Here is a 55,703-nt window from a genome sequence, read left to right as displayed (position 1 = left end):
GCTGGTCAACGCCTCGACCTGGGCCTTGATGCTGACCGGCAAGGTGTTGGATGAGGGTAAGGCCTCGCCCGTCAGCGCCATCCGCGGGGCGATCAAGCGGCTGGGTGAACCGGTCATCCGAACCGCTGTTGGACGCGCGATGAAGGAGATGGGGCGTCAGTTCGTTCTGGGCGAGACGATTCAATCGGCCATGGAACGCGCCAGCGGGATGGAGGCCAAGGGCTACACCTACTCCTACGATATGTTGGGCGAAGCGGCCCGGACCGAGGCCGACGCCGCCCGCTATCACCTGTCCTATTCGCGCGCTATCGCCGCCATTGCCGAGGCGTGTACTCATGACGATATCTGCGCCAATCCCGGCATTTCGGTCAAGCTGTCTGCCCTGCATCCACGCTATGAGCTGGCGCAGGAGGCGCGGGTCATGGATGAACTTGTCCCCCGCCTGCGCGCACTGGCCCTTCTGGCCAAAGCTGCTGGCATGGGCCTGAACGTGGATGCCGAGGAAGCCGACCGGCTGTCCCTGTCCCTGCAAGTCATCGAGGAAGTCATGGCCGAGCCCGCCTTGGCCGGTTGGGATGGGTTCGGCATCGTCGTGCAAGCTTACGGCCCGCGCGCCGGGCTCGTTCTGGATACGCTCTATGAAATGGCCGGGCGCCATGATCGCAAGCTGATGGTGCGGCTGGTCAAAGGCGCCTATTGGGATACGGAGATCAAGCGCGCGCAGGTCGAAGGTGTCGATGGCTTCCCAGTCTTCACCCATAAGGCCGCGACCGATGTCTCGTATATCGCCAATGCCCGCAAGCTGCTGGGCATGACCGACCGGATCTATCCGCAATTTGCCACGCATAACGCGCATACCGTCAGCGCGATCCTGCACATGGCCGAGGGACAGCCATTCGAGTTCCAGCGCCTGCATGGGATGGGCGAAACGCTGCACGGTCTGGTATTGGACAAACACAAAACCCGCTGCCGCATCTACGCGCCGGTCGGCGCGCATCGCGATTTGCTGGCCTATCTGGTCCGGCGTCTGCTGGAGAACGGCGCGAACTCATCCTTCGTGAACCAGATTGTGGATGAGGCCGTCCCACCGGAAGAGGTCGCCGCTGATCCATTCACTGCAGCTGAGACACCGCCCTCGCCTCTGCCAACCGGGCCAGAGCTGTTTTTGCCCGAGCGTCCCAACTCCAAGGGCTTTGATCTGCACCACACACCGACGCTGGACCAGATCGACGCAGCGCGGGATCGGTTCCAAGCAACTGATTGGCGCGCGGAGCCTTTGCTGTCCGAGGACGCGAAACCCATGGCTGAAGAGCCGGTGATTAACCCGGCCAAACCCCAGGACAAGCCCGGCACAGTTGCGTCGACCAGTATTGCGGATGTGGAGCTTGCCCTGGCCTCGGCCAGCCCATGGCAAGCCCCGGCAGAGCAACGCGTCAAAGCTCTGAACGCAGCCGCCGACCTGTATGAGGCCCATTTCGGAGAACTCTTCGCCCTTCTGGCTCGCGAGGCGGGGAAATCCCTGCCCGATGCCGTTGCCGAGCTGCGCGAAGCGGTGGATTTCCTGCGCTACTACGCGGCGAACATCCCCGATGCCAAACCGGCTGGGGTCTTCACCTGTATCAGCCCGTGGAACTTCCCCCTGGCGATTTTCACCGGACAGATTTCGGCGGCTTTGGCAACCGGCAACGCCGTCCTCGCCAAACCCGCGCCGCAGACGCCTCTGATCGCGCATCGCGCGGTGCAGCTGTTGCACGAGGCCGGAGTTCCCCGCGATGTGTTGCAACTGCTGCCCGGCGGACCAGAGGTCGGGGCCGCGCTCACCTCGGATGCGCGCGTCTCGGGTGTGGCGTTCACCGGATCGACAGCGACGGCGTTGAAAATCCGCTCGGCCATGGCACAGAACATGCGACCCGGCACACCTCTGATCGCTGAGACAGGTGGTTTGAACGCGATGATCGTGGACAGCACGGCGCTGCCGGAACAGGCGGTGCAATCCATCATCGAAAGCGCGTTTCAATCAGCTGGTCAGCGCTGCTCAGCCCTGCGCAGTCTCTATCTGCAAGAGGATATCGCCGAGGATGTGCTGACCATGCTCAAAGGCGCGATGGATGCGCTGCAGGTCGGTGATCCGTGGCTGATCTCAACTGATTGCGGGCCGGTCATTGATGAGACCGCGCGTCAGGGAATCGCGGACCATGTCGCGAAAGCCCGTGCAGAAGGGCGCGTTCTTAAAGAACTCAACACGCCGCCCGAGGGGACATTCATTGCCCCCACCCTGATCGAAATCGGCAGCATCGCCGATTTGGAACGTGAAATATTCGGCCCGGTTCTGCATGTCGCTCGCTTCAAAGCGCAAGAGATCGACACGGTAATCGCCGACATCAACGCCACTGGCTACGGGCTGACCTTCGGCCTGCACACTCGCATCGACGACCGGGTTCAGCATGTGACCGAGGCGATCCACGCGGGCAATGTCTATGTGAACCGCAACCAGATCGGCGCCATCGTGGGATCTCAGCCTTTCGGAGGCGAGGGGCTTTCGGGCACTGGTCCCAAAGCGGGTGGGCCGAACTACTTGGCCCGGTTCTGCGCTCCGGATCGTCAGAGCACCTCAGAGACATGGCGGGCAACTGCGGAATTGCCCGCGCCGAAAGGGCAACCGGCCCCTTTTCGAACCCAAACCCTGCCCGGACCTACGGGGGAATCAAACCGGTTGTCTGAATTTGCCCGGCCTCCGCTGTTATGTCTCGGCCCCGGCGAGAGCGCTGCGCGCGCTCAGGCAGATGCGGTTTTGGCTTTGGGTGGGACGGCGATTGAGGCGACGGGCATGCTCGATCTGCATCGTTTGGAAAACCTGACCGGCTTCGCGGGCGTTCTGTGGTGGGGAGACGAGGAAACCGCCCGTCAGATAGAACAGCATCTGGCGCGGCGCGACGGGCCGATCCTGCCCATGATCCCCGGACTGTCGGATCGTACGCGGGTGCTGGCGGAACGCCATGTCTGCGTCGACACGACGGCGGCGGGCGGCAATGCGGCGCTGTTGGGTGGTGCGGCATAACCTGACCTTGACGCTGGGCGCGGAAAAGCCCAGCGTCGCGCCATGTTTCCGATCCGAGATCACAACCCCTCGGGGCGCACGCCCTATGTTGTCTACGCCCTGCTGGCGGCGAATATCCTGATCTTCGTCAGCTATGTCGGGATCATGGACAACGCACGGGTGCTTCAGCAGTTCTATTTCGACTACGCGATCATTCCCGCCCGTAGCGCCGAAGGGGTCGCACTCGAGACCTTCGTGACCTCAATGTTCCTGCATGGCGGCTGGATGCATCTGGCGGGCAACATGCTGTTTCTTTGGATTTTCGGCGATAATCTGGAGGACGAAATGGGCCACTTACCATTTCTGCTGTTCTACCTTGTCGCCGGGATCGGAGCCGGACTGATCCATGTGATCACCGCACCCGACTCGGTAGTGCCCACAATCGGAGCCTCCGGGGCGATTGCTGGCGTGATGGGCGGGTACTTGCTGCTTTTTCCCAAAGCCCGAGTGGATATTCTGCTGATACTGATCGTCTATTTCCGGGTCTTTAGCATCCCGGCCTTCGTGATGCTCGGGGTTTGGCTGGCACTTCAGTTTTTTGGCAGTCTCTCTAGCAACCCCGACGAGGGCGGCGTCGCCTATTGGGCGCATACCGGTGGGTTCGTCGTTGGGCTGATCCTGTGTATCCCGCTATGGCTGAAACGCGGAGGACCAGCGTACTGGGACCGCACGCACGGCCATCCGCCTCACCCCGAGACGAAATACAAGCTGTCGCAATCCCGCATCCCGCGCGTGCCGCGCAGGTAAAGGCGTTCAGCCCCGGATTGACTTAGCAAAGCTGTCGAAGATTGGCTCGTTGGCGCAGATGACCTCGCCATCTTCCAGAATGCTGCCTTCGGGGTTCAAGGGCTGAACCAGACCACCGGCCTCTTTCACGATGATGATCCCGGCGGCCAAGTCCCATGCGTTCAAGCGGCGCTCCCAAAAGCCCTCGTAGCGACCAGCCGCCACATAAGCCATGTCGAGCGCGGCTGCGCCCCAGCGGCGCACGCCAGCACATGTTGGCATCAGGCGCGCCAGATCTTGCAGCGTGGCAGGCAAATCCGATCGACCACCGAAAGGCAAACCGGTCGAGAATACAGACTCGATCATGCGGTGACGGCCCGAGACGCGGATGCGCATATCGTTCATCCAGGCGCCCTCGCCTTTTTCAGCAAAGAACATCTCGTCCTTGGCGGCGTCGTAGATCACACCGGCGACGATTTTACCTTTGTGCTCCAGCGCGATCGAGATCGCCCAGTGCGGCAACCCGTGCAGGAAGTTGGTGGTGCCGTCCAGCGGATCGACGATCCAGCGGCGGGTTGGATCCTCGCCGTCAATCGCACCGCCCTCTTCGGCCAGCCAGCCATAGGTCGGACGCGCGCCCAGCAGTTCCTCTTTCAGGATGGCTTCGGCGGCGATATCGGCCTTGGACACAAAATCGCCCGCGCCTTTCATCGACACCTGCAGGTTCTCGACTTCACGGAAATCCTTGACCAGAGACCGCCCCGCCTTGCGCGCGGCTTTGATCATGATGTTGAGATTTGCACTGCCAACCATTGTGAAAAGGCTCCTGTCCGGTCAAACCGCGCGTATACTGATGCAATGCGCCCTTGCCAAGAGGAATGATGCGCATAGCAGACCTTAGCGAAACGCCGTTACTGCGCCTGCAACTTCCGCGCCTCTTCCCGCGCCAGTTTGACGAGCTCTTGCACGAAGGGTTTTTCCAGATCTTCAGAGCGGACAGCGGCATAGAGACGACGGGTGATCCCTTCTTTTGTCAGCGGGCGAGTCACGTAGTCCGAGTTATACTTGACCTCACGCACGACCCAATCCGGCAGGACAGAAATCCCCCGATTTGATGCAACAAGCAACAGGATCACGGCTGTCAGTTCGACCTGACGGATGCTGGCCGGTTCAACCCGCGCCGGGATCAGCAACTGGCTGAACACGTCCAATCGCGTGCGCTCGACGGGATAGGTGATCAGGGTCTGACCACGAAAATCCTCGGCTTCGATGAAGTCTTTCTCGGCCAGCGGATGGGAAGATGCAGCGACGAATACCGGGTTATAGTCGAACAATTCCACGAACTCGACACCCGGCAGGTCTTCGGGGTCGGAGGATACGACCAGATCAACCTCTTCCTTTTGCAAGGCAGGCAGCGCGTCAAAGGCCAAGCCGGGGCGGATATCCACATCCACATCGCCCCAGGATTTCCGAAAGGATTCGAGCACAGGGAACAGCCATTCGAAACAGGCGTGGCATTCGATGGCGATGTGCATCCGGCCCGTGCGACCATCGCGCAGGGATGAGAACTCATGCTGCGCGGCCTCGACCTGAGGCAGAATCTGCTCGGCCAACCGCAACAGACGCAGACCCGCCGCCGACAGCTTCATCGGCTTGGACCGACGCAGGAACAGTTCGACCCCAGCTTGATCCTCCAGCCCCTTGATCTGGTGGCTCAGCGCCGACTGGGTGATGTTTAGCTGATCGGCCGCTCGCGCCAGACCGCCACAGTCATGGATCGCCTTGATGGTGCGCAGGTGCCGGAATTCGATATGCATGTGAAGTGGAACTCATGTTGTTCTTGAGGAATATGAGTTTGTCTCACAATGCGTGTCATGCGACAAGACCCTCAGTTGATCCTGAGAGGCTGCGATGACCAAACCAGAAATCTCATTCGAGTTTTTTCCACCAAAAACACTTGAGGCCTCATTCCGGCTTTGGGATACGGTGCAGACGCTGGCCCCTCTGGAGCCCCGGTTCGTTTCGGTTACCTATGGCGCTGGCGGCACCACGCGCGAGCTAACGCGCGATGCAGTCGCGACTTTGCACAAGTCATCGGGACTGCCAGTTGCGGCGCATTTGACTTGTGTCGATGCTTCGCGTCAGGAAACGCTGGATATTGCAGACACCTTCGCCCGTGCCGGTGTAGAGAACATCGTCGCATTGCGGGGCGATCCGCCCAAGGGTCAGGACAGGTTTGTCCCTCACCCCGAAGGTTTTGCCAACTCTGTTGAATTGATCGAGGCCCTCGCAGAAACCGAGATGTTCAGCATTCGCGTCGGCGCTTATCCCGACATTCATCCCGAAGCGCGTGATACACGCGCTGATATCGACTGGCTCAAAGCCAAGCTGGACGCGGGCGCCGATGAGGCATTGACGCAGTTTTTCTTCGAGGCCGAGACCTTCTTCCGGTTCCGCGATGCCTGTGCCAAAGCCGGGATCGACAAGCCGATCGTGCCGGGCATCCTGCCGATCGAAAACTGGAAAGGCGCGCGCGCCTTTGCCCAGCGCTGCGGCACTCGGATACCAGACTGGGTCGATCACGCCTTTGAAAAAGCCCTGCGCGATGACCGCGAGGATCTGCTGGCCACGGCCCTTTGTTCCGAGCTGTGCTCGGACCTGCTGGAAGGCGGTGTGGACAAGCTGCACTTCTACACCCTGAACCGGCCCGAGCTGACCCGCGACGTGTGCTTCGCCCTTGGGATCACCCCGAAAGCCGAACTGCAGAACGTCGCCTGATCCCTCTCGACAAAGACCAAATGCCCGGGCCATCCGAAAGCGCGGGCATTTTGCTTTGCCGCTGGAACAATGTCTGCACGGCCAGATCATTGTCCCCCGCAACTAGTTCAATCTTGAGAAGAATTTGACAAAATCGTGACCGTACTCAAACTGGTCTCGTGTACGTTAATGAGTGTTTTTGAGTATGAAACCTGTCGATAAGATCGCAGCGCGAAACAGCGCGCTGGCGGACCTTGGGTTGTCGCCCTCTGCCAGTTCCGACGAAATCCGCGAAGCTTGGCGCAATATTGCCTTCCGGGCGCATCCCGACCACATGCCGGGGGATTGCGAAGACTTTTCGCGCGCCAAGACTGCCTATGATTTTCTACGCAAACAAGGGTTGGGCGCAAAAGGCGCATTGGGCCCGCAGATGCCGAAACGGCCACGCCTCAAAAAACGCGTGATCGAGTTGCCGCCCGAAGACATCTCCGCCTGCAAATCCATGCTGAACCCGACGCAAGCACTGCCGCATATGGCGGGTTCGCCATCGCCTCGGGACGCAGATGTCGAACCGGCTGCATCAGACCATGTGCCCGATGCCGTCGGATGCTATGGCCGCCACCTGACCTTTTTCGTAGCAACTCCGGTAACCGAAGGGGCGAACCGCATCGCACTTCCGACCTCGGTGCTAAGCAACAGACGGCATGTCGAGACTGAGATCCTGAGCTTCAAGTCCAACAACACCGGACCGGGCGAGGTGGTGATTCCTGACACCATTTGCGAACGCAAATTTCCGGGGGCAAAAAGTGTTCGTATCCGGTTCGAAGCCAATCAGGACATGATCGACGAATTCTGGCTGGCTGGATAGTCAGCCAGAAAAAAGCCCGGCTCAGTGGGGGGAGCCGGGCTGGATTTTCTTCACGACTGTGTCTGCGCGATCAGTTGGTGACAGGACCTTCCGAGGTGAATTTCGGGATCACGCTGGTCGATGCGTCCGCACTTTCGATACCGGGCCAGTTACCTTCGGCCAGGTTGATGTTGCCCGGGATGTCCTCTTCGAAGAAGCCGACAACAACGTCAGTGATGTTCAGGTATAACTTGTCATCAACGATGCGCCACAGGTTCGGGTTTGCCGGAACCTTGCCGCCTTTTGAGACGCCATAGGCGCAATGCCCGTCATACTGAGGCGCGTAGTAAGCCGGGTTCTCAAGAAACTTGTCGCGGTTCTCTTCCGATGCAAAGGCCCAGGTTGCGCCATTGTATTCCGCCGTGATGTCGGCATTACCGCGTACACCTTCTGGCTGCGAGGTCCCCACCGGTGCCTGATCAAGGCCGCGATAGGCGACGACATCGTAGCCAGAGACCGCGAATCCAGTTCCGTCGACGTATTGAGGGCCTGCAAAAGCCGGAATTGCCAGAGCCATGGCCGCAGCAAAAGACAGGGCAAAACGTTTCATGTGGTCATTCCTTTTTCGTGTATCGGGGGTGCCGTTTGGCTGACACCACAGACAATATGCGATTCTGAGGCGCTTCGTAGGCCCGCTCGCGCCGGTGTGACCATCAACGAGATTTCGTGAGAGAATTATTACAGTTTCCCGCGTTAACCGGGGTTGGACTCGGGGATTTGCAACATTAGCTGTTAGCGCATCGGCTTTGCAGCCCTGCGATTGGCAAGAAAGGCATCAGATGAGCGATCAATCCACTTACACTCCCCCCAAAGTCTGGACCTGGGACAGCGAAAGCGGCGGACGCTTCGCCAATATCAACCGCCCCATCGCCGGCGCAACCCATGACAAGGACCTGCCCATTGGCCGCCACCCCATGCAGCTCTATTCGCTGGCAACACCCAATGGCGTCAAAGTGACCGTCATGCTCGAAGAGCTTTTGGCGTTGGGTCATGAAGGCGCCGAATACAATGCGTGGCTGATCAATATCGGCGAAGGGGACCAGTTCAGCTCGGGCTTTGTCGAGGCGAACCCGAACTCGAAAATCCCGGCGCTCTGGGATCGGTCAGGTGATGCTCCGGTGCGCGTGTTCGAAAGCGCCTCAATCCTGTTCCATCTGGCCGAAAAGTTCGGAGCGTTCTTGCCCGAGTCAGGCCCGGAGCGGACCGAGGTGATGAACTGGGTGTTCTGGCAGATGGGCAGCGCGCCTTATCTGGGCGGCGGGTTCGGCCATTTCTACGCTTACGCGCCCGAGAAATGGGAATACCCGATCAACCGCTTTGCCATGGAGGCCAAGCGCCAGCTGGACGTGCTGGACCGTCAACTGGCCGAAAACACCTATATTGCAGGCGAGGATTACTCGATCGCAGATATGGCGATTTGGCCTTGGTACGGGCAGCTGGTGCTTGGACGTCTTTATGATGCAGCCGAGTTCCTCGATGTGGAATCCTATGAAAACGTCAAGCGTTGGGCCAAGGCGATTGACGCGCGTCCGGCCGTAAAGCGGGGCCGCATGGTCAACCGCCCGTTTGGCGAGCTGCACACGCAGTTGCATGAACGTCACGAGGCCAGCGACTTCGAAACCCGCACGCAGGACAAGCTGGAAGCGGCAGCGGATTAATTTCTTCGAGGTTCGTTCGGGACATTTGGCGCGGTGAAAAAGAGTGCACCGCGCTTTTTTATTTCAGGATCGGCGGGTTTTCTGGATCGCTGCCGGGCACAGGTCGCGTCAGGTCACGAGCTTCGGGTTGCGGCAGGTCGAACCGCAAACCAACCTTCGCCAAAGACGCGGCAGCGGGGGCTTCGGGCGCAAAAAACCCGACATCCATCGCTCCGGCTTCGATCCCGGAAAAGGTCAGCGCCTCGGATGCAGCCTTGGCCAACGCCGATTGCGCCCCGTCAACAGCCCCTACAAAGCCCAGCAAGTGACCAGAAGCCCCGGTTTCGGATTTGGTGCCAACCAGATAGGCCGCCTGAGCCAGACCTACAGCAGTCGACAGTTTTGTATCCAACGCACGCAACAGGGTTTCCGGCAAACCGGCCGGGGGCAAAAGCTCGGCCAGTTTCTCTTCGACCTCGGCGGGCACATGTTCCAGCGTTGTCGCCAACCACCCGAGCGCCTCGGACGGGATCAGCATCGAGGATGGCGCGACCTCGAGGTTCAGGCCCAGACCAATCCCATGCCCCGCCAGCATCGAAGACAGGATACGCCCCGAAAGCGCCGCGTATGGAACCGGACGTCCGGCAAACTGCGCCAACCGATCCTCGCGATCAAAGGCCAGTACGAAGCGGCCATCGGCCACGTCGAACAGTTCGGGTGAGATATTCTCGCCCTGCGCCTCTTCGGTCAGCATCAGGAACAGTTCACTATCGGCAAGCCGCTCAAAAAAGCGGAGCCGGGCGGCATCGTCCTGCGGGGCGGCTTCCATCGCGGTATGCGCTGTGTCCAGCGCCGTTGCTTCAGTCATTCAGAACCTCTTGCACCCGTGCCCGCAAGACCGGCAGCAGGTCGGTCTCGAACCACGGGTTTTTCTTGATCCATGCCGTATTGCGCCAGGACGGATGAGGCAAGGCAAAGATGTGCGGCGCGTGGTCCCGCCAATTGCGGACCGTCTCAGTGACCGAACTGCGCACTCCAAGATGGTACTTATGTGCGTGCCCCCCGACCAACACTGTCAGAGGAACCGGCCCCAGCGCCTGAACGACCCGGTCGTGCCATGTTTTGCGGCACAAGGCAGGAGGTGGCAGATCCGCTTTTCGCTCGTCATATCCAGGAAAGCAAAACGCCATGGGCACAATGGAAAGACGATCCCGATTGTAAAACATCCCCTCGTCGATCCCCAACCAATCCCGCAAGCGATCCCCCGACGGGTCTGTAAACGGCCGCCCCGACTCATGTACCCGCGCGCCCGGAGCCTGCCCCGCAACCAGAATCGGAGCGCCAGCGCGGAACCAGACGACAGGGCGCGGCGCGTGCTGCGTCGCGGTTTGCGCAAACGCATCCGCACACAGCCGACAGGCCGAGATTTCCTTTTGCAGATCACTCATAACCGCAGTCTTGCCCCGAAATCGTGAGTATCAAGCGAAGATAACCACCCTCCAACCTGCCGCCAAAACATCTTTTCGTGTTGATGTTTGCCACGGTTTGATCTGCACTTTGCGAACGTGCATTGATCATTTGTTTCATAATTCGACATAATGTAGCCAACATAAAACGATAGACTTCGCATCCAAACGCTCACCAAAAAGAGCGATCAAACCAAAGGATTGAGCAGCAGGCCAAGCATGCTTGAGTTCGAGAATGTCAGTAAATCCTTCTGGACGGGGACGCGCCGCAAGGTGATCCTCGACCGGGCTTCGTTCCGGGTCGAACTCGGGACGTCGCTGGGTGTGCTTGCGCCGAACGGGACGGGAAAAACCACTCTGATCAATATGATGGCGGGTTTGGAAAAGCCCGATGAAGGGGTCATCCGGCGTGAGTGCAAGGTGTCTTTCCCGATGGGGTTTACCGGTGGTGTCTCCTCGAAGATGTCTGCATTGGAGAACGCACGCTATATCGCCAAAATCTACGGTATGGACCCCGACTATGTCGAAGCCTACTGCAGCTGGCTGTGCGGTCTCGGCGAGTATTTCAACCAGCCTTTGGCCACCTATTCGTCAGGCATGAAGGCCAGATTCACCTTTGCGCTGATGCTGGCACTGGACTTCGACATGTACCTGATTGATGAGGGCATGCCCGCGTCCACGGATGTGGAATTCAACCATAAGGCCGGCGCGATCCTGCAGGAAAGGCTGCGCACGACAACGCTGGTCATCGTGTCGCACAGCCCCGCAACGCTGGAGAAACTCGTGAAACAGGCGGCTGTTCTGGTCGACGGCCAGTTGCGCATGTTTGAAACCTTGGAAGAGGCAAAGCAGTTATATGACTACGAAACCCAAGGTTAGAAAATACAACTGGCGACATAAGGCGCAATCAGGCACATCGCCTGAGGCCCGCTCGGACGCCATGGCGCGCATCCGCAGCGCCACGCAGGCCTCGTCGGGCGAAACGCAGCCCGGGACCGAGCTGGACGATATCAAGCGCGAGGGCCTGACCGGTCGGCAATTGCGTATCGCCCGGCGTCTGGCCAGCAAACACGGTCTGGCGGCGACTTCGGACTATGACGCGGTGCGCCTGTTGCGCAAGAAGGGAATCGATCCATTCCGACGCAGCAATTTGCTGGAGCTTGCCTCGGCCAATGCTTCGGCGAAAACGGATAGTGACGAAACGGCAGCCGTCCAGTTGCCGCAACCGGTGAGCGAGGCCCCTCAGACCCTGCCCGGACCTGAGATGAGCCCGGCCGAGCGGCGCGATCGCGAAATCGGTCAGATCCAGAAGGACATCGCCCTCCGCCGAAAAAAGAAACTGGCGGCGCTGTTCGCACGGCTTGCGGTGTTCGTCTTTCTGCCCACTTTTGTGGTTGGCTACTATTTCTATCGCGAAGCGACACCGATGTATGCCAGCGACTCGGCCTTTTCGATCCTGCAAGCTGACGGCGGCGGCGGAACGATTGGCGGCCTGTTGAGCGGAACCCAATATGCAACCGCGCAGGATTCGGTTTCCACCCAAGAGTTTCTCGAATCCAAGGATGCATTAGAGCGGTTGGAACGGGACATGGGCTTTTCTCAGATCTTCAAGCAGGAATGGATCGACCCGATCCAGAGGCTGCCTCAGGACGCCAGCCTGGAAGACACTCACAAGCTGTATAAACGTATGGTGACCATCGGATATGACCCAAGTGACGGGATTGTTCGGATGGAAGTCGCGGCCCCCGAACCTGAAATCGCTGTCGAACTGTCGCAACGCCTGATCTCTTACGCGGAAGAGCGGATCAACAGCCTGTCCGGCCTTAAGCGCGAGGATCAGATGCGCGACGCGCGCGAAGGCTTCGAGGCGGCCCATTCAGAACGGCGCAAAGCTCAGGAGGCACTAATCGAGTTGCAGCTGCAAGGTGCTTTGCTGGACCCAGAAAACGTCATTGCCGGTCTTCGCGGTCGGATCAATGAGATCGAGGTCGCCATTCAGGATAAAGAGCTGGAACTGGCCGCCTTGCAAGACAACCGTCGCCCAAACCAAGCCAAGGTCGATGGCGTCAGTGCCGATATCGCCCGCCTGGAAGTTGTCCTAGCCGAATTGAACGCCGAAATGCTGGACGCATCCGCAGGCGAAAACTCGCTGGCGCGGTTGAGCGTCCGAATCCAGATGGCGCAGGCCGATCTGGCGGCACGCGATATGATGCTGCAAACGGCAATGCAACAAATGGAAACCACGCGGTCCGAGGCGAACCGCAAAGTGCGTTACCTAACGGTTTCGGTGAACCCGGTAGAGGCGCAGGATCCGACCTATCCAAGGAAGTTCGAAAATACGATTTTGGCTTTCCTGTTGTTTGCTGGTATCTACCTGATGATCTCGCTTACCGCGTCGGTCCTTCGTGAACAGGTATCCTCGTAAGACATATGAAACATGTAAAAATCTCCGACCTGACGGTCGGCAACGACCTTCCGCTGACCATCATCGCCGGCCCCTGCCAGCTTGAGACGGCAGACCATGCCCAGATGATTGCGGGCGCCATGAAAGAAGCCTGCGACGCGGCCGGGGCGCAGTATGTATTCAAGGCGTCCTATGACAAGGCGAACCGAACCTCTTTGTCCGGCAAGCGCGGCATGGGGATTGATGCAGGGCTGAAGGTTCTGGATGACATTCGCAGCACTATGGGCATTCCCGTGCTGACCGATGTCCACACCGAAGCCCAATGCACCATCGCGGCTGAGGCCGTTGATATTCTGCAAATCCCAGCTTTTCTGTGCCGCCAGACCGATATGCTTTTGGCGGCGGGCGCAACGGGGAAGGCCGTGAACGTCAAAAAAGGCCAGTTTCTCGCCCCTTGGGAAATGGGCAACATCGTCGACAAGATCGAAAGCACAGGGAACCAGAATATCCTTCTAACGGAACGTGGAACCTCGTTCGGGTACAATACTCTGGTGGCTGATATGCGGGGCCTGCCGCAAATGGCGAAGACGGGCTATCCGGTCGTGATGGACGCGACGCATTCGGTGCAACAGCCGGGTGGCAAGGGTGGTTCCTCGGGCGGGCAGCGCGAGTTTGCGCCGGTGATGGCGCGCGCCGCCGTATCGCTGGGAATCGGAGCGGTGTTCATTGAAACCCATCAGGACCCAGACACAGCACCGTCTGATGGCCCCAACATGATCCCTTTGGATCAGATGCCCCATCTTGTTGACACATTGATGCGTTTTGATGCGCTGGCCAAAGCGAACCCGATTCAGATTTAACGATTGAGACCAGTTATGACCAAACCCATTCCCGAGGTGACCCCAAACACCTGGAGCTTTCTGCGCGACCCGATGATCAAACCCACCGGGTTCCGCGAATATGATGCACGCTGGAAGTACCCTGATGAGATCAACCTGCCGGGCATGACCGCCCTTGGTCTTGGGATCGGTACTCAGATGCACAAACGCGGCATCGCGCCGGTCATTGCGGTTGGCAATGACTACCGCGACTATTCTCTGGCCATCAAAAACGCGTTGATCCTCGGCCTGATGCAGGCGGGTATTCAGGTGAAGGACATCGGCCCTGCCCTTAGCCCAATGGCCTATTTCGCGCAATTCCATCTGGATGTTCCGGCGGTGGCGATGGTCACCGCCAGCCATAACCCAAACGGCTGGACCGGGGTCAAAATGGGTTTCGACCGACCGCTGACCCACGGCCCGGATGAGATGTCCGAGCTGCACGACATCGTACTGAATGGCGAGACTTTGGCGCGCGAGGGTGGCTCATACGAATTCGTCGATGGCGTGAAAGAGGCTTATATCGACGATCTGGTCGGCGATTTCAAAATGTCCCGCCCGCTTAAGGTGGTTTGCGCCACGGGCAACGGCACCGCCTCGGCCTTTGCACCCGAGATTTTTGAGCGGATCGGTGTTGAGGTTGTGCCCAGCCACACCGAACTCGACTACACATTCCCAAACTACAATCCGAACCCCGAAGCCATGCAGATGTTGCATGACATGGCAGATGCGGTGAAATCCAGCGGTGCCGATCTGGCCTTGGGATTTGACGGCGACGGCGACCGCTGCGGAGTGGTCGATGACGAGGGCGAAGAGATCTTCGCCGACAAGGTCGGTGTCATCATGGCGCGCGATCTGGCCAAGCTGCATCCCGGCGCGACCTTTGTGGCCGACGTGAAATCCACTGGCCTGTTCGCCAGCGATCCGGAACTGCAGGCGCTCGGCGTCAAGGCAGATTACTGGAAAACCGGCCACAGCCATATGAAACGCCGGGTCAAGGAAATCGGAGCCCTTGCAGGGTTCGAAAAATCCGGCCACTACTTCCTCGCCGAGCCTGTTGGGCGCGGATATGACTGCGGGATGCGTGTTGCGGTGGAAATCTGCAAATTGATGGACCGCAACCCGGATCAGAGCATGTCCGATTTGCGCAAAGCTCTGCCCAAGACGTGGTCCACCCCGACCATGTCGCCCTACGCGGCAGATACCGAGAAATACGATATCCTGCAGCGTCTGGTGGACAAGCTGGTCGCCAAGGCCGACGCGGGCGATAGCTTCGCGGGCCGCGCCATCAAAGAGGTCGTCACCGTCAACGGCGCGCGCGTCATTCTGGACAATGGCAGCTGGGGTCTGGTGCGGGCCTCGTCGAACACCCCGAATCTGGTGGTCGTCTGCGAAAGCAGCGAAAGCGAGGCCGAGATGCGGGCGATTTTTGCCGACATCGATGCTGTCATCCGGACCGAGCCCGGCGTCGGCGACTACGACCAAACGATCTAAAAGAAAGGGGCGCCGATGTGCGCCCCGATCAATCCCCTCCGAACAGCTTGAGCAAGCCTTTCTTGGCTTCCTCCTCTAGCTTGTCCTTCAGCACGTCTTCGATTTGATCAGTGTCTGTGATGGTCGAGTCCAGCTCTGACCCGACCTTTTCCAGAACCTTGGCTTTGGCGTCGTTTTCCAGATCTTTCAGCTTTCCCTCTGCCGCTGCCTCGATGACCTTTGTCAGGTCCGGACGGATCGAAGGGTCGCTCCACGGGCCGACAATACGCACAGGCACAGCGATGCCTGCGCCTGAGTTGGCACGCAGGGCGACCGGCGTGAACAGATAGTCGACATCGCGCGTGCCGATCCCGACGCGCCCCGATCCATCCGCCCTGAAATTATCCAGCGACATGAGCAGATCGTTGTTCGTCAGATTGCCGCCATCCATCGTGAAACTGGCTGTCAGGCTGTTGAACACTGTGGTCCCTCCGGACCCTTCGCCGCGCCCCATTAGCCGGTTCAGGTCGAAGCCGGAGATGACGCCCTTCCCGACCGAAATATCGCCCTTCCCGGACAGCGACCGCATGATCGCATCTTCGGTCTGCCCCACGCCCAGAAACTCCAGCGAGGCCGAGGCCGTTCCCGTCAGCCGTTCAACCCCTCCGAGCGTTGACAGCGCCTGCTGCACATCGATTTCTTCAGCCGTGAAGTTTCCGCCGACGGACAGGCCGTTGCGATTATTGGCCACCACCTGTCCGTTCAATTGTCCGGAAAACAGGGTCGCGGGTTGCATTTTCAGAACCGCTCGCGACCGGTCGAGGTTGAGCGTCAGGTCGCTTTGTCCAAGCGTCATGTCCGGCACAGCGATGGAGGACGCGGTGAGTCGAATCGAGCCATTCGCCAAACCCAGCGCCGACGCGTCGATGGGTGTCGTCGACCACCCATCGCTGGTAGAGGCCCCTCCACCACCGGAACCTGTATCGACGGTGTCTGCGAAGGTTGAAAAATCCAGATCCCCGGCCCGCAACCGGGCTGTGATCTGCGGAGGGTCGGAAATCACGATATCGGCCTCGCCATCGAACCGGTTGTGATCCAACACGGCGGTCATGTCTCGCAAAGAGATGCGACCGTCTCGCGTATAGGTCATCTGCCCCGACACATCTGCCACGCGCCCCAGACCATTGGGCACCGCCACCCCCGCCTGCCCGAACGCGGCCAGCATGGCGTCGGTATTGCCAGTCTTGACCTCAGTCTTGCCGTCCATCTCTCCTTCGATGGTCGCGCGCCCGTTGAAGGCGATACGCCCGCCCGGTGCTGTCATCGAAAGCTCTAGCGGTGCCGCGGCGCCCGAGGCAAAGGCTGGAAGATCAGGTAGTTTTAGATTCACCTGAACAGTGCCACCGGGCACGGCCATATTGGCCTCCATGATCATCGGCGCCGAGACATCCGGCCATTGCGCCGAGAGGTTGACGTCCCGGAAATTCCACTTGGTCGCTCCGTTTTCGATAAAGATCAGGCGCGCGTTGCTGAGCTCCAGCCGGTCGAGCGTGATCGGTTGCGTGGCCTGAGGCGCGGATGCTGTTCCTGCGCCGGTACTAGGAGCTGATGCAGGTGCAGTCAGTTCCCAATTGCCGCGGCCGTCAGCGTATTCCAGCCGCAGAACAGGACCTTCGGCAAAGACCTGTTTGATCCGGATCTCGCCCCCCCACAGCGCCGCCGCATCCACACCGAAAGACAGGCTTTCAGCGCTCAGCATCGGCTCAGAACCAGCCCAATCGGCATTGCCGAAGGTCACCGGCCCAGTTTCAAGGCCCAGAACCGGCCAGAAGGAGATCGAGACATCGCCCGAGAAGGTCAGGTCACGCCCCGTTTCCGCCTTGACCTGTTCGGCCAGAAGCGCACCTAGCTTGTCGCCGGGCATCAACAAAAGCGCGCCCAAAACAAGGCCCACAACGGCCACCAAGATGAACAGGATACGTATCAGCCATTTCATCTAACTGCTCTCCGCCTTTTTTGGCTTGTGTTTGGGGTATCATTCAAACCCACGGCCGCATTTGCAAGGGGAACCAATCCAAACTATATGCGGCCGCATGAGTAGCAATCCGCCAAACCTCCGCCCCGACCTAGCCCCGTCTGCTCGGATCACCGACACGCCGCGTTCAGGCCAGCCGACAATTGGTATGGTCTCATTGGGCTGCCCCAAAGCGCTGGTAGACAGCGAGCGCATCCTGACCAGGCTGCGCGCCGAAGGGTACGGCATTTCACCCGATTATTCCGGGGCCGATGCCGTGATTGTGAACACTTGCGGGTTTCTGGACAGCGCCAAGGCCGAATCTCTGGACGCCATCGGCGAGGCTCTGGTCGAAAACGGCAAGGTCATCGTGACTGGCTGTCTGGGGGCCGAGCCGGACTATATCCGGGAACACCACCCGCGCATCATGGCCGTCACCGGCCCGCATCAGTACGAGCAGGTTCTGGACGCGGTGCATGTGGCGGTACCGCCCGATCCGGACCCCTTCGTGGATCTGCTGCCTGCCAGCTCGGTGCAGCTGACACCGCGGCACTATAGCTATCTCAAGATTTCGGAGGGCTGTAACCACAAGTGCAAATTCTGCATCATCCCCGACATGCGCGGCAAGCTTGCCAGCCGTCCGGCCCATGCGGTGCTGCGGGAGGCTGAAAAGCTGGTCGAAAACGGCGTGCGTGAGCTGCTGGTGATCAGTCAGGATACCTCGGCCTATGGGTTGGACCGGAAATACGATGTGAACCCGTGGAAGGACCGCGAGGTGCGCAGCCATATCACCGATCTGGCGCGCGAATTGGGGCAGCTCGATGCCTGGATTCGGCTACACTATGTCTACCCCTACCCGCATGTGCGCGAGTTGATCCCGCTGATGGCAGATGCGGGCTGCAACGTGCTGCCCTATCTGGATATCCCCTTTCAGCATGCGCACCCGGATGTGCTGAAGCGCATGGCCCGTCCGGCCGCAGCCGCCAAAACACTCGATGAGATCAAAGCCTGGCGCGAGATCTGCCCGGACATCACTCTGCGCTCGACCTTCATTGTTGGCTTTCCAGGCGAGACCGAGGCCGAATTCCAGACCTTGCTCGATTGGATGGACGAGGCGCAATTGGATCGTGTTGGTTGTTTTCAGTACGAAAACGTTGATGGCGCGCGCTCGAACGATCTACCCGATCATGTGGCCCCTGAGGTCAAGCAGGACCGATGGGACCGTTTCATGGAGAAAGCGCAGGCGATCTCTGAAGCCAAACTGGAAGCCAAGGTCGGTCAGACCCTCCAGGTCATCGTGGATGAGGTCGATGACGAGGCCGCCACCTGCCGAACCAAGGCCGACGCGCCCGAGATTGACGGCAACCTTTTCATTGATGAGGGGTTCGAAACCCTCAAACCCGGAGACCTCGTTACGGTCGAGGTCGATGAAGCGGGTGAGTATGACTTGTGGGGCAAACGGGTTTGAACACCCCTAACCCTATGATCTGACAACTACAAATAAGTTAGGGCAAGCGTGAGCCGAGTTTATTGGCGCTTGCCCGCCAAAGCCGCGATGCTGAACTCGACACGGGTTGGAGGGTTTCATGTTTCGGTTTCCGAAGATTTCATCGCATTTCAAATTGCTGGCGGTGGCGGCCATGATGCTGGCGCCTCCGGTCGCGGCGCAGCACGCGCATAGCGGCGCGGTCACGATCTTGTCAGTCGGTGGCAACAAGCTGGTGATTTACACGCGCAGCAAACACTTTGTTCACCGGCATCACGCGGCTCCGGTCCTCAAACACAAGGTCAAACTGGGCAAGCGTGTCCTGCATCCGCGTCGTAAACTGGTTCTCAAGCATCACAGGCCGCGGCATCTGAAACACAGATCATTTGGTCTGCGCCACAGGATACATCGCAAGTTTCGCTGAGCGCTCCACGGCGTTTCAAGCGTAGCTTAAGGCGGTCTAGATCAGGCCGATCAGCGCTACGGCCCAGGCAATCCCAGCGGCAATCGCTGTCAATGCAACAGCTGCGCTCGCAGCATCTTTGGCCAGTCCCGCCAGCGGATGATGGTCGGTCGAGGTATAGTCGACCGCCCGCTCGATGGCCGTGTTGAACAGCTCGGCCACGAGCACGAGGACGCCCATGACAAGGATCAACCCACGCTCGGCCCCGCTGATCGGCAGCCACACAGCAAGCACCGCCGAGATCAGGTTGGCATAGCCCCAGACGCGAAAAGAATACTCATCCCGCCAGGTGGCGACCAATCCTTGCCAGCTCCATTTGGTGCGGTCCTTTAGGCGGGAAAAGAAATTGAGCATGGGTCCTCGGGCGATTGCTTTCGTGCCGTTCTGAAGGGTTGGCAAGCGCAGTGCAATGGGCAAGAAAAAACCGCCCCAAGGGCGGCATCCACTTCGTTTGATGTGCAGACGGCCCGCATTGGGGCCGCCTGCAAAACCTTTATTGTATCGGGTCACAGACAGTCTGGCCTGCTTCGGTTGTTGCCAGCTGATACCCGCCCGGGCAGCTTGGTGTGCCAGCTTTATCATAGCTCGGCTGAACGTATACTGGGGTCGGTTCTTCCTGCTGCGCACAAGCAGTCAGGATCAGAGCAAACGCACCAACGGCGGCAAACTTCAGTTTCATGTCCATCATTCCTTTATTACTTTGCTGATATTGCCCAATTTTCGGGGCCACGACCAGAATACGGGCTGACAAGCAATCTGGCAACAGAATCAATCACAAAACCGTGAAACGCAGCGATTCCATGCCAGCATGACCGGCAATTTGCGACTTACTCGCCAAGACAGGCTACCTTTTTCGAAACATAACCCTAGACTTTTTTCAGACATCAGCCAAAGGACGGAGTAGCCAAATGTCTCAATCCCCGATCATCGCCCAAGACTCGCCCATTCCCGTCGAGGTCGAAGAAGGGAAAAGCTATTTCTGGTGCTCCTGCGGCCAGTCTAAGCGGCAACCTTTCTGCGATGGCTCCCACAAAGGCAGCACGTTCGAGCCAGTCAAATACACCGCTGAGGCCAGCAAAAAGGTGTTCTTCTGTGGGTGTAAACATACGTCCAAGCAACCCCTGTGCGACGGGTCGCATTCCAAGCTCTGAAAGGCATTTCAGGTCCTGAGACTTCAGGCCTGTTCTGTTTGCGCAGCCTTGAGCGCGGCAAATTTCGCCCGATTCGGACAGGTCTGCGGTGCGTCTGTGCCCGCGGCCTGCCGATCCATCCATTCGGGGCAATCCTGCGCAGATGAGCACCCCCGGCAGAACTGGATCATCTCGGCCCATTCCTCTTGGCTAAGCTTGCCGGACCGATGCGCATGAACAAGGTCTGCGCCGGTTGTCTGCCCCATGCGCAGGACCAGACGGAAGTGGGTCATGATGTTTCCCAGATGCGGCATCCTACCAACCCGCGCTAGGGCATCAGTTTATGCAGCAAGTCTTTGTTGCGGCAGTATTCAGGGGTCCGGCTTAGAGACGATGCTTGAGCCAGCAGCGTTTGGCAATTGTCGGGATTGGGGCAATCGGTGCAGCGCAGTACCGCCTCCGAAAGCTGGTCCATGGACACGTCGCCCCGGATAGTGGCTTCCTCCAGATCGACATCCAGCATGTTTGCCATGTCGTCCACCAAACCGGCATGCAATCGCAGTGATTTCAGGCTGGGCATGTTGCGTCCTTTCCCTGTCGCGCTGGCAAACAGGGTAGCAAGCATGGACCATAGGACTTTGATTCAGGTCAAATTGGGGCGCTGATCCGGTCCAGATAGGCGCGCGTGGCGTCCTGAACGCGACGAAAGCGATCTCCGCCCAGTTTCTTGCCGCCATACCAGCGGGTGACGATGATCACGTGATTGCGCAGCCCTTCACGCTCCAACATACGTAGGATCACCATGCCAGCGCCGCTTTCGCCATCGTCCGCCTTTAGTCCGCCGGTCGGCAAAACCGCCGCCCATGTATTGTGCGTGGCCTTAGCATAGCTTTTGTCCGAACGCAGCGCGTCCAGCACCGCATCAATCTCGGCCCGCGATTCGACATGCGCGCCCGATACCGCGTATTTCGAGCCCCGATCCGTCAGGACAACCCCCATCCGAAACACATCCGTCATTGGGTCAATCCAAGCTTCCGGGCCGTTTCCTGAACGATCTGCACGCGCTGCGCGTTGGGTGGATGCGTGCTGAGGAACTTGTCAGCAGGATCCGGAATGCGGTCGAAATACTTGGCACCGACCAGAGGGTTATATCCGGCATTATAGGTAATGATGGTACCCAGTTGATCGGCCTCAAGCTCGAAGGTCTGGACATAGGCCTGCACACCCACTTTAGCACCCAGTTTCTGCGCCTCTTCAATCTCGGCGTCGCTGCCGCCGCGAAGCCGCGCCAAGTCTCCGAATTTCGCGGCACTGGCGCTGGCGTTTTCGCTTTGACGGGCGATATGACTCAGAACGTGATGCGCCGCCTCATGGCCCATGACAAAGGCCAACTCATCCGCGTTCTGGGCCGACTGGATCATCGAGCGGGTAAAAATGATCACCGGCTGTTTTTTGTCATCCAGTGTTTGAAACGCATTGGCCGGAGCCTTGGGATTCAAGTCTACCAGAATCCGGAAGTCGCAGTTCTGCCCTTTTGAGGTACGCAGACATTGCGCGCGTGCTTCGTCACCGATTGCCTGGCTCACCTCACGGAAGGTCTCAACCGTCACAGGCGAGTCCGAGGCCTCCCACTCGGCGACGGACTGCTCACGCAGGGTTTCAACGCTGCATGCCGCCAGAAACAGTGCAATCACCAGAAGAATGAGTCGACGCATCAGGTTTCCTTCAAGCGGCCAGGCCTTAAGGGGACCATAGCGCGCGCATGACGGCACGACCATACCCGGATCGCACCCAAACGACTTGCATTGCGCGACGGTCGCGCGCACTCTGAGCATATGTTTTCGATTGAGCATGAATTCGACTCGACGGTGATTACTCTGGTGGATGAAGGCGACAAGCCTTTGAACGAAGACGTCGTCATCAACAGCTTCGCTGAATGTGTAACGTTGGAGCAATTTGATCCCCGCACCGGTGAGGTCCAGAAAATAACACTGTCGCCTGAACAGGTGCGTGATCTGGCAGCCGCGCTGGACCTGCCCGAAGGCGTCTATCAGATTCGCGAAACGCAGGACTAAGGCCCCTAAAGCGCGCGCATGGACGGCGACACGCCGATGCCTTAGATATCCCAAATGTAGCCATTCAAACCCCTTTTCCGTTGGCCCCACCGTCCGGCCGGAAAAGACCCAGCGAACTTGCCCTGCCCCTTGAAACCCAAGCCGTGGCAACCAAAATACAAACCGCTGATGTAAAGGAAGTTAACATATGTCCCTGAAAAACCCTGCCGCGCTGGAATTTCTGCAGGTGCGCCGCTCTCGTCCGGCGAAAACGCTGATCGCGCCGGCTCCGACGCGGGATGAGCTGGTGCCGCTGCTGACCGCAGCCGCGCGCAGCCCTGATCATGGCAAGCTTGAGCCTTGGCGGTTCATCGTGCTGGAAAAAGGCGCGATGGCGCGTCTGGCCAGCCTGACCGAGGAATGCGGCACCGCTTTGGGCAAAAGCCCCGAAGACATCGCAAAGGCGCGTAGCCAGTTTGATCTGGGGCATCTGGCCGTGGCCGTGATCGAGGTCCAGAAACCGTCCGAGAAAATCCCAGCCATCGAACAGACCTATTCGGCGGGTGCGGTCTGTCTGGCGCTGCTGAACGCGGCATTGGCCGCAGGATGGGGCGCCAACTGGTTGTCCGGCTGGCAGACCCATGACCGGGCCTTCTGCCAAAAGGCATTTGGGCTAGCCGACAATGAAAGCGTCGCAGGCCTGATTCACATCGCCACCGAAGGCAGCGCCCCGCCCGAGCGCCCACGGCCTGATGTTGCCGCCCTGACGGACTGGGTCGCGGAATGATCATCCTCAACGCGTTTATTGCAGCGCTGGGTCAGATCGGAGACCCAAAATTTCGCTCTGTCCTGTTTCGGGGTATCGGGCTGACAATCCTGTTGCTGATCCTCGCCTGCGCGGGCGCGATCTGGTTCATCAATTCGCTGTCCGGCAGCGAGATTTCACTGCCATTTGTTGGCACGGTTTCCTGGTTGAACGACGTGCTGAATTACTCGGGCATTTTTCTGGTGCTGGTGTTGCCGGTGTTCTTAATGGTGCCGGTCGCCTCGGCCATCACCTCAATTTTTCTCGAGGACGTGGCGCAGGCCGTTGAGGACAAGCACTATCCAACCCTGCCCAAGGCTCCAAGGATACCGGTATCCGAGGCCATCATGGATGGGTTGGGCTTTTTAGGCGTGCTGATCCTAGCCAATATTCTGGCACTGATCCTCTACGCGATCTTCCCACCCTTCGCGCCCTTCATTTTCTGGGCGATGAACGGATTTCTGCTGGGTCGAGAGTACTTTACGCTGGCCGCCATGCGCCGCTTGGGCCGTGACGGGGCACGCAAGCTACGCGCCAAACACGTCACCACAATCTGGGCTGCAGGAACGCTGATGGCGATCCCGCTTTCCGTTCCTTTGGTGAACCTTGTGATCCCGATCCTCGGGGCGGCCACGTTCACCCATATTTACCACAAGCTTTCGGACACCTGAGATTAGCGCGGCTCCAACTGGTTCAACCAGTCGAAGTCGCGCACAGAAATCGCGCCTGATAGGATGATCCCGGCAATGATCGCCCACAAAACGATCGAAATGCCGGTGGTGATCCACATCTTCTTTTTCATGTGATGCTCTTCCGGCGCGCCCGCATGAGTGCCCGGAACGATATCCCCCAGATCGCCCTGAGTTTTGATGCGAATAGGCAGAACGATCAACAGCGTCATGAACCAAATGACGGCAAACAGAACCAAAGCGGCAGTGATAGTCATGTCAGGCCCTCCGGGCTGGCGTTACACCTGTTCCAACTCGACAAGGCAACCGTTGAAATCTTTGGGGTGAAGGAACAGCACCGGTTTGCCATGGGCACCGATCTTGGGCTCGCCGGAGCCTAGCACACGCGCGCCGGTTTCCTTCAGGTGGTCACGCGCGGCGATGATATCGTCGACCTCATAGCAGACATGATGGATACCTCCGGCGGGGTTCTTTTCCAGAAACCCGTTGATCGGGCTGTCCTCGCCCAAGGGGTACAAAAGTTCAATCTTCGTATTGGGCAGTTCGATAAAGACAACCGTCACACCATGATCGGGTTCATCCTGAGGCTCGCCCACCTTGGCGCCCAGCGCATTGCGGTATTGATCCGATGCGGCCTCAAGGTCCGGAACGGCGATGGCAACGTGGTTCAGGCGTCCAATCATGATAGTCTCCTCTGTCCTGCATTGCTTGGGTTATGGGGGCTGCCCGGCCAAAGAACAAGTGCGCCAAATTGCCCGTTAACCCTGTGTTAGCCAGAAGTTCCTAGCGTTAGGCATCTGCTGGATAGGAGAGCTGCCATGGACGATTCGGGACCATTGACCACCATTGCCACACCCACCGCGATCCGACCGTTGCGGGGACAGACCATTCTGGTTGTCGAAGACAGCCGATACTCCTGCGACGTGATCCGCCTGATGTGCTTGCACAGCGGCGCGCGGATCCGGCGTGCAGATTGCCTGAAATCGGCCCGGCGTCACCTGCAGATCTATCGCCCCTCGATCATCGTCGTGGATATGGGGCTGCCGGATGGCTCGGGCGCCGATCTGATTGCCGAACTGACGCAGGCCACCCTTCGGATCGGCGTAATCCTTGGCATGTCCGGCGATGACTGCACCCGTGAACAGGCTATGCAGGCTGGTGCAGATGGATTTCTGAATAAACCAATCAAATCCATGGCCTTCTTTCAAAGAACCATTCTCGAGCTGCTGCCCGAAGACCGCCGCCCCAGCAAACTACACGCGGTCCGAGATGAGCAGATCCACCCCGACCCCCTCGCCTATCAGGACGACATGGCCCATATCGCCGACGTGCTGGCCGGTCCGAATGATCACCGCACTTTGGACTATGCAGCCCAGTTTCTTGGCAGCGTCGCGCGTGAGGCCAATGATCTGGTCTTGATAAATGCGGCAAAGGGCCTTGCCGCGTCGCGCTCTGAGGGTACGCCGATCACCGCCCGCGCCGCGCAGGTTGCCGGGATCCTTCAAGACAGATTGCAGCAAAAAGAGGCTATCTGAATTGATCACCGCCTATTTCATCACCGCATCCCTGTTGTGTTTGTGGATATACCGACAGGCCCGAAACTCGGCGCGGGCCATCCGGGCGAAACGGGTCGGGGTGGCCAATCCCCTAGACTAAAGCGAGGCAGGGTATTCGTGTCGCAGGTTTAACCCGAAGCGATCTAGGTCAGGTTTGCTTGATGCGCTGAGCGACACCACCATCGCGAGAAGGTCACTGGCATAACAGGGGATTGAAGTGGCGAGACAGAACCGAAATACAAACGCAGTCTTGCCCCGGTGATCGACGCGATCAGGTGATACGCACTTAAAGCCTTGTTTCACCCCCTCAAAAGCAAACCGCCCGCTTGAAGCGGGCGGTAGTTTCTTTATTCCTGCGGGATGATACGAAGCCCCAGCTCCATCAATTGATCCGAGCTTGGACCGGATGGCGCATCCATCATCAAATCTTCGGCGCGTTGGTTCATCGGGAACATCATGACCTCGCGAATGTTGGCTTCATCCGCCAGCAGCATCACGATCCGGTCGATGCCCGCAGCACAGCCACCGTGTGGCGGCGCGCCGTAGTGGAACGCGTTGAAAAGGGCACCAAAGCGGGATTTCACTTCGTCCTCACCGTAGCCCGCCAGCTCAAAGGCTTTCAGCATGATTTCCGGCTTGTGGTTCCGGATCGCGCCCGAGACCAGCTCATACCCGTTACAAGCCAGATCGTACTGATAGCCGCGCACGTCCAGAGGATCGCCGTTCAGCGCCTCCATACCGCCCTGCGGCATCGAGAACGGGTTGTGTTCAAAGTCGATCGCGCCGGTTTCCTCGTCCTGCTCGTAGATCGGGAAATCCACGATCCAAGCAAAGGCAAAACGATCTTTCTCAGTCAGGCCAAGCTCATCGCCGATCACATCGCGCGCTTTGCCCGCGACCTTTTCAAAGGCTTTCGGCTTGCCGCCCAGGAAAAACGCGGCATCGCCGACGCCCAGACCCAGTTGCTGACGGATCGCCTCGGTCCGCTCGGGGCCGATGTTCTTGGCAAGCGGGCCGGCGGCTTCCATCCCTTGGCCCTGATCACGCCAGAAGATGTAACCCATCCCCGGCAGACCCTCTTTCTGGGCAAACGCGTTCATACGGTCGCAGAATTTGCGGCTGCCTCCAGTCGGCGCAGGGATGGCGCGAATTTCAGTGCCTTCCTGCTCCAACAGCTTCGCGAAAATCGCGAAGCCAGATCCGCGAAAGTGGTCGGAGACCACTTGCATTTTAATAGGATTCCGAAGGTCGGGTTTGTCGCTGCCGTACCACAGCGCCGCGTCCTTGTAGGAGATCTGCGGCCAGTCCTGATCGACCTTGCGGCCACCACCGAACTCTTCGAACACGCCGGTCAGAACCGGTTGGATTGTGTCAAACACGTCCTGCTGCTCGACAAAGGACATCTCGAGGTCGAGCTGGTAGAAATCGGTTGGCGAGCGGTCGGCGCGCGGGTCTTCGTCACGGAAGCACGGCGCGATCTGGAAATACTTGTCGAAACCCGACACCATGATCAGCTGCTTGAATTGCTGCGGCGCCTGCGGCAGTGCATAGAACTTACCCGGATGCAGACGCGAGGGCACCAAAAAGTCGCGCGCGCCTTCGGGCGAGGACGCGGTGATGATCGGCGTCTGATACTCGCGGAAGCCCTGATCCCACATACGGCGACGCATCGAGGCCACAACGTCCGAACGCAAGGTCATGTTCTGCTGCATCGCTTCACGGCGCAGGTCGAGGTAGCGATAGCGCAGGCGGGTTTCCTCGGGGTATTCCTGATCGCCGAACACGATCAGCGGCAGTTCGTCGGCGGCACCCAGAACCTCCAGCTCACGCACGTAAACTTCGATCTCGCCGGTGGGCAGTTTCGGGTTCACCAGATCAGCGTCACGCGCCTTTACCGTGCCGTCGATGCGGATACACCATTCGGAACGCACTTTCTCTAGCTCGGCAAAAGCCGCGCTGTCGCCGTCGCACAGAACTTGTGTCACCCCGAAATGGTCGCGCAGATCGATGAACAGCACGCCACCGTGATCTCGGACCCGATGCACCCAACCGGACAGGCGGACGGTTTCACCGACATTGGCGGCGGTCAGAGCGGCGCAGGTGTGGCTGCGATAGGCGTGCATGGAATATCCCTTCGGGCGCAGAATTCGTCGCGCCGATACACCCTGTCAGGCTTGGAAAGTCAAGGCGGGTCGCGCCGTCAAAACGGCCTTTGAACGTTGCCGGAATAGAAATACACGCCCAGACCCACGGCAAAGATGATATTCCCCGCAATCGCGTGCAGCAGCACCGCGTAGAAGAAGGACCCTCGTTTGCGATAGGCCCAGCTAAACAGCAGGCCGCCAACAAAAGTCATGACGGCGACGATCCAGCTCCAGTACATCAGATGGGCGAAGGAAAAGATGGCCGCGTTCAGGAGGTCGGCCTTGCGGCCTTCAGGCAGGATACCATGGTAGCGGCGGTAAAACAGCGGGCGGAACAACAGCTCTTGCGGTAGCGCAGACAGGAGCGGATAGCCAACCCAAATGAACACCAGCATTTCGGGCCGGTGTTTCAGCAGGAAAAAGGCGGCATCCGGGCGGGTCAGGTAGATAAGAGCAATGCAGAACAGTGCGGTAACTGTCGTGAACGCGACCAGTTCACGGACCGACCAGTTTGCCCAATTGTAGCGAAGTTCGGCCCATTGGAAGCCCGGTGTGGCATGCAACAGGACAATGCCCAGTCCAGTGAATGCAAACAAAGCCGGGAACATCCAGTTGGGCGGGAACAGGACTGCAATCAGCAGAGGGACCGCAACGAAGAACGCACCGAACTCAAGCCGCAGACACCCCATCGCCACCGGTCGGTGATCCAACGCGCTGTCGTTGCTCATAGTGCCACCAGCTTTGCGGGGATTAGGCCGCGCAGAGAGTTGCCCATATAAATCGCCTTGGCGGAACTCAGATCATTCATGGTTAGAACGGCCTCGGCCCAACCCTCCTCCAAAAGCTGTTCGCGTAGAATGCCCGGCAAAAGACCGCAGGACACAGGAGGCGTAAGCCTGCGCCCGTCCGGCATTTCAATGAACAGATTGGTGATGGTTCCTTCGCACAGCTCTTCCCGCTCGTTGAAGAACAGCAGCTCGTCAATGCCATCCGGCAGGGAGGCTCGGGCAGTATCATAAACCACGCGGCGCGTGGTTTTGTGCTGCAACCATATGTCGTCCGAGTTCAGCCGGGTCTGAGAAATCCCCAACCGCCAGATCTCAGGATTGCCAGCTAACGCGGCCGTGGTCAGGTCAAAGCCTCCATGGACATCCATGGTCAACCGACACCGCAAGGGGGCATCGCTGGTAACGCCGGACAATATCACAAGCGCCGCATTGCGGTCGAAGGACAGCGCCAAGTCCTTTGCCGTGCGCGCCATGCGGTCAAGGTGCCGATCACGCCGCACGAAGCCCTGATCGGGTTGAAAGCCAAGGGTTTCGATCAGGCGGAAATCAGGCTCAACTGGTGGGCGAAGCGGGCTTTCCATAGGGCTTCCTCGTATTCAGATGGGGCTGTGCTGTCCCAAACCACGCCGCCGCCGACATTCAGGGTGGCGTTTCCATCGTCCATCATCAGTGTGCGGATGGCGACGTTGAATTCCGACCGGCCATCCGGCGCGGCCCAGCCGATGGTTCCGCAATAAATATCACGCGCCCAGGGCTCCAGCTCGGACAGGATCTCCATCGCACGGATCTTGGGCGCGCCGGTGATGGAACCACAGGGGAACAGTGCCGTCATGATGTCGGACAACCCGGCCCCGACCTGCAGCTGCGCCCGCACCAGCGATACCATCTGATGCACCGTGGCATAGGTTTCGACCTTGAAGAGCTCCGGCACGTGAACCGAACCGGGCAGCGCCACGCGGCTGATATCATTGCGCAGCAGGTCAACGATCATCAGGTTCTCGGCCCGGTTCTTCTCATCCGACGACAGGAAATTACGGCGGCGGGCGTCCTCGGCCATGTCCTCGCTGCGCGGCTGGGTGCCCTTCATGGGGCGCGTTTCGATCCGACCGGTTTCATCCGTGCGGAAGAAAAGCTCGGGCGAGCGACTAAGAAGGTCGGGCAGCCCGTCCTGTTGAACCAGCGCTCCGTGGCCGACCGGTTGGCCGGATGTAAGCGCCGCGTATAGCGCCGCGCTGTCTCCATCAACCGTCAGATCAATCGGGAAGGTCAGGTTCGCCTGATATATATCCCCAGCCCCGATAGCATAATGCACTGCCTGAAAGGCCTGACTGTACCGGCTCTCATCCCAACGCGGCTGAAACGCAGATACGCCGCCATGGGCTTTGGGCAATGTGCTTTGGTCCGGCTCGTCGTAAACCCCGAAACACAACAGCGGCAGCTTCCGGTCTTTCGGCAACAAACCATGCAGCCGAGGCTCCAGCACATAGCCCAGCTCATAACTCGCATACCCAGCCAGCCACCCGCCCGCCGCGCGCGCGTCATCGAGGGCCGCCAACGCGTGTGGCACCTCCTCCGCGGCATCCGCCCGGATGATGTGGGATGGCCGGTCGAACCGGGTTCCCGGACCGGCAGGTCCCTGATCAAAACGAATACGCAAGTGCATCCTCATAAGCCGTGATGCGCGATATAGAGAATACTCTGCCAAGGGAAAGGGGGGAAAGCGGCAATTTCACCTCTGTTCCCGATACCTCTTGCACCTTTTCGCGCTGTCCCTATAACGCAGGACAATTTGGGCGCTGGGGCGGTGCCCTGACTCGCTGACAATCGAAGGAACAAGGCCATGCCGAGAAGAACCGACATCCAGTCGATCATGATCATTGGGGCGGGCCCCATTGTTATCGGACAAGCCTGCGAGTTTGACTATTCCGGCGCTCAGGCCTGTAAGGCGCTGCGCGAGGAAGGGTACCGGGTCATTCTGGTGAACTCGAACCCCGCGACGATCATGACCGACCCGGGTCTGGCCGATGCGACGTATATTGAGCCGATCACTCCCGAAGTGGTCGCCAAGATCATCGAGAAAGAGCGCCCCGATGCCCTGCTGCCCACTATGGGTGGTCAAACCGGCCTGAATACCTCGCTGGCGTTGGAAGAGATGGGCGTGCTGGACAAGTTCGGTGTCGAGATGATCGGCGCCAAGCGCGACGCCATCGAAATGGCCGAAGACCGCGCCTTGTTCCGCGAGGCGATGGACCGGCTGGGTCTTGAAAACCCCAAGGCAACCATCGTGACCGCCCCCAAGCGCGAAGACGGCTCCACCGATCTGGACGCCGGTGTGCAAATGGCGCTGGATGAGCTGGAAGAGATCGGCCTGCCCGCCATCATCCGCCCTGCTTTTACCCTAGGCGGCACAGGCGGCGGTGTGGCCTATAACCGTGAGGATTATATCCATTTCTGCCGCTCGGGCATGGATGCCTCGCCAGTGAACCAGATCCTCGTCGACGAAAGCCTGCTGGGCTGGAAAGAATACGAGATGGAGGTGGTGCGCGACACTGCCGACAACGCGATCATCGTATGTTCCATCGAAAACGTCGATCCGATGGGTGTGCATACGGGTGACTCGATCACCGTGGCCCCTGCCCTGACCCTGACCGACAAGGAATACCAGATCATGCGCAACGGCTCGATCGCCGTTCTGCGAGAGATCGGCGTCGAAACCGGCGGGTCGAACGTACAATGGGCGATCAATCCCGAAGATGGTCGCATGGTCGTGATCGAGATGAACCCGCGGGTATCGCGCTCATCCGCTCTGGCCTCCAAAGCGACCGGTTTCCCGATTGCCAAGATCGCCGCCAAGCTAGCCGTCGGCTACACGCTGGACGAGCTGGACAACGACATTACCAAGGTCACGCCCGCTTCGTTCGAGCCGACCATTGACTATGTCGTCACCAAGATCCCAAAATTCGCGTTCGAGAAATTCCCTGGATCCGAACCCTATCTGACCACCGCGATGAAGTCGGTGGGTGAGGCCATGTCCATTGGCCGCACGATCCACGAATCGATGCAAAAGGCTCTGGCCTCGATGGAATCGGGCCTGACCGGCTTTGATGAGATCGAAATCCCCGGCCTGAATGTCGGTGTCTGGGAAGAAGCGGACGACAAAGCTGCCGTGATCAAAGCAATCAGCCAGCAGACCCCCGACCGTTTGCGTACCATCGCTCAGGCCATGCGTCACGGTCTGTCCGATGATGAGATTTTCGGCGTTACCAAATTCGACCCTTGGTTCCTGGCCCGCATCCGCGAGATCATCGAGGCCGAGCGCCAGGTCCGCAAAGACGGCCTGCCGGTCACCGAAGACGGCATCCGCAAGCTAAAAATGCTGGGCTTCACCGACGCACGTCTGGGCAACCTGACTGGCCGTGACGAAGACAACGTCCGCCGCGCCCGCCGCAATCTGGGCGTAAAGGCCGTGTTCAAACGCATTGACACCTGCGCCGCCGAATTCGAAGCGCAGACACCTTATATGTACTCGACCTACGAAGCTCCGATGATGGGTGAGGTCGAATGCGAGGCACGTCCAAGCGACCGCAAAAAGGTCGTCATCCTCGGCGGCGGTCCGAACCGGATCGGTCAGGGCATCGAGTTCGACTATTGCTGCTGTCACGCCTGCTTCGCGCTAACCGACGCGGGGTATGAGACCATCATGGTCAACTGCAACCCCGAGACGGTCTCGACGGACTATGACACCTCGGACCGTTTGTATTTTGAGCCGCTGACCTTTGAGCACGTCATGGAAATCCTGACGAAAGAGCAGGAAAACGGCACGCTGCACGGCGTCATCGTTCAATTCGGCGGCCAGACTCCGCTGAAACTGGCGAACGCGCTTGAGGCCGAAGGCATTCCGATCCTCGGCACCACGCCCGACGCGATCGACCTAGCTGAAGACCGTGAACGCTTCCAGGCGCTGGTCAACGAGCTGGGCCTGAAGCAGCCGAAAAACGGCATCGCTTCGACCGATGAACAAGCGCTTGAGATCGCAGAGGAAATCGGCTTCCCGCTGGTGATCCGCCCTTCTTACGTTCTGGGCGGTCGTGCGATGGAGATCGTGCGCGATATGGATCAGCTGCGGCGCTACATCAACGAGGCTGTTGTGGTCTCGGGCGACAGCCCGGTTCTGCTGGACAGCTATCTGGCCGGTGCGGTTGAGCTGGACGTGGACGCTCTGTGCGATGGCACCGATGTTCACGTTGCAGGCATTATGCAGCATATCGAAGAGGCAGGCGTTCACTCGGGCGACTCGGCCTGCTCACTGCCGCCCTATTCACTGTCGAAAGAGATCATCGAGCAGATCAAGGAACAAGCGTTTAAACTGGCCAAGGCGTTAAACGTGGTCGGCCTGATGAACGTCCAGTTTGCGATCAAGGATGGTGAGATTTACCTGATCGAAGTAAACCCCCGCGCCTCGCGTACCGTACCCTTCGTCGCCAAGGCCACCGACAGCGCGATTGCGTCCATCGCGGCGCGTGTGATGGCCGGTGAGAAACTGGCGGACTTCCCGAAACGCCCGCCCTACAAGACAGTCGATGACAGCAAGATCGCCGACCAGATGACGCTGGCCGACCCCGACATGCCGTGGTTCTCGGTGAAAGAGGCCGTGCTGCCCTTCGCCCGCTTCCCCGGCGTCGACACCATTCTGGGCCCGGAAATGCGCTCGACCGGTGAGGTCATGGGCTGGGATCGCGACTTCCCGCGCGCATTCCTGAAGGCACAGATAGGCGCTGGCATGGTGCTGCCCTCATCCGGCCGCGCATTCATCTCGATCAAGGATGCAGACAAAGGGCCGGACATGTTGGAGGCCGCGCGCGTTCTGGTCGATCAGGGCTTTGAACTGGTCGCCACACGCGGCACGCAAACCTGGTTGGACACGCAGGGCGTACCTTGCGAAGTGGTTAACAAGGTCTATGAGGGACGCCCGGATGTGACTGACCTGATGAAAGACGGCGGTGTTCAGCTGGTGATGAACTCAACCGAAGGCGCACAGGCGGTGGAAGACAGCCGGTCGATCCGCTCAATCGCTCTGTATGACAAGATCCCCTATTTCACCACCGCCGCCGCCAGCTACGCAGCAGCGTTGGCGATCAAGGCGCAGGCCGAAGGTGACGTCGAGGTGAAATCGCTGCAGGGCTGACCTGCAGAACCAAGGAAAAAGCAAAACCCCCGGTCGTTGAACGGGGGTTTTTCATTTAAGCAGCAACAGCTTGCCGTTTCTCATCTCGCTGGAAGAACAGCAGATAGAAGACCGGGGCCGCGACCATCGTCAGGACCGTAGCAAAAGCCAACCCGCCCATGATGGTGACCGCCATCGAGACAAAGAACGCATCCGTCAGCAGCGGAGCCATCCCAAGGATCGTTGTAATCGCAGCCAGCATCACAGGTCGCAAACGCGAGACGGATGCTTCGATGATCGACTCCTGCAGGGGTTTACCGGTTGCGCGGACCAGATCAATCTCTTCGACCAGAACGATGCCATTCTTGATCAGCATGCCCGACAAGCTGAGCAGACCCAGAAGCGCCGTAAAGGTGAACGGCAGTCCGGTGCCAAGCAAACCGATGACCACACCGTTCACCGACATGGGCACCAAAAGCCAAATGATGACCGGCTGGCGGATCGCATTGAACAACAACACCGAGATCAGCACCATGATCAACAGGCTCAGTGGCAATTGCCTGCCAAGGCTTTCCTGGGCATCGCCCGAGTCCTCGAACTCACCTCCCCATTCCATACGATAGCCGGGTGGCAGGTCCATCTCTTCAATCGTTGCGCGCACCTCGGAATGCACCTGCGCTGCGGTCACATCTGGTGGGATATCCGCGCCAACGGTGATTGTCAGAACCCGGTTGCGCCGGTGGACCTCGGTGTTGAGCAACTGGTATTCGAACCCGTCCACCATCTGTTCGATGGGCACGAATTGGCCTGACTGATCGGAATACACGACCTGATCGACGATCGAATAGTCACCCTCTGCAGGGCGGCGCAGAATGATCGGGATCAGGCGGTCACGCTCACGCAGGACGCCACCGGTGATGCCGTCGGTCGAGAATTGCAGCGTGGCCGCAATATCTTCACGCGAAACACCGGCTGTCTGCGCGCGTTCAGTTGCGTAGATCGGTTGCACCGCCAGCTCTTTTTCGCGCCAGTCATGATGGACGTTGAGCGCGTTCGGCGTGGCAGCCGCCATACGTTGAACCGCTTCGTCCGCCAACTGCCTCAGCACGGCCGGGTCGCTACCCGAGAAGCGAGCTTGAATCGGCGTGCCTCCCCCCGGACCGAAGACCAGACGTTTGGTGCGAAACTCGCTTTCAGGGAACTGAGCCACCCCAAAGGCTTCAAGCTCGGCCTGCAGCGCTGGGATATCCTCCAGCGTTTCCGTCCGAATGATCATGTGACCGTAGCTTGGGTTTGGGTCCTCAGCGCTATAGGTCAGCATGAAGCGGGTCGCGCCTTGCCCGACAAACGTGGTGACGGACACCACATCGTCACGTTCGGCCAGCCAATCCTCTACCACTGCCATATCCGCAGAGGTACGCGAGATTGGTGTGCCCTGAGGCAGCTTGTAGTGGACAAAGAACAGCGGCGTATTCGAGTCCGGGAAAAATTGCTGCTTCATCAGGCCGAAGCCCGCATAACAGGCCACCGTCACAGCGATCAGCCCGGCCACAACGAGCCAGCGGAACCGCAACGCCCAGCGCAGGATCGCGCCGTAAACACGGAACAGAAGGCTGCCATAGGCGTCAACTTCACCCTCTTTGCCCTGCTTGAAGAAATAATGCGCCAACATCGGTGTTACTGTGATTGCCAGAACCCAGCTGAGCAGCAATGAGATCCCGATAACTGCAAAGAGCGAGAACAGAAACTCTCCGGTCGCATCGGGGCTGAGACCGATGCCCGCAAAGGCCATGATGCCGATGACAGTCGCGCCCAACAGCGGGATCTGCGTTTTCGATGCCACCTCATCCGCTGCATCGCGCGAGGATTTGCCGCGCAACATCGCGATCTGCATGCCCTCGGCTACCACGATGGCATTGTCCACCAACATCCCCATCGCAATGATCAGGGCACCCAGCGAGATCCGCTCCATTTCAATCGAGAACAGCGCCATGAACAGCAGTGTCCCGACCACGGTCAGCAGCAATGTCGACCCGACCACAATGGCGGCGCGCCACCCCATAAAGAGGCCCAGAACCGCGACCACGATGATCACCGACATGGCGAGGTTCACAAGAAAGTCGTTCGAGGCTTGCTCGACCACCACATGCTGCTGGTAGATAGGCAGAATTTCCACGCCAAAAGGGATTTGCGTATCCAGTTCTGCAAATTTGGCATCCGCGCGTTTGCCGACTTCGACGATGTTCTCGGCGGCCAAACCGGCAATGCCCAGCGTAAAGGCCTCGGTCCCGTCGAAGCGGATCATGATATCCGGGTCGGTCTGACGGGCACGGTAGACGTTGGACATGTCAAACAGGTTGATCACCTGCCCTTGTGAGCCGACCGACAATCCGGCGATGGCCGATACACTATCCGACCCTTCGGCTGTCAAAATGGTGGTGCGGTCGTTCTCGGACCGAACCGAGCCGGAGGAGTTGACCGAATCCGCATTGGCAATTGCCTCGTTGATGGCTTGGATGGGGACATTCTGGTTCACCGAGATGGACAGATCCGGTTCGATGAAGATCGCCTCTTGCGGTAAACCCTGAACTTCGACATCGGCAACGCCGTCGACCGTTAACAGCTCACGCCGCAGAAACGTCGCCAATTCGTGCTTTTCGGCGTCCGAGAACCCTTCAGCGGTTACCGCATAGAACAGGCCGAACACGTCGCCGAAACCATCATTGACGTAGGGCTGATTTACACCGGATGGCAGGCCCCGCGCCGCGTCACGCACCTTGGCGCGTAGGCGGGTCCAGATTGCGGGCAATTCGCTGCCGTCATAGGTGGATTTGATCTCAACCTCGATCAGGGATTGCCCCGGCTGGTTCAACGAGGTGATCGTATCCACCTCACCCATTTGCTGGATCGCCGATTCCAGGGGTTCGGACACTTCCAGCGCCACTTGCTCGGCCGTTGCGCCGGGGTATTGCGTTACGATGACCGCGTTTTTGATGGTAAAAGCTGGGTCCTCCAGACGCCCCAGCGAAAGGAAGCCCCATATGCCGCCAAACAGGGCGATCAGAATGATCAGCCACGTGTAGAGCGGCCGGTCGATAGATGCGCGTGCAATTCTCATCAGCCCGCCCCTTAGTTCGAGAAGCCGGTGAAACGGCGCACGCTCTGGCCGTCTGTCAACGCTGAGCCACCTGCGACAACAACTTCATCGCCATCTTCCAAGCCGGTCAGAACACGGACTTCACCGGTCTGAGTTGGTTCGATGGTTACGGGTGCAAGGCGTACCGTGCCCTCATCTGCGCCAGCCGGAGAGAAGACCATCACGCCCAGCGCGCCATCCGCGCCAGCGACGATGGCTGAAGCCGGTAGAACGATCCCCGTACGGCCATCCCTGACATGCACGTTCACCGACACGGACGAGCCGGGCAGAATCTGCAGCCCCTCAGGCGGGGTCAGACCGAACTGAATACGGAATGTCTGTCCAACACTCGAAGTCTCGGCGTCGAACTCACGGATTTCCAGCGGGAAGACTTCGTCACTTACGGGGAATTTGGCCGTGATAGTGATGTCATCCTGCTGCCCCGAGCGTTGGAACAGGATCTCGGGGACGTCCACCTCGATCCGAAGTTCCGACATGTCGTGGATGCGCACGATCGGTGTTCCCGCCGACACGGTGGTAAAGGCTTCAACCGCGCGGCTTGACACAAGCGCGTCGAACGGGGCCGTCAGCGTTGCATGTTCCAGCTCATATTCGGCGTCGCGCAGGGCAATCGCGGCCAATTGCGCTTCGGTTTCGGAATCATCGACCGCCACTTGGCTGGCAGTCGTGCCGCGCAGCCGCGACAGGCGCGCGACAGTTCGGTCGGCCTGTTCTTTCTGCAAGCGGGCGCGATCCAACCGCAGTTCAAAAGGCTCTTGATCCAGACGGGCAATCAGGCCGTCCTTCGGGATGACGAACCCTTCGGTGACGGGCATCTCGACAATCTGCCCCGGAACCTGAAAGGCCAGATCAACGGTCTGACGCGCAGCGACGCGGCCAAAAAACTGTCGAGTGAAACCCGGTGCCGTTTCCTGCACCTGCATCAACTTGACCGGTTTCGCGGTCTCTTGCGCGACAAGCGGCGTCGCCAAAACGGCCAACAGAAGGCCCAGAGAAGTCAGCTGTTTCATTTCTTCAATCCCTCGGGAATTCCCGTTTTCAGTACGTTGTCACGAATCTTGCACGCCAGCCGGGCGAATTCGGCTGTTTCTTCTGCATTCAGGCCAGAGGCCTTGTGAAACAGATCTCCGGCTGCTGACACCAGCATATCACGCGCGCGCTCGCCTTGTTCGGTCAGCACAAGCAACCAGGCACGGCGATCGTTGGGATCGCGCTGGCGCGCCAGATAGCCAGCTTGTTCCAGAGCATCCGCAGTGGCCGTGATGGTGGAGGGCACGCTCAGCATATCGGCCGCCAGAACACCCATCCGTTTGGGTTCATCCAGCTTGATCAACATATGGCATTCCGGGTGGCTCAGGTCAGTTTCGATGGTGTCGAAGGTCTCTTCGAGTTTCCAATAGAGCGCATAGACGCCCATGATGGCCTGAATTTCAGGGCTCAGGCGGCCAAGCCTGTCGCTGAAACTGTCTGACATTGAAGAGACTCCGAGACGTCGTTGCGGGTCATATACTTCAAATTATGAACTATTCAATAACTGAAGCGGAAATTCACCCCAAAGCCCAAGTTCCCTTAGGTCACAAGACTTGATCAAATGCCCCTGTGACTGCATTTTGAGCAAATCCAAAACGTTCAGGACTTGCCATGTATATCCCTGCTATCACCGGTACAGGCGTTTTCACGCCCGAAAACGTCATCACCAATGCCGAGCTTGTGCAAGCCTTCAACGCCTATGCCGACAAGGTGAATGCAGAGAACGCCCAGGCCATCCAAGCCGGACAGATGGAGCCGATGCAGCACTCCTCCGAGGAGTTCATCGTCAAGGCGTCCGGCATCGAAAACCGCTATGTGATGGATAAATCCGGCGTGTTGGACCCCGACACCATGCACCCCGCTTTGCGCCAGCGCAGCGATGACGAGCCGGGGATCATGGCCGAAATGGCGGTGGATGCCTGCCACAAAGCACTGGCGCAGGCTGGTCGGACGGCGGCAGATGTCGATCTGGTGATCTGCGCGGCCTCGAACCACGAAAGGGCCTACCCAGCCATCGCCATCGAGATACAGCAGGCTCTGGGCATCAATGGCTTTGGTTTTGACATGAATGTTGCGTGTTCCTCGGCAACGTTTGGCATTCAGGCGGCGGCGGATATGGTGCGGTCGGGTTCGGTTCGGTCGGCATTGGTGGTGAACCCCGAGATCTGCTCGGGCCATCTGGAATGGCGCGATCGGGATTGTCATTTCATCTTCGGCGATGTGGCCACGGCCACCTTGCTCGAACGCATCGAAGACGCGCAAGGCCCGCATTTTGAGGTCCTGTCGACCCGCTGCGCCACCAGTTTCTCGAACAATATCCGCAACAATAACGGCTTTCTGCGCCGCTCGCGCCCTGATGGGATGATCGACCGGCGCGACATGCAGTTCATGCAGAACGGGCGCAAGGTCTTCAAGGAAGTACTGCCCATGGTCAGCCAACACATCAGCGACCACATGGAGGCCGAAGGCATTGGCAGCGACGACTTAACACGCCTGTGGCTGCATCAGGCCAACAAGACCATGAACGATTTCATCGGCAAGAAGGTCCTCGGACGTGTGCCCGAGGCGGGTGAGCAACCCAACATCCTGCAGGACTATGCCAACACATCCTCAGCCGGGTCGATTATCGCCTTCTCCAAATACTCGGATGATCTTGAGGACGGGGATATCGGGCTAATCTGCTCGTTCGGGGCGGGGTATTCGGTGGGGTCCGTAATTGTGAAACGGAAATCCTGATCCAAGCGGACTAAGCTATCGCTTTACCTGGAACACGCGGAAGGCATCGTGTTCCGGCCGCTGAAGTTCGTGAACATTGTTCGGCAAACGCCCAGCTAGAAATGCCGAAGGCAACCCCTCGCCTTCCGAAACGGAATTCCAGTAGGCCGCGCGAGACGCGTGCTTGCAGATCAACACGTAGTCCACCCTCAGGTCGGCAAGGCGCTGGCCCATCTCAGCCGGGTCCGACCGGAAAAGATCAATCTGTGACAGATTTCCCGCCTCATTGCGGTGATAATTACCGCCAAGCACCGAATGATGCGTGAACCGCAGGATGTTTGCGGCAAAGTCAAAGCCAGACACAATCAAACCCGGAGACAGATCATTTAAGCTGTCATAGACCACTTGGGTATTGCAGTATTTCAGGAACACTTGCGGCCCGGCCGCGCTGTTCTCGGTCGTGGGTTGCCTAAGAGAAACGTAGAACCGTTCGATGGTCGTTCCGGTCTTCGGCAGCATGAAGATGAAAAACACCATCATCAGGACCCCCCAGAACCGACTTCTCTGCGCCTTATACTTTAGGAACATGGCGCCAAGCACCTGCGCGTGAACCACTATGAGTGAAATGGCTAGAAACGCGCTCATCCGGGATTGGTACAAAAAGAGCGTAAGACTGGCACTCATAAGGAAAACCAACAGAAGATAATCAATCCGCGTGTCACGGGCGCGCGACAAATAAAGCCCAGCAAGAATCGTAAAAACGGATACCCCAAACAAAGCGATCTTTTGCCCCGTATGGCGCGAAAAGGTCGCAAAAGGCGCTTGCGCCTCGGTGATCTGGCTCAGCCAGAATTCTTGCATGGGTTGCGACATCTGACTGATGGGATTTTGCAGGCAGTACGGTGCAAACACATATGCGAAACCCAGAGCCAGAACTCCAAGGGACAGCAATGAGAACGCGCGCGCCCATATCGACCATGCCGACGCAACGGCCCCGAGTCCCAACAGCCCAAATCCTGCAAGCCCAGCAGGCAAAGCGACGCTCAGCGTCAGAGCATCACATCCGGGAAAGAAGAAGCTGTCAGCCGAGGTGGTTGCAACGCTCACCACCAAAAGCGTGACTGCAAGCGCAGCTCCAAAGGACATCAGGCGCGTACGAGCCTGTTCGCCTAACAATACCCAGTCAATGGCGAAGAAAGCCCCAATCAGTCCCAGATGCATCAGCGATTCAGTGCCTATGGACATCGACAGCGCGAGAAAGACGCCAAGCCAGATGCTTGCTCTTATTCGGGTTTTCCGCCGCACAAAGAACATCACCGAAAAGACATACAGCATAATCTGCAAGCCGTGATGATCAAACGAGAAGTAGGTGTATTTCTTTGTGCCTTCCAAAGCCAAAGCGCCAAAGATCAGCGCCGAGATTGCCCCTGGGCGCCCACCCAACGCTCCCGCTGTCACGACAAGGGCCCATAGGGTCGCCATCACAAGCATAGACGGCCAGACAATAGCTGTGACGTGAAGCGCAACAGGCTCGGACAATACCAGGCTGAACAACAAGTAGAGCGCTGCGATCGGCGCATCAACCAGCCGCGACCAGTGCATAAGCGTACCGTCGTTGGGACCCAGCCTATGCTGATACAGGTCGAGCCACCCCTGCCCGTTCAGCAGGTCGCTCACCACCACCCAGCGCAGCACGTCATCTGATCGGCCCTCATAGTGGCTTAGCGCCGTCAACACTGACAGAATGACACAGAGCGCGACAAGAAGGCGCCAGACAATCCCGTCGTCCTGAACCCTATAGGGTCGTGGGAAACCGTTCATGAAAGACTGCTCTGCGCTGTTTCGCCAAAAAATCCAGCTTCGCTTCTGTCACAGGCTTGCGGCAAAAACGTGTCAGCTAACGCTTTCTTCTTCGAGATGTAGTTTCATCTCAATCAGAACCTGCTGCAAAAGGCTGGTTTCCTTCAGCAGGCGCTTGGCTTCGTTGACGGTGATGATCCCGTCTTCGATGGCCGCCTGATACTCGGTCATCAGCATGGCAAACCGCTGGCTCAGGGCGATGACATCCGCGTTCACGCCACCTGTACGCGGAGAATCCGTGTTGCGGTCCCCATAGGACAGGGTGATGTTCTTCAGGTCCGCCAAAGCCGAAGTGACATGCGGATAGTTGGCCGCGTTCTCTAAACGCGCCACTGCGTCGACGGGCATGAACCGATCCGCGTGCTCCGAATTATCCGAATAGTAGCGGCCCAGCGTTGCCTTGGATTTGCCCGTGATCTCGCACGCGGCTTCGATCCCGACATCTTTCACCAAGGCTTCGGTGTGTTTCTTAAGATAGGCCCCGATATCTGCCATAGTTCTACCTTTGCTACCTGCACGCGCCGCCCCTTCTATCCGTTTTGGGGGAAAGCATAGGGAAATTTCCCATAACCGAGTCATAATTGAAATGCCATAAATTGACTATCCCTCAGATATGCGAGGGTTTTGTGAGTGAGTGGCGGCCGTTCAGTGCCGGTAATGAGTAATCGTGAGGCAATATTGTTCAGCCTCACTCCGTTTTGGTCACATGTTGACCGATGGCGTCGCTGTTGCATGCGCAAGGTTCCATCCCCAAAGAGCATCTGCTCGGCCTCTGCAATGGTAACGGCGACGTCGCTTCCCCCTCAAAGATTGATGGGTTGTTCGATTGGCGTCGGCGCTTTAGACCCGCCGCATGGCAAAACTGTATTTCAACTACTCGACGATGAATGCGGGCAAATCGACCGTATTGCTGCAGGCCTCGCACAACTACCGTGAGCGCGGCATGAAGACTTACCTGATGACCGCCGCTGTGGACGGGCGCGCCGGTGTGGGGCGGATCGCCTCTCGCATCGGGATTTCCGAAGAGGCCGATACCTTCCGCCCGGACGATGACGTTTTTGCCATGATCGAAACGCGCCAGAAGGCCGATCAAATCGCCTGTGTCTTCGTGGACGAGGCCCAGTTCCTGTCCGAGGATCAGGTCTGGCAACTGGCTCACGCCGTGGATGACCTGAAGCTCCCAGTACTGGCTTATGGCTTAAGGGTAGATTTCCAGGGCAAACTCTTCCCCGGTTCAGCCGCCTTGCTGGCGTTGGCCGATGAGATGCGAGAGGTCCGCACCATCTGCGAATGCGGACGCAAGGCCACAATGGTGATTCGGCAGGACGAGAATGGCCGCGCCATCACAGAGGGTGCTCAGGTGCAGATCGGCGGGAACGAGACCTATGTCTCGCTCTGCCGCAAACACTGGCGCGAAGCGGTCGGCGACTAGACCGGATTCGGCAAGTCGCGCCCTGCGACGAAGGCGGTCACATTATCCAGAGCCATATGCCCCATTCCGGTCCGAACCTCTTCGGTGGCGGTGCCCAGATGCGGCAGCAGGGTGACGTTCTGCATCTCGCGCAGTGCCTTTGGCACGGCCGGCTCGAACTCGTAGACATCCAGCCCGGCCCCGGCGATCTGCCCTGCTTGCAGCGCGCTGATCAGAGCGGTCTCATCTACCACCTCACCCCGCGCGATGTTTACCAGAATGGCCGAGGAGTTCATGGCCTCAAGCACTGCTGCATTGATCAGATGGCGTGTCTCAGCCCCGCCCGGAACCGCCAGAACCAGGAAATCGACCGAGGCCGCAAGTGCCAAGAGATCGGGGATGTACTCGGCCTCAAAATCAAGCTGCTTGGCACTACGGGATTGATAAGCGACATGCATGCCGAACCCGAAGTGACAGCGCCGCGCGATGGCCTGCCCGATGCGACCCATGCCGACGATGCCCACGCGCTTGCCCGTCACATGATGCCCCAGCATTTGCGTGGGATGCCAACCCTGCCAGTTGTCAGCCCGCACCAAACGCTCCCCCTCACCCGCGCGGCGCGCGGTCGAGAGTAGCAAGGTCATGGCGATATCGGCTGTCGCATCTGTGACCGCTCCGGGCGTGTTGGTGACGGCGATGCCTAAGGCGCGCGCGGCCTCGACATCGATGTGATTGTAGCCGACGCCGAAATTGGCCAACAGCTTGCAGCGCGGCTCGGGCACTTTGGCGAAGACATCGGCCGAGAACAGGTCGCCCAGAGTGGGTACAACCACGTCATACTCCTGCAACGCCCGCACCATCTCATCCTCGGAAAGCGGAGTGGTTGTGGGACGAATCTCAACATCGAACTCGGCGGCTGCCCGTGCTTCGACCGCCAATGTCATTGGTCTCGTGATCCAGAGTTTCATCAGTGCATCCTTCCGCCAACGGGGACGTTGCCATCCGGGCCGATCAACACGATCTCACCGTTTTCATCCGGCAGACCCAGCACCAGAACCTCGGACATGAATCTCCCGATCTGGCGCGGCGGGAAGTTGACCACAGCTATCACCTGCTTGCCGATCAGCGTCGACGGGTCGTAATGCGCGGTGATCTGGGCCGAGGTCTTGCGCTCACCAATTTCGTCGCCGAAATCGATCCACATCTTGATGGCGGGCTTGCGGGCTTCGGGATAGGGCTCGGCGCGGATGACCTCACCGACGCGGATGTCGACCTTCAGGAAGTCATCGAAGGAAATCTCACTCACGGCCCAACTCCTTGGATCGGTCGGTCGCGGCCTTGACGGCGCGGTGTAGCAGATTTGGGAAACCCTCCGCTTCGTGCATCAGAACCTCCAGCGCGGCCTGTGTCGTGCCATTGGGCGAGGTCACGTTGACCCGCAGCTGAGAGGGGTCTTCCTCGGCGGCCATGGCCAAGGCACCGGCGCCGGCTACCGTAGATTTCGCCAGCTTCATGGCCAGCTCATGCGGCAGACCCTGCGCCTGCCCTGCGGCGGCCAGCGTTTCGATCAGGTGGAATACATAGGCTGGGCCAGAGCCGCTGACGCCAGTGACCGCATCTATCTGAGCCTCATCCGACAGACGCACGGTTTCACCAATCGCCGACAGCAGGTTTTCCGCGAGGTCCAAGTCGTCACCGGACACATGTGCGTTGCCGATCATCGCCGTGATACCCTGACGGATCGCTGCCGGAGTGTTCGGCATTGCCCGTACAATCGGTGTGCCTTCGCCCAGCACGTCCTCAAACGTGGCAATCGAGGTGCCCGCAGCGACGGAAACGAACAGGCTGCCACCGCCACCGAGGGCCTGGATCGCGGGCAGCGCCTCGCCCATCACTTGCGGTTTGACGGCCACCAACACCACTGCGGGGGATTCGGGCAGTGGCGTGTTGATGTTGACGCCCTGCGCTTTCAGCCAGTCCGAGGGGTAAGGATCAATCACCCAAACGGAAGCGGCGGGCAGGCCGTGATCCAGCCAACCCGCCAACATCGCGGATCCCATCTTTCCGCACCCCAATAACACAAGGCCCTGCTCGGCCACGCGCGACATGTCCATCTGTGCCCCTCCCCTATTCAACGGTTCAGGGCAAAGGTTTACGCTCGGCCGTAGGCCTCTGCAATGGCGACTTGCATCGCTTCTTCCGGATCGCGATTGCCCCAGGTGACCAGCTGAATCGCCGGGTAGTAGCGCTCGGCGCTCAACACCGCAGCGTTGATCATCGTGTCGATCTGATCGGGGCTTGCGGTCTGACCACCAGCCAGAACCAGACCGTAGCGATAGACCATCAGCTTCTGGTTCGCCCAATAGGTAAACGCGCCCGCCCAACACTGATCATTCATCTTGTTGAGCAGCTCATACAGCTCACTCTCACGCTCGGCCGGAGGCTCCATCTCGAACGAGCAAACCATGCGCAGCGTTTCATCATAGTTGGACCAGGCCAACGTGATCGAATAGGTCCGCCACTGCCCTTCGACAGCCATGGCAATCTGATCGTCGCCAATGCGGTCAAAATCCCAGTCGTGATGTTCGGCCAGATGTTCAACAATATCGATTGGATGAAGGTCTTCTTCGAGAAACTGCTCGGAAAGGGCCATAATGCCACCTCACTACTCTCTAGCATTTCGGGGCCGGCAGCGCCCCAGCGCTAGTTGCCTGCTCTACAAGCCGGGCTTCCCCCATAGGCCTGTACCAAATATGGTGCGCCGCAAGAGGTGGTCTGGCAACCCCATTTCTTGGGGATAACAGCAATAAGTTGTGGACAGTCGGCAACGACGATCAAAATATTGGCGTCTCACGCAGCTTTGTCTTGATTAATCTCTGCAAGGCGGCATGATACACAACACCGCACAACCCGGCCTTGGATTGCGCGGCGCTAAACTTGTCTTCAAAATCTGGATATGGGCGTTACTTGTCCAGTTTCGCCTCAAGCGCGGCGATGCGCGCCTCAAGCGCGGCGTTCTCTTCGCGGGCCTTCTGGGCCATGGCGCGCACAGCGTCGAATTCTTCACGCGTGACGAAATCGCGGTCGGCCAGCCAACGGTCGATCATCGACTTCATCGCATTCTCGGCTTCTTCGCGTGCGCCCTGCGCCACCCCCATGGCGTTGGTCATCAGCTGGGAAACATCGTCGAGGATCTTGTTGCGGGTTTGCATGGCTTTTCTCCGAAATCGCGGTTGTATCCTATATGGGGAAGGATTGGCGCAGGCTCAAGGTTGACTTGCCCTGCAAACCCCGGGCAATGAGACGCACATGCAGGCTGTTCTGAATTTCCCCGATCTGTCGCCCGAGCTGTTCTTGATCCCCCTGTTCGGGATGGAGTTCGCGCTCAGGTGGTACGCGCTGGCTTATATTGTCGGCATCCTGATTGCCTGGCGTCTGGCCGTGATGGCCCTGCGGCGTCCGGCCCTTTGGCGCAATGAGACGCCACCCATGAAGCCCGAACAGTTGGATGACCTGCTGACCTGGATCATCATCGGCGTCATTCTCGGTGGGCGGCTGGGTTTTGTGCTGTTCTATCAACCGGCCTACTACTTGTCGCACCCGGCGGATATCCTGAAGGTCTGGCAAGGCGGGATGGCCTTTCACGGCGGGCTGCTGGGGGTGATTGTCGCCTCATACCTCTATGGTCGCCGTCACAACATTCCGACCCTGTCGTTGGGCGATCTGGTGGCCTACACCGTCCCGCCCGGCCTGTTGCTGGGGCGGCTTGCCAATTTCATCAACGCCGAGCTTTGGGGCCGACCAAGCGAGCTGCCATGGGCCGTGATTTTTCCCGGCTTCGCAGCGCAGGACTGCCCAGGCGTCGTGGCCGGTATGTGTGCCCGTCACCCCTCGCAGCTATACGAAGCCGCGCTAGAGGGTGTCCTATTGGGCGCAGTCCTTCTTTGGTTGGCCTATCGGCGCGGCGCGTTCCGGAAACCCGGCCTGATAATGGGCGTTTTCCTGGCAGGCTACGGGGCATCCCGCTTCGTGGTCGAGTTCGTCCGTCAGCCCGACGCGCAGTTCATCTCGCCTGGCAACCCGCTTGGGCTGGCGTGGCATATCGGCGGCTACGGCCTGACAATGGGGCAAATCCTGTCCCTGCCGATGATCGCTCTTGGGCTATGGTTCGCCCTGCGCGCCCGGCGAACGGCATGAGCCTGCACGATCTTCTGATCGCCCGAATCCGGCAAGACGGCCCGATGACGCTGACCGACTATATGACCGAGTGCTTGCTGCACCCAACTTGGGGCTACTATTCCACGCGCGATCCATTCGGTGCGCGGGGAGATTTTATCACTGCACCGGAAATCAGTCAGATGTTCGGCGAATTGATCGGCCTATCACTGGCGCAAAGCTGGATGGATCAGGGGCAGCCATCCACGTTTGCGCTGGCCGAACTTGGACCGGGTCGCGGTACGCTGATGGCGGATATCCTACGGGCAACCCGCTCGCTTCCCGGTTTTCATGCTGCGGCCAAGGTTATTCTGCTGGAAGCCTCGGAAACGCTCCGAGACGTGCAAATGGCAACCCTGAAAGATCACAATCCGCAGTGGATCAGCAATGTGGCGGAGCTGCCGGACTTGCCGCTGTTTCTGGTGGCGAATGAGTTCTTTGACGCCCTGCCCATCCGCCAATTCCTGCGTGAGGGCGCTGCTTGGTGCGAACGGATGGTGGGTGAGGCCAATGGCACGCTGACCTTTGGCCTTGGCCCCGCCGCGCCGCAAACAGCGCTACAGGACCGACTGTCCGATACGCGAGACGGAGATCTCGTCGAACGACGTGCACCTGCCATTCCGATTCTAACCATCCTCGCCAGCCGAATCGCGCAGAACGGAGGGGTAGCTCTGATCGTGGACTATGGCGACTGGCGCTCGCTTGGCGATACGCTTCAGGCCCTAAAGGCGCATGAGCGTGTGGGCCCTCTGCAAACCCCCGGTCAGGCAGACCTGACCGCGCATGTGGATTTTGAGCCCCTGGCGCTCGCGGCAAGGGCCGCAGGCTGTGCTCATACCCGCCTGACACCACAGGGTATTTTTCTGGAACGTCTGGGAATCACCGCCCGTGCACAGGCTCTGGCCAAGGGTATAGGCGGCTCCAAGCTTGATGAACTGGTGGCCGCACATCGCCGGTTGACGCATCCCGATGAAATGGGAAATCTGTTCAAAGTGCTGGGCCTCTACCCGCCCCAAGCTGCGCCTCCACCGGGACTTGAACCATGACCTTGGAAATTCTCACGTCGGATATACTGGCCCCCGTAAAACACGGCTTTTTCAGCCGTAGAGGCGGTGCATCCTCGGGCGTCTTCGCGGGATTGAACTGCGGTTATGGATCATCCGATCAGACCGAGATCGTCGCCCTGAATCGCCGACGGGTTGCTGACGCGATGGATGTCACGCCAGAGGCGCTGGTTGGTATTCATCAGGTTCATTCGCCCGATGTGCTGACGGTGGATGCGCCCCTTACGGGTGACAAACCCAAAGCGGATGCGCTTGTGACCGCCACGCCCGGGTTGGCTCTGACAATTCTGACCGCGGACTGCCAGCCCGTGCTTTTCTGCGACCCTGACGCGAACGTGATCGGCGCCGCCCATGCTGGCTGGCGCGGAGCTTTGGACGGTGTCTTAGAGGCCACATTGGACGCGATGGAGGCATTGGGCGCCACGCGAGAAAACACACGTGCCGTGATCGGCCCATCCATTTCGCAGGCGGCCTATGAGGTCGGCCCCGAGTTTCTGGATGCGTTCATGGCGGATTCCTCGGAGAACAGCCGATTCTTCGCCAATGGCACCGAGGACCGGATGCAATTTGATTTGCCAGCCTTTGGCCTGCATAAACTGCGTCAAGCGGGTGTTGGGCAGGCAGAATGGACCCGGCATTGCACGTATTCCGATCCGGATCGCTTTTATTCATACCGCCGGACAACACACGCCAAAGAGGCGGACTACGGGCGGTTAATTTCGGCGATCAGATTGTAGATTAGGCCCCAATTAAGGCAAAACCGCCACCTTTCCGCCACATTTATTGTGTTTACCTGACACAGAATCGTAGTGAATTTTGTGCCAGTACTCAGAAGGTTATCTGTCTTTGCCGACAAATGAATGCTGGCACCTCAAACAGAGGAACCGCCAACCTTTATTTTTTGTCCGTTTTTGATCCCGGTTAAGCCTTATCCCTGCCGCAAACCTGCGGCACGTTAAGTCTACACACACGGAATGAGGCTCAGACCTCCGATCGAGCAGGACCAGAAAATGAAACAGAAATCTCGCTTTCTCAGCGCGGTCATTCAGGCCGCACAGGACCCGAAACTGGACATGCCGTGGAAGCGAGTTTCAAGCCATTCTGTCAGGGTTGCACGCCGTCTCGCGACGCAACGCTGAAACAGAAAGCCAACGGAACCAAGCTGCCGGTTCCATTTGGTAAACGCGCACCGGGTAGTGCTCCGGTCCGATGTGCGTGGGATGCAACGAAAACTGCATCCTGAGTTCGGAGCGTGTTTGTGGGCATTTTCGCCCGCGCAGTACGAGTTTGTCTGGGGGGTCAATGGATTGACCAATGGAATGCGAAATTGCTTCGCTGTGCGCTGCGGCCATCGCCGGCGCCCAGGGGTTACCCATTTATTTCAAGACAAAGAACCGAACCGACAGATGGGCCTGCATGGGGGTACGCCCCGTCTGATCCGGTTCTAAAAGGAACGGAATATTAATGACTATTCCAAAATCACTGGCCATTGCTGCCAGAAATGCTGTCGAAACGTCGGCTTTGCTTCGCGACACTCCGCGGCCGACTACAAAACAGAAAGCCCAGCTGCGCCGTTACGAAGTGAGCGCCCTGCTCAAAAACGGAGACATTGCGCAAACCCGGCATATCGCACCGGCCCTGCCGATGTTCGAGGACGCCTTTTGCGCCTTCTCACGGGGGTCACTTGTGGAAACCGAACAAGGGCCGATGGCGATCGAGGACCTGCTGCCCGGCGACACAGTACTGACGCAGGACGGGACCTCTGAGACCGTTTTGTGGAAGGGCTCGGTGACGCTGATACCGGGTCGCGAGGACTCTCGCGGGCGCACCCGTCCGTTGACCCGCATCATGGCCGATACCTTTGGTATGCAAAAACCGATGTCCGGTGTGATTGCAGGACCTGCCGCGCGTCTGCTTGGCACCCCAGCCCATTTGCGGCGCCTGCATGGCGGGTCACCGATTCTGACGCCTGTCGCCGAATTTCAGGACGGAATGGGAGTTGTGGAAACAATGCCGCCCACTCCGGTAGAATTGTTTCACATTTGCCTGAAAAAACACTCCGTCATCCGTGTAGACGGCCTGCCCTTTGAAACCTATCATCCAGGTGCCAATGCGGTTCGTATGATCAGCCATTCGTTACGGTCGATCTATCTGAACCTGTTCGCGCATATCGAATCGCTGAACGATTTTGGCCCGTTGCTTATGCCGCGCGCCGGAGATGGAGAGATCGACGCGATATCAGCGTGAAGTGTTAAAGAGTACTGCAGAGTGGGGGCTTTATGCAGATTTTGATAGGATGGGCTTTGACCCTGGCGGTGGTGGCTATGCTGCCACCCTGCCCAACAGAAACACGACGGATGTGGTTTAGGCCGAGCGGTTCATTCGGTCTTCCAGCACATCGAACGGGACGCCTGGGTCGTCTTTTGCGCCGCGGATAACAAGCGATGTCTTGACGCTGGCCACGTTTGGCGTGGTCAGTAGTTCTCCGGTCAGGAACTGCTGAAAACTGCTGAGGTCGGGCGCGACGCATTTCAGGATGAAGTCGACCTCGCCGTTCAGCATGTGACACTCACGGACCAGCGGCCATAGTCCGCATTGCGCCTCGAATGCGCTGAGTTCCGATTCCGCCTGACTGTCTAATCCAACCATCGCAAAGACCTGAACCTCGAAACCAAGCTCGCGGGCGTTCACTTCCGCGTGGTAGCCGGTGATATAGCCCGATTCCTCCAACGTGCGCACGCGGCGCAGGCACGGAGGGGCCGAGATACCGACCCTTTTGGCCAGTTCCACGTTGGTCATGCGACCGTCTGCCTGCAATTCCGCCAGAATCTTGCGATCAATTTCATCCAGCCGGGTCGTGACCATAAAACGCTCCTGATTTTTCGGTTCTTATATCAGCACCCAGCCCACGCGCAATAATGTTTCGTAGCTGCGCAATTTTCTTTGTTTTCAGATCGCTCATTTGCGCAGGGCCATACCGACAAGGCATATCAGGTTCCCTTCATGAAGGGGCTTTAAGCCCTGCCCACCCATCGCTATATCCTTGCGACGGGCAAAAGGCCCAAATCAGGCAGTTCGAGCGGGGGTACCATGGCCGACACACGACACACCAAGGTTCTGATAATCGGGTCGGGACCCGCAGGCTATACAGCCGGGGTTTATGCAAGCCGCGCGATGCTGGAACCCATTCTGGTGCAAGGGATCGAGCCCGGCGGCCAGCTGACGACCACCACCGAGGTCGAAAACTGGCCCGGCGATACCGAGGTACAAGGCCCCGATCTAATGGTCCGCATGCAAGACCACGCCAAGGCGATGGGCTGTGAAGTCATCGGCGATATCATCAGCGATCTGGATGTCTCGAAACGCCCCTTCACCGCAAAAGGGGATAGCGGCACGGTTTACACCGCTGACGCGGTCATTCTGGCGACCGGCGCGCGGGCCAAATGGCTTGGCCTGCCGTCGGAAGAGAAATTCAAAGGCTTCGGCGTCTCGGCATGCGCGACCTGCGACGGGTTCTTCTATCGTGGGCAAGAGATCGTTGTGATCGGTGGCGGCAACACCGCCGTGGAAGAAGCGCTATTCCTCACCAATTTCGCCAGCAAGGTGACCTTGATCCACCGCCGCGACGAGTTGCGGGCGGAAAAGATCCTGCAGGATCGCCTGATGAAGAATGAAAAGATCGAACCGCTCTGGTTCCACGAACTGGACGAGGTCATCGGGACTGACGCGCCTTTGGGCGTCGAAGGCGTGCGTGTTAAAAACGTGAAAACGGGCGAAATCTCTGAGATCCCGTGCAAGGGCGTTTTTGTCGCCATCGGCCATGCCCCGGCGAATGAGTTGGTCAAGGACACGCTGGAAACCCATATGGGCGGCTATGTCGTCACCAAACCGGGATCGACCGAGACCTCGGTTCCGGGTGTTTTCGCAGCCGGTGACCTGACAGATCACATCTACCGTCAGGCCGTCACCAGCGCAGGCATGGGCTGCATGGCTGCCCTGGATGCCGAACGCTTTCTGGCCGAACAGGACTAAGGGGCCACAGGGTCAAGCCACACCGGCTTGACCCTATCCCCGCGCGGCCTCACACTGGTGCAAAACATGAGGGTCGCGCGTGGTCACAACGGACAACGCTCTTTGGCGTGGCGGGTGGTCAACCCGGCTTAGGATCGGCAGCGGGCTGGTCCTTTTTGTCTTTGCCTTCTTCCACTTTCTGAACATCGGCCTGGGCCTGTTTCACACCGACTATCTGCATGGCATGCAAGATGGTCGAAAGGCCGTAACCCGCCACGACGCCATGAGCGCGCTTCTCTACCTTGCGCTGATCGTACATTCGGGCCTTGCGCTAACGTCGATCATACAACGACGGACCCTGCGCATGCCGTTCAGCTCAGCCCTGCAAATCGTGCTGGGGCTGCTGATCCCGATCCAGCTGATCGTCCATATCATTCACACGCGATACGCGCATGAGATCTACGATGTGAATGACGAAATGGGCTACATCATCATCCTGATGTGGCCAAGCTCTGCGATTTGGATGCAAAGCCTGCTCTTGCTGATCGTGTGGGTACATGGCTGCATCGGGTTGCACATGTGGCTGCGGTTGACACGGTGGTGGGGCAAGACCCTGCCCTACCTGATCGGTATTGCGGTCTTTGTCCCCTGTTTCGCCCTGGCCGGTGTGCTGACCGAAGGGCGCCGGATCTGGGCCGATTTTGCCGATGACTTCCTGCGCGAACAGTATATCGAACACTATAACTGGCCCTCGGCCGAGGCCTTTGAGGCCATGTTCCGCGTCGAAGACAACGCCATGACGGGTTTTTGGGCCGCGCTTGGTGCCACGGCGGCCTTCTATCTTGGCCGCAAGCTGTGGCGTCGTCGGCACTCTGTTCAGGTGACCTATGCCCGAGGGCCCGAGGTTTTTGCCGAGAAGGGCATGACGCTGCTTGAGATGTCTCAGGCCAACGGCATCCCGCATGCTGCCCTGTGTGGCGGCAAGGGCCGCTGCACCACCTGCCGCGTGATCGTTGAGGATGGCGGAGATCACCTGCCCCCGCCCAGCGAGATCGAGGCCCGCAGTCTGGCTGCCGTTGGGGCCTCGGCCCAGACGCGACTGGCCTGTCAGATGCGCCCGACCGAGCCGGTAAAGGTCTTTCGGGTTTTCCGCCCCGACGGCAAGCACGACCGGGCTCATGCAAGTCAGGGTCAGGAACGTCAGTTGGCCGTGCTGTTTCTGGACATGCGCGGCTTTACCGCCCGTACCGCTGGGCAATTGCCCTATGACATCGTCTTCCTGTTGAACCGGTTCTTTGACGCGATTGTGCCTTCGATCACGTCTCAAGGCGGGGTCGTCGACAAATATATGGGGGATGGGCTGCTGGCGGTTTTTGACAAACCCGACCCCCGGCAATCCGCCCGCGCCGGTCTGAAAGCCGCGATTGAGATCAGCCATGCGCTAGAACAGTTCAACCGGCAACTCTCATCTGAAGACAGCCCGCATATCCGCATCGGCATGGGACTGCATCTGGGCGATCTGGTGCTTGGGGAAATTGGCGCGGCGGGCCATGCCGCGCAAACCATCATCGGGGACGCCGTAAATGTCGCCAGCCGCCTTGAGGCCGAAACAAAGCCGCTGGGGGTTGAGCTTCTTGTGTCTGCCGAGCTGCTACAGGCCGCCGAGATGGACATCTCGGACGATCGTATTCAGCCCTTCAATCTGCGCGGCGTGTCCGAGCCCGTTCCAGCCCTGCCGGTGCTTCTTGCCTCGGAACTGGAACAGACCTGAGATAACAGGAACACGCATACTTACTGTGGCACGTTTGCGCTAGATTGCCGGAACTTTGATCGCCCGTTTTCCGCCGAATTGGAAAATTCTTCCAATCACAAGAAAAACCACTCATATCCTCCTTAGTTTTATCTGACCCTGTGGACTCTGACTCAGTGGCGGGGCACATGCCGTTTCAAATGCCAAGGTCACACTGGCGCATCATCACATCGACAAGAGAATTCCGATGACAATGTTAAGCAATCTCGCCCCCATTCCCGAACTCTACGTCTCTTATGACTCGGCCCAGAAGCTAAAGGTTGAGGCTGCGGATCTGACCAGCCATGACCTGTCTCCGCGCCAGATCTGCGATCTGGAACTGCTGATGAATGGCGGCTTCAATCCGCTGAAAGGGTTCCTGTCCGAGGCCGACTACGACAACGTGGTCGAGAACATGCGTCTGGCCGACGGCACGCTGTGGCCAATGCCGACCACATTGGATGTCAGCGAAGAATTCGCTGAAAGCATCGAGCTGGGCCAGGACATTGCCCTGCGCGACCAAGAGGGCGTGATCCTCGGCACCATGACCGTGACCGACCGCTGGACCCCCGACAAATCGCGCGAGGCCGAGAAGGTCTTTGGCGCGGATGACGACGCGCACCCGGCCGTAAACTACCTGCACAACGTGGCAGGCAAGGTCTATTTGGGCGGTCCCGTTGTCGGCATTCAGCAGCCCGTTCACTATGATTTCCGTGGCCGCAGGGATACTCCGAACGAGCTGCGCGCCTATTTCCGCAAACTGGGCTGGCGCCGCATCGTTGCGTTCCAGACCCGCAACCCGCTGCATCGCGCGCATCAGGAACTGACCTTCCGCGCCGCGAAAGAGGCGCAGGCCAACCTGCTGATCCACCCGGTTGTCGGCATGACCAAACCGGGCGACGTGGACCACTTCACCCGCGTGCGCTGCTATGAGGCGGTGCTGGACAAATACCCGGCCTCGACCACCTCGATGTCGCTGATAAACCTGGCGATGCGCATGGCTGGCCCACGCGAGGCAGTCTGGCACGGCCTGATCCGCGCCAACCACGGCTGCACCCATTTCATCGTTGGCCGCGACCATGCTGGCCCCGGCAAAAACAGCCAAGGTGAAGATTTCTACGGCCCCTATGACGCGCAGGATCTGTTCCGCAAATACCAAGATGAAATCGGCGTTGAGATGGTCGACTTCAAGCACATGGTCTATGTGCAGGAACGCGCCCAGTACGAGCCGAATGACGAGATCCTCGACAAGGACAACGTAACGATCCTAAACATCTCGGGCACCGAACTGCGCCGCCGTTTGGCCGAAGGTCTGGAAATCCCCGAATGGTTCAGCTTCCCCGAGGTTGTGGCCGAGCTGCGCAAAACCAAACCGCCGCGCAGCCAACAGGGCTTTACCGTGTTCTTCACCGGCTTTTCAGGCTCGGGCAAATCCACCATTGCCAACGCGCTTATGGTCAAGCTGATGGAAATGGGCGGCCGTCCTGTGACGCTGCTGGATGGTGACATCGTGCGTAAGAACCTGTCGTCCGAGCTTGGCTTCTCGAAGGAACACCGCGATTTGAACATCCGCCGCATTGGCTATGTCGCCTCCGAGATCACCAAGAACGGCGGAATCGCCATCTGTGCGCCGATTGCTCCTTATGCGACCACTCGTCGGGCCGTGCGCGAAGAGATCGAACAGTTTGGTGCCTTCTGCGAGGTTCACGTGGCCACCAGCATCGAGGAATGCGAACGCCGCGACCGCAAGGGCCTCTATAAGCTGGCCCGTGAAGGCAAGATCAAAGAGTTCACCGGCATCTCGGACCCTTAC

General features: G+C 59.0%; 56 protein-coding genes (2 of these 56 running past the window's edge). 27 read left to right on the top strand and 29 right to left on the bottom strand.

What is annotated here, in order from left to right:
* Together putA and ACP15L_RS17690 are read left to right on the top strand one after the other, a co-directional pair.
* Positions 1-3,058, top strand: the 3' portion of a protein-coding gene (gene putA / locus ACP15L_RS17695; protein ID WP_425085178.1) for a bifunctional proline dehydrogenase/L-glutamate gamma-semialdehyde dehydrogenase PutA. It extends 341 nt beyond the left edge of the window; only the last 3,058 of its 3,399 coding nucleotides appear in the window; its start codon lies off the left edge, out of view; its stop codon occupies positions 3,056-3,058.
* Between the two features lie 42 nt (positions 3,059-3,100).
* A complete protein-coding gene (locus tag ACP15L_RS17690) occupies positions 3,101-3,844 on the top strand; it encodes a rhomboid family intramembrane serine protease (protein ID WP_425085177.1) in 744 nt (247 codons plus the stop codon).
* Positions 3,845-3,850: 6 nt separating this feature from the next.
* Here the strand turns inward: ACP15L_RS17690 and ACP15L_RS17685 are convergent, their stop codons facing one another.
* Both ACP15L_RS17685 and ACP15L_RS17680 read right to left on the bottom strand, forming a co-directional pair.
* On the bottom strand, positions 3,851-4,636 hold the full coding sequence (locus ACP15L_RS17685) for an inositol monophosphatase family protein (RefSeq protein WP_170718905.1): 786 nt from the start codon (positions 4,634-4,636) through the stop codon (positions 3,851-3,853).
* Between the two features lie 98 nt (positions 4,637-4,734).
* Positions 4,735-5,640, bottom strand: coding sequence for a LysR family transcriptional regulator (locus ACP15L_RS17680; RefSeq protein WP_425085176.1), 906 nt, complete (start codon positions 5,638-5,640; stop codon positions 4,735-4,737).
* Positions 5,641-5,734: 94 nt separating this feature from the next.
* On the opposite strand from ACP15L_RS17680, the gene metF reads away from it, so the two are divergent.
* Positions 5,735-6,601, top strand: coding sequence for a methylenetetrahydrofolate reductase [NAD(P)H] (gene metF, locus ACP15L_RS17675; RefSeq protein ID WP_425085175.1), 867 nt, complete (start codon positions 5,735-5,737; stop codon positions 6,599-6,601).
* Between the two features lie 184 nt (positions 6,602-6,785).
* Complete coding sequence (locus tag ACP15L_RS17670) at positions 6,786-7,448, top strand: J domain-containing protein (protein ID WP_425085174.1); 663 nt, start codon at positions 6,786-6,788, stop codon at positions 7,446-7,448.
* A 70-nt stretch (positions 7,449-7,518) separates the two neighbouring features.
* On the opposite strand, the gene ACP15L_RS17665 is transcribed toward ACP15L_RS17670, so the two are convergent.
* Positions 7,519-8,037 (bottom strand): YHS domain-containing (seleno)protein, encoded by a 519-nt coding sequence (locus tag ACP15L_RS17665; protein ID WP_170374769.1) that lies wholly within the window; start codon positions 8,035-8,037, stop codon positions 7,519-7,521.
* A 229-nt stretch (positions 8,038-8,266) separates the two neighbouring features.
* Here ACP15L_RS17665 and yghU point away from each other — a divergent pair, with 229 nt between their 5' ends.
* Positions 8,267-9,145, top strand: a complete 879-nt coding sequence (gene yghU, locus ACP15L_RS17660; protein WP_425085173.1) for a glutathione-dependent disulfide-bond oxidoreductase — start codon at positions 8,267-8,269, stop codon at positions 9,143-9,145.
* A 58-nt stretch (positions 9,146-9,203) separates the two neighbouring features.
* Here the strand turns inward: yghU and ACP15L_RS17655 are convergent, their stop codons facing one another.
* Both ACP15L_RS17655 and ACP15L_RS17650 read right to left on the bottom strand, forming a co-directional pair.
* Positions 9,204-9,992 carry an SseB family protein gene (locus ACP15L_RS17655; RefSeq protein WP_425085172.1) on the bottom strand — a complete coding sequence of 263 codons (789 nt, stop codon included), beginning with the start codon at positions 9,990-9,992 and terminating at the stop codon, positions 9,204-9,206.
* A complete protein-coding gene (locus ACP15L_RS17650) occupies positions 9,985-10,572 on the bottom strand; it encodes a uracil-DNA glycosylase family protein (protein ID WP_425085171.1) in 588 nt (195 codons plus the stop codon). The genes ACP15L_RS17655 and ACP15L_RS17650 overlap by 8 nt, the downstream gene beginning before the upstream one ends.
* A 237-nt stretch (positions 10,573-10,809) precedes the next feature.
* Between ACP15L_RS17650 and ACP15L_RS17645 the strand changes: the two genes are divergently transcribed.
* Genes ACP15L_RS17645 through ACP15L_RS17630 form a run of 4 tightly spaced genes read left to right on the top strand, consistent with a single transcriptional unit; the run spans position 10,810 to position 15,366 of the window.
* The gene (locus ACP15L_RS17645; RefSeq protein WP_425085170.1) at positions 10,810-11,469 is read left to right on the top strand and encodes an ABC transporter ATP-binding protein; all 660 of its coding nucleotides are present in this window, start codon (positions 10,810-10,812) and stop codon (positions 11,467-11,469) included.
* On the top strand, positions 11,447-13,015 hold the full coding sequence (locus ACP15L_RS17640) for a capsule biosynthesis protein (RefSeq protein ID WP_425085169.1): 1,569 nt from the start codon (positions 11,447-11,449) through the stop codon (positions 13,013-13,015). Before ACP15L_RS17645 ends, ACP15L_RS17640 begins: the two co-directional genes overlap by 23 nt.
* A gap of 5 nt (positions 13,016-13,020) precedes the next feature.
* Entirely contained in the window at positions 13,021-13,854 is an 834-nt protein-coding gene (gene kdsA / locus ACP15L_RS17635; protein WP_425085168.1) for a 3-deoxy-8-phosphooctulonate synthase, read from the top strand.
* 15 nt (positions 13,855-13,869) lie between these two features.
* Complete coding sequence (locus ACP15L_RS17630; RefSeq protein WP_425085167.1) at positions 13,870-15,366, top strand: phosphomannomutase/phosphoglucomutase; 1,497 nt, start codon at positions 13,870-13,872, stop codon at positions 15,364-15,366.
* Between the two features lie 28 nt (positions 15,367-15,394).
* Here the strand turns inward: ACP15L_RS17630 and ACP15L_RS17625 are convergent, their stop codons facing one another.
* Positions 15,395-17,341 carry an AsmA family protein gene (locus tag ACP15L_RS17625; RefSeq protein WP_425085166.1) on the bottom strand — a complete coding sequence of 649 codons (1,947 nt, stop codon included), beginning with the start codon at positions 17,339-17,341 and terminating at the stop codon, positions 15,395-15,397.
* Positions 17,342-17,438: 97 nt separating this feature from the next.
* Between ACP15L_RS17625 and rimO the strand changes: the two genes are divergently transcribed.
* Both rimO and ACP15L_RS17615 read left to right on the top strand, forming a co-directional pair.
* Positions 17,439-18,827, top strand: a complete 1,389-nt coding sequence (gene rimO / locus ACP15L_RS17620) for a 30S ribosomal protein S12 methylthiotransferase RimO (RefSeq protein WP_425085165.1) — start codon at positions 17,439-17,441, stop codon at positions 18,825-18,827.
* Positions 18,828-18,945: 118 nt separating this feature from the next.
* Positions 18,946-19,269 carry a hypothetical protein gene (locus ACP15L_RS17615; protein ID WP_170680414.1) on the top strand — a complete coding sequence of 108 codons (324 nt, stop codon included), beginning with the start codon at positions 18,946-18,948 and terminating at the stop codon, positions 19,267-19,269.
* Positions 19,270-19,305: 36 nt separating this feature from the next.
* Here ACP15L_RS17615 and ACP15L_RS17610 read toward each other — a convergent pair whose 3' ends face one another.
* A complete protein-coding gene (locus ACP15L_RS17610) occupies positions 19,306-19,662 on the bottom strand; it encodes a diacylglycerol kinase (RefSeq protein WP_425085164.1) in 357 nt (118 codons plus the stop codon).
* A 139-nt stretch (positions 19,663-19,801) separates the two neighbouring features.
* A complete protein-coding gene (locus ACP15L_RS17605) occupies positions 19,802-19,987 on the bottom strand; it encodes a hypothetical protein (RefSeq protein ID WP_425085163.1) in 186 nt (61 codons plus the stop codon).
* A gap of 229 nt (positions 19,988-20,216) precedes the next feature.
* On the opposite strand from ACP15L_RS17605, the gene ACP15L_RS17600 reads away from it, so the two are divergent.
* On the top strand, positions 20,217-20,459 hold the full coding sequence (locus tag ACP15L_RS17600; RefSeq protein ID WP_170689272.1) for a CDGSH iron-sulfur domain-containing protein: 243 nt from the start codon (positions 20,217-20,219) through the stop codon (positions 20,457-20,459).
* Between the two features lie 23 nt (positions 20,460-20,482).
* Here the strand turns inward: ACP15L_RS17600 and ACP15L_RS17595 are convergent, their stop codons facing one another.
* The 4 genes from ACP15L_RS17595 to ACP15L_RS17580 all read right to left on the bottom strand — a co-directional run bounded on the left by ACP15L_RS17595 (position 20,483) and on the right by ACP15L_RS17580 (position 22,153).
* Complete coding sequence (locus ACP15L_RS17595) at positions 20,483-20,752, bottom strand: DUF6455 family protein (protein ID WP_170468240.1); 270 nt, start codon at positions 20,750-20,752, stop codon at positions 20,483-20,485.
* Positions 20,753-20,766: 14 nt separating this feature from the next.
* Positions 20,767-21,018, bottom strand: a complete 252-nt coding sequence (locus tag ACP15L_RS17590; protein ID WP_170492215.1) for a DUF6455 family protein — start codon at positions 21,016-21,018, stop codon at positions 20,767-20,769.
* 68 nt (positions 21,019-21,086) lie between these two features.
* Entirely contained in the window at positions 21,087-21,455 is a 369-nt protein-coding gene (locus ACP15L_RS17585; RefSeq protein ID WP_170701958.1) for a YigZ family protein, read from the bottom strand.
* Positions 21,452-22,153: a M48 family metallopeptidase gene (locus ACP15L_RS17580; protein WP_425085162.1), complete on the bottom strand. Its 702-nt coding sequence runs from the start codon at positions 22,151-22,153 to the stop codon at positions 21,452-21,454. Before ACP15L_RS17580 ends, ACP15L_RS17585 begins: the two co-directional genes overlap by 4 nt.
* Before the next feature lie 120 nt (positions 22,154-22,273).
* Between ACP15L_RS17580 and ACP15L_RS17575 the strand changes: the two genes are divergently transcribed.
* The 3 genes from ACP15L_RS17575 to ACP15L_RS17565 all read left to right on the top strand — a co-directional run bounded on the left by ACP15L_RS17575 (position 22,274) and on the right by ACP15L_RS17565 (position 23,968).
* Positions 22,274-22,513, top strand: a complete 240-nt coding sequence (locus tag ACP15L_RS17575) for a hypothetical protein (RefSeq protein ID WP_170460576.1) — start codon at positions 22,274-22,276, stop codon at positions 22,511-22,513.
* Between the two features lie 187 nt (positions 22,514-22,700).
* Positions 22,701-23,279, top strand: a complete 579-nt coding sequence (locus ACP15L_RS17570; RefSeq protein ID WP_425085161.1) for a nitroreductase family protein — start codon at positions 22,701-22,703, stop codon at positions 23,277-23,279.
* Positions 23,276-23,968, top strand: a complete 693-nt coding sequence (locus tag ACP15L_RS17565; protein WP_425085160.1) for an EI24 domain-containing protein — start codon at positions 23,276-23,278, stop codon at positions 23,966-23,968. Before ACP15L_RS17570 ends, ACP15L_RS17565 begins: the two co-directional genes overlap by 4 nt.
* A 2-nt stretch (positions 23,969-23,970) precedes the next feature.
* On the opposite strand, the gene ACP15L_RS17560 is transcribed toward ACP15L_RS17565, so the two are convergent.
* Both ACP15L_RS17560 and mce read right to left on the bottom strand, forming a co-directional pair.
* Complete coding sequence (locus ACP15L_RS17560; RefSeq protein ID WP_170374730.1) at positions 23,971-24,243, bottom strand: DUF1467 family protein; 273 nt, start codon at positions 24,241-24,243, stop codon at positions 23,971-23,973.
* A 21-nt stretch (positions 24,244-24,264) separates the two neighbouring features.
* Entirely contained in the window at positions 24,265-24,669 is a 405-nt protein-coding gene (mce, locus tag ACP15L_RS17555) for a methylmalonyl-CoA epimerase (protein ID WP_425085159.1), read from the bottom strand.
* A 135-nt stretch (positions 24,670-24,804) separates the two neighbouring features.
* Between mce and ACP15L_RS17550 the strand changes: the two genes are divergently transcribed.
* Positions 24,805-25,521 (top strand): response regulator, encoded by a 717-nt coding sequence (locus ACP15L_RS17550; RefSeq protein ID WP_425085158.1) that lies wholly within the window; start codon positions 24,805-24,807, stop codon positions 25,519-25,521.
* A 368-nt stretch (positions 25,522-25,889) separates the two neighbouring features.
* On the opposite strand, the gene aspS is transcribed toward ACP15L_RS17550, so the two are convergent.
* The 4 genes from aspS to ACP15L_RS17530 all read right to left on the bottom strand — a co-directional run bounded on the left by aspS (position 25,890) and on the right by ACP15L_RS17530 (position 30,137).
* A complete protein-coding gene (gene aspS, locus ACP15L_RS17545) occupies positions 25,890-27,665 on the bottom strand; it encodes an aspartate--tRNA ligase (RefSeq protein ID WP_425085157.1) in 1,776 nt (591 codons plus the stop codon).
* Between the two features lie 77 nt (positions 27,666-27,742).
* Positions 27,743-28,414, bottom strand: a complete 672-nt coding sequence (locus ACP15L_RS17540) for a CPBP family intramembrane glutamic endopeptidase (protein ID WP_425085156.1) — start codon at positions 28,412-28,414, stop codon at positions 27,743-27,745.
* A complete protein-coding gene (locus ACP15L_RS17535) occupies positions 28,411-29,055 on the bottom strand; it encodes an aminotransferase class IV family protein (RefSeq protein ID WP_425085155.1) in 645 nt (214 codons plus the stop codon). Before ACP15L_RS17535 ends, ACP15L_RS17540 begins: the two co-directional genes overlap by 4 nt.
* The gene (locus ACP15L_RS17530) at positions 29,010-30,137 is read right to left on the bottom strand and encodes an aminodeoxychorismate synthase component I (RefSeq protein WP_425085154.1); all 1,128 of its coding nucleotides are present in this window, start codon (positions 30,135-30,137) and stop codon (positions 29,010-29,012) included. Before ACP15L_RS17530 ends, ACP15L_RS17535 begins: the two co-directional genes overlap by 46 nt.
* A gap of 177 nt (positions 30,138-30,314) precedes the next feature.
* On the opposite strand from ACP15L_RS17530, the gene carB reads away from it, so the two are divergent.
* Positions 30,315-33,659 (top strand): carbamoyl-phosphate synthase large subunit, encoded by a 3,345-nt coding sequence (carB, locus tag ACP15L_RS17525; protein WP_425085153.1) that lies wholly within the window; start codon positions 30,315-30,317, stop codon positions 33,657-33,659.
* Positions 33,660-33,714: 55 nt separating this feature from the next.
* On the opposite strand, the gene ACP15L_RS17520 is transcribed toward carB, so the two are convergent.
* The 3 genes from ACP15L_RS17520 to ACP15L_RS17510 are packed head-to-tail and all read right to left on the bottom strand — an operon-like array spanning position 33,715 to position 38,269.
* Positions 33,715-36,756, bottom strand: coding sequence for an efflux RND transporter permease subunit (locus tag ACP15L_RS17520; RefSeq protein ID WP_425085152.1), 3,042 nt, complete (start codon positions 36,754-36,756; stop codon positions 33,715-33,717).
* 11 nt (positions 36,757-36,767) lie between these two features.
* Entirely contained in the window at positions 36,768-37,805 is a 1,038-nt protein-coding gene (locus ACP15L_RS17515; RefSeq protein WP_425085151.1) for an efflux RND transporter periplasmic adaptor subunit, read from the bottom strand.
* Positions 37,802-38,269, bottom strand: coding sequence for a MarR family winged helix-turn-helix transcriptional regulator (locus tag ACP15L_RS17510; protein WP_425085150.1), 468 nt, complete (start codon positions 38,267-38,269; stop codon positions 37,802-37,804). Before ACP15L_RS17510 ends, ACP15L_RS17515 begins: the two co-directional genes overlap by 4 nt.
* 167 nt (positions 38,270-38,436) lie before the next feature.
* On the opposite strand from ACP15L_RS17510, the gene ACP15L_RS17505 reads away from it, so the two are divergent.
* On the top strand, positions 38,437-39,561 hold the full coding sequence (locus ACP15L_RS17505; RefSeq protein WP_425085149.1) for a beta-ketoacyl-ACP synthase III: 1,125 nt from the start codon (positions 38,437-38,439) through the stop codon (positions 39,559-39,561).
* Between the two features lie 15 nt (positions 39,562-39,576).
* Here the strand turns inward: ACP15L_RS17505 and ACP15L_RS17500 are convergent, their stop codons facing one another.
* Positions 39,577-41,361 carry a hypothetical protein gene (locus ACP15L_RS17500; protein WP_425085148.1) on the bottom strand — a complete coding sequence of 595 codons (1,785 nt, stop codon included), beginning with the start codon at positions 41,359-41,361 and terminating at the stop codon, positions 39,577-39,579.
* Between the two features lie 72 nt (positions 41,362-41,433).
* Entirely contained in the window at positions 41,434-41,895 is a 462-nt protein-coding gene (locus ACP15L_RS17495; RefSeq protein WP_170374695.1) for a hypothetical protein, read from the bottom strand.
* Positions 41,896-42,253: 358 nt separating this feature from the next.
* On the opposite strand from ACP15L_RS17495, the gene ACP15L_RS17490 reads away from it, so the two are divergent.
* Positions 42,254-42,832 (top strand): thymidine kinase, encoded by a 579-nt coding sequence (locus ACP15L_RS17490; RefSeq protein WP_425085147.1) that lies wholly within the window; start codon positions 42,254-42,256, stop codon positions 42,830-42,832.
* On the opposite strand, the gene ACP15L_RS17485 is transcribed toward ACP15L_RS17490, so the two are convergent.
* The 5 genes from ACP15L_RS17485 to ACP15L_RS17465 all read right to left on the bottom strand — a co-directional run bounded on the left by ACP15L_RS17485 (position 42,829) and on the right by ACP15L_RS17465 (position 46,023).
* A complete protein-coding gene (locus tag ACP15L_RS17485) occupies positions 42,829-43,779 on the bottom strand; it encodes a 2-hydroxyacid dehydrogenase (protein WP_425085146.1) in 951 nt (316 codons plus the stop codon). The genes ACP15L_RS17490 and ACP15L_RS17485 overlap by 4 nt on opposite strands.
* Positions 43,779-44,117 carry a tRNA-binding protein gene (locus ACP15L_RS17480; protein ID WP_425085145.1) on the bottom strand — a complete coding sequence of 113 codons (339 nt, stop codon included), beginning with the start codon at positions 44,115-44,117 and terminating at the stop codon, positions 43,779-43,781. Before ACP15L_RS17480 ends, ACP15L_RS17485 begins: the two co-directional genes overlap by 1 nt.
* Positions 44,110-44,925 carry a pyrroline-5-carboxylate reductase gene (proC, locus tag ACP15L_RS17475; protein WP_425085144.1) on the bottom strand — a complete coding sequence of 272 codons (816 nt, stop codon included), beginning with the start codon at positions 44,923-44,925 and terminating at the stop codon, positions 44,110-44,112. Before proC ends, ACP15L_RS17480 begins: the two co-directional genes overlap by 8 nt.
* A 38-nt stretch (positions 44,926-44,963) precedes the next feature.
* Positions 44,964-45,464, bottom strand: coding sequence for a YbjN domain-containing protein (locus ACP15L_RS17470; RefSeq protein WP_170468281.1), 501 nt, complete (start codon positions 45,462-45,464; stop codon positions 44,964-44,966).
* Positions 45,465-45,774: 310 nt separating this feature from the next.
* Positions 45,775-46,023: an accessory factor UbiK family protein gene (locus tag ACP15L_RS17465; RefSeq protein WP_050604795.1), complete on the bottom strand. Its 249-nt coding sequence runs from the start codon at positions 46,021-46,023 to the stop codon at positions 45,775-45,777.
* Between the two features lie 97 nt (positions 46,024-46,120).
* Here ACP15L_RS17465 and lgt point away from each other — a divergent pair, with 97 nt between their 5' ends.
* From lgt to ACP15L_RS17440, 5 genes are all read left to right on the top strand, one after another.
* Positions 46,121-47,008: a prolipoprotein diacylglyceryl transferase gene (gene lgt, locus ACP15L_RS17460; protein WP_425085143.1), complete on the top strand. Its 888-nt coding sequence runs from the start codon at positions 46,121-46,123 to the stop codon at positions 47,006-47,008.
* Positions 47,005-48,072, top strand: coding sequence for a class I SAM-dependent methyltransferase (locus ACP15L_RS17455; RefSeq protein ID WP_425085142.1), 1,068 nt, complete (start codon positions 47,005-47,007; stop codon positions 48,070-48,072). The genes lgt and ACP15L_RS17455 overlap by 4 nt, the downstream gene beginning before the upstream one ends.
* On the top strand, positions 48,069-48,827 hold the full coding sequence (pgeF, locus tag ACP15L_RS17450; protein ID WP_425085141.1) for a peptidoglycan editing factor PgeF: 759 nt from the start codon (positions 48,069-48,071) through the stop codon (positions 48,825-48,827). The genes ACP15L_RS17455 and pgeF overlap by 4 nt, the downstream gene beginning before the upstream one ends.
* A 273-nt stretch (positions 48,828-49,100) precedes the next feature.
* Complete coding sequence (locus tag ACP15L_RS17445; RefSeq protein WP_425085140.1) at positions 49,101-49,229, top strand: hypothetical protein; 129 nt, start codon at positions 49,101-49,103, stop codon at positions 49,227-49,229.
* A 325-nt stretch (positions 49,230-49,554) separates the two neighbouring features.
* Positions 49,555-50,337 carry a Hint domain-containing protein gene (locus ACP15L_RS17440; protein ID WP_170468290.1) on the top strand — a complete coding sequence of 261 codons (783 nt, stop codon included), beginning with the start codon at positions 49,555-49,557 and terminating at the stop codon, positions 50,335-50,337.
* 117 nt (positions 50,338-50,454) lie between these two features.
* Here the strand turns inward: ACP15L_RS17440 and ACP15L_RS17435 are convergent, their stop codons facing one another.
* The gene (locus ACP15L_RS17435) at positions 50,455-50,955 is read right to left on the bottom strand and encodes an Lrp/AsnC family transcriptional regulator (RefSeq protein WP_170637470.1); all 501 of its coding nucleotides are present in this window, start codon (positions 50,953-50,955) and stop codon (positions 50,455-50,457) included.
* Between the two features lie 225 nt (positions 50,956-51,180).
* On the opposite strand from ACP15L_RS17435, the gene trxB reads away from it, so the two are divergent.
* The 3 genes from trxB to ACP15L_RS17420 all read left to right on the top strand — a co-directional run.
* On the top strand, positions 51,181-52,122 hold the full coding sequence (trxB, locus tag ACP15L_RS17430; RefSeq protein WP_170460512.1) for a thioredoxin-disulfide reductase: 942 nt from the start codon (positions 51,181-51,183) through the stop codon (positions 52,120-52,122).
* Positions 52,123-52,201: 79 nt separating this feature from the next.
* The gene (locus ACP15L_RS17425; protein ID WP_425085139.1) at positions 52,202-53,872 is read left to right on the top strand and encodes an adenylate/guanylate cyclase domain-containing protein; all 1,671 of its coding nucleotides are present in this window, start codon (positions 52,202-52,204) and stop codon (positions 53,870-53,872) included.
* Positions 53,873-54,098: 226 nt separating this feature from the next.
* Positions 54,099-55,703, top strand: partial view of a bifunctional sulfate adenylyltransferase/adenylylsulfate kinase gene (locus ACP15L_RS17420; RefSeq protein WP_425085138.1) — the 5' portion only. The gene runs 114 nt beyond the window's last position; the window shows 1,605 of its 1,719 coding nt (coding positions 1-1,605); the start codon lies at positions 54,099-54,101; the stop codon falls past the right edge of the window.

It is taken from the genome of Ruegeria profundi, assembly GCF_049800715.1.
GTDB lineage: Bacteria > Pseudomonadota > Alphaproteobacteria > Rhodobacterales > Rhodobacteraceae > Ruegeria > Ruegeria profundi_A.
This window is presented reverse-complemented; position numbering and strand designations above follow the sequence as displayed.

Coding starts and splice junctions, on each gene's coding strand:
- ACP15L_RS17690 (WP_425085177.1), top strand. CDS start 3,101: ATGTTTCCGATCCGAGATCACAACCCCTCGGGGCGCACGCCCTATGTT.
- ACP15L_RS17685 (WP_170718905.1), bottom strand. CDS start 4,636: ATGGTTGGCAGTGCAAATCTCAACATCATGATCAAAGCCGCGCGCAAG.
- ACP15L_RS17680 (WP_425085176.1), bottom strand. CDS start 5,640: ATGCATATCGAATTCCGGCACCTGCGCACCATCAAGGCGATCCATGAC.
- metF (WP_425085175.1), top strand. CDS start 5,735: ATGACCAAACCAGAAATCTCATTCGAGTTTTTTCCACCAAAAACACTT.
- ACP15L_RS17670 (WP_425085174.1), top strand. CDS start 6,786: ATGAAACCTGTCGATAAGATCGCAGCGCGAAACAGCGCGCTGGCGGAC.
- ACP15L_RS17665 (WP_170374769.1), bottom strand. CDS start 8,037: ATGAAACGTTTTGCCCTGTCTTTTGCTGCGGCCATGGCTCTGGCAATT.
- yghU (WP_425085173.1), top strand. CDS start 8,267: ATGAGCGATCAATCCACTTACACTCCCCCCAAAGTCTGGACCTGGGAC.
- ACP15L_RS17655 (WP_425085172.1), bottom strand. CDS start 9,992: ATGACTGAAGCAACGGCGCTGGACACAGCGCATACCGCGATGGAAGCC.
- ACP15L_RS17650 (WP_425085171.1), bottom strand. CDS start 10,572: ATGAGTGATCTGCAAAAGGAAATCTCGGCCTGTCGGCTGTGTGCGGAT.
- ACP15L_RS17645 (WP_425085170.1), top strand. CDS start 10,810: ATGCTTGAGTTCGAGAATGTCAGTAAATCCTTCTGGACGGGGACGCGC.
- ACP15L_RS17640 (WP_425085169.1), top strand. CDS start 11,447: ATGACTACGAAACCCAAGGTTAGAAAATACAACTGGCGACATAAGGCG.
- kdsA (WP_425085168.1), top strand. CDS start 13,021: ATGAAACATGTAAAAATCTCCGACCTGACGGTCGGCAACGACCTTCCG.
- ACP15L_RS17630 (WP_425085167.1), top strand. CDS start 13,870: ATGACCAAACCCATTCCCGAGGTGACCCCAAACACCTGGAGCTTTCTG.
- ACP15L_RS17625 (WP_425085166.1), bottom strand. CDS start 17,341: ATGAAATGGCTGATACGTATCCTGTTCATCTTGGTGGCCGTTGTGGGC.
- rimO (WP_425085165.1), top strand. CDS start 17,439: ATGAGTAGCAATCCGCCAAACCTCCGCCCCGACCTAGCCCCGTCTGCT.
- ACP15L_RS17615 (WP_170680414.1), top strand. CDS start 18,946: ATGTTTCGGTTTCCGAAGATTTCATCGCATTTCAAATTGCTGGCGGTG.
- ACP15L_RS17610 (WP_425085164.1), bottom strand. CDS start 19,662: ATGCTCAATTTCTTTTCCCGCCTAAAGGACCGCACCAAATGGAGCTGG.
- ACP15L_RS17605 (WP_425085163.1), bottom strand. CDS start 19,987: ATGAAACTGAAGTTTGCCGCCGTTGGTGCGTTTGCTCTGATCCTGACT.
- ACP15L_RS17600 (WP_170689272.1), top strand. CDS start 20,217: ATGTCTCAATCCCCGATCATCGCCCAAGACTCGCCCATTCCCGTCGAG.
- ACP15L_RS17595 (WP_170468240.1), bottom strand. CDS start 20,752: ATGCCGCATCTGGGAAACATCATGACCCACTTCCGTCTGGTCCTGCGC.
- ACP15L_RS17590 (WP_170492215.1), bottom strand. CDS start 21,018: ATGCCCAGCCTGAAATCACTGCGATTGCATGCCGGTTTGGTGGACGAC.
- ACP15L_RS17585 (WP_170701958.1), bottom strand. CDS start 21,455: ATGACGGATGTGTTTCGGATGGGGGTTGTCCTGACGGATCGGGGCTCG.
- ACP15L_RS17580 (WP_425085162.1), bottom strand. CDS start 22,153: ATGCGTCGACTCATTCTTCTGGTGATTGCACTGTTTCTGGCGGCATGC.
- ACP15L_RS17575 (WP_170460576.1), top strand. CDS start 22,274: ATGTTTTCGATTGAGCATGAATTCGACTCGACGGTGATTACTCTGGTG.
- ACP15L_RS17570 (WP_425085161.1), top strand. CDS start 22,701: ATGTCCCTGAAAAACCCTGCCGCGCTGGAATTTCTGCAGGTGCGCCGC.
- ACP15L_RS17565 (WP_425085160.1), top strand. CDS start 23,276: ATGATCATCCTCAACGCGTTTATTGCAGCGCTGGGTCAGATCGGAGAC.
- ACP15L_RS17560 (WP_170374730.1), bottom strand. CDS start 24,243: ATGACTATCACTGCCGCTTTGGTTCTGTTTGCCGTCATTTGGTTCATG.
- mce (WP_425085159.1), bottom strand. CDS start 24,669: ATGATTGGACGCCTGAACCACGTTGCCATCGCCGTTCCGGACCTTGAG.
- ACP15L_RS17550 (WP_425085158.1), top strand. CDS start 24,805: ATGGACGATTCGGGACCATTGACCACCATTGCCACACCCACCGCGATC.
- aspS (WP_425085157.1), bottom strand. CDS start 27,665: ATGCACGCCTATCGCAGCCACACCTGCGCCGCTCTGACCGCCGCCAAT.
- ACP15L_RS17540 (WP_425085156.1), bottom strand. CDS start 28,414: ATGAGCAACGACAGCGCGTTGGATCACCGACCGGTGGCGATGGGGTGT.
- ACP15L_RS17535 (WP_425085155.1), bottom strand. CDS start 29,055: ATGGAAAGCCCGCTTCGCCCACCAGTTGAGCCTGATTTCCGCCTGATC.
- ACP15L_RS17530 (WP_425085154.1), bottom strand. CDS start 30,137: ATGCACTTGCGTATTCGTTTTGATCAGGGACCTGCCGGTCCGGGAACC.
- carB (WP_425085153.1), top strand. CDS start 30,315: ATGCCGAGAAGAACCGACATCCAGTCGATCATGATCATTGGGGCGGGC.
- ACP15L_RS17520 (WP_425085152.1), bottom strand. CDS start 36,756: ATGAGAATTGCACGCGCATCTATCGACCGGCCGCTCTACACGTGGCTG.
- ACP15L_RS17515 (WP_425085151.1), bottom strand. CDS start 37,805: ATGAAACAGCTGACTTCTCTGGGCCTTCTGTTGGCCGTTTTGGCGACG.
- ACP15L_RS17510 (WP_425085150.1), bottom strand. CDS start 38,269: ATGTCAGACAGTTTCAGCGACAGGCTTGGCCGCCTGAGCCCTGAAATT.
- ACP15L_RS17505 (WP_425085149.1), top strand. CDS start 38,437: ATGTATATCCCTGCTATCACCGGTACAGGCGTTTTCACGCCCGAAAAC.
- ACP15L_RS17500 (WP_425085148.1), bottom strand. CDS start 41,361: ATGAACGGTTTCCCACGACCCTATAGGGTTCAGGACGACGGGATTGTC.
- ACP15L_RS17495 (WP_170374695.1), bottom strand. CDS start 41,895: ATGGCAGATATCGGGGCCTATCTTAAGAAACACACCGAAGCCTTGGTG.
- ACP15L_RS17490 (WP_425085147.1), top strand. CDS start 42,254: ATGGCAAAACTGTATTTCAACTACTCGACGATGAATGCGGGCAAATCG.
- ACP15L_RS17485 (WP_425085146.1), bottom strand. CDS start 43,779: ATGAAACTCTGGATCACGAGACCAATGACATTGGCGGTCGAAGCACGG.
- proC (WP_425085144.1), bottom strand. CDS start 44,925: ATGGACATGTCGCGCGTGGCCGAGCAGGGCCTTGTGTTATTGGGGTGC.
- ACP15L_RS17470 (WP_170468281.1), bottom strand. CDS start 45,464: ATGGCCCTTTCCGAGCAGTTTCTCGAAGAAGACCTTCATCCAATCGAT.
- ACP15L_RS17465 (WP_050604795.1), bottom strand. CDS start 46,023: ATGCAAACCCGCAACAAGATCCTCGACGATGTTTCCCAGCTGATGACC.
- lgt (WP_425085143.1), top strand. CDS start 46,121: ATGCAGGCTGTTCTGAATTTCCCCGATCTGTCGCCCGAGCTGTTCTTG.
- ACP15L_RS17455 (WP_425085142.1), top strand. CDS start 47,005: ATGAGCCTGCACGATCTTCTGATCGCCCGAATCCGGCAAGACGGCCCG.
- pgeF (WP_425085141.1), top strand. CDS start 48,069: ATGACCTTGGAAATTCTCACGTCGGATATACTGGCCCCCGTAAAACAC.
- ACP15L_RS17445 (WP_425085140.1), top strand. CDS start 49,101: ATGAAACAGAAATCTCGCTTTCTCAGCGCGGTCATTCAGGCCGCACAG.
- ACP15L_RS17440 (WP_170468290.1), top strand. CDS start 49,555: ATGACTATTCCAAAATCACTGGCCATTGCTGCCAGAAATGCTGTCGAA.
- ACP15L_RS17435 (WP_170637470.1), bottom strand. CDS start 50,955: ATGGTCACGACCCGGCTGGATGAAATTGATCGCAAGATTCTGGCGGAA.
- trxB (WP_170460512.1), top strand. CDS start 51,181: ATGGCCGACACACGACACACCAAGGTTCTGATAATCGGGTCGGGACCC.